Origin of the sequence: Verticiella sediminum, assembly GCF_007558815.1 — a bacterium.
Taxonomy (GTDB): domain Bacteria; phylum Pseudomonadota; class Gammaproteobacteria; order Burkholderiales; family Burkholderiaceae_B; genus Verticiella; species Verticiella sediminum.
In genome coordinates this window covers 57161-112790 of record NZ_VLTJ01000024.1, presented here as the reverse complement: position 1 = coordinate 112790, position 55630 = coordinate 57161, and the positions used below count along the sequence as shown (strand labels likewise).

Annotated in this window: 50 protein-coding genes (1 of these 50 only partly in view); 33 read left to right on the top strand and 17 right to left on the bottom strand. The window is 69.3% G+C overall.

Annotated features, from left to right (window positions below; all coding sequences use genetic code 11):
* Nucleotides 1-262: DUF4351 domain-containing protein (locus tag FOZ76_RS12480; RefSeq protein ID WP_143948592.1), on the top strand; the 262-nt coding region annotated here is incomplete at its 5' end.
* Nucleotides 263-446: 184 nt separating this feature from the next.
* Here the strand turns inward: FOZ76_RS12480 and FOZ76_RS12475 are convergent.
* The 4 genes from FOZ76_RS12475 to FOZ76_RS12460 all read right to left on the bottom strand — a co-directional run bounded on the left by FOZ76_RS12475 (nucleotide 447) and on the right by FOZ76_RS12460 (nucleotide 4742).
* Nucleotides 447-1610, bottom strand: a complete 1164-nt coding sequence (locus FOZ76_RS12475; protein ID WP_211366220.1) for a PhnD/SsuA/transferrin family substrate-binding protein — start codon at nucleotides 1608-1610, stop codon at nucleotides 447-449.
* 252 nt (nucleotides 1611-1862) lie between these two features.
* A complete protein-coding gene (locus FOZ76_RS12470; protein WP_143948591.1) occupies nucleotides 1863-2657 on the bottom strand; it encodes an ABC transporter ATP-binding protein in 795 nt (264 codons plus the stop codon).
* On the bottom strand, nucleotides 2647-3627 hold the full coding sequence (locus FOZ76_RS12465; RefSeq protein ID WP_246129471.1) for an ABC transporter permease: 981 nt from the start codon (nucleotides 3625-3627) through the stop codon (nucleotides 2647-2649). Before FOZ76_RS12465 ends, FOZ76_RS12470 begins: the two co-directional genes overlap by 11 nt.
* Nucleotides 3628-3785: 158 nt before the next feature.
* Nucleotides 3786-4742: a TauD/TfdA dioxygenase family protein gene (locus FOZ76_RS12460; RefSeq protein WP_143948590.1), complete on the bottom strand. Its 957-nt coding sequence runs from the start codon at nucleotides 4740-4742 to the stop codon at nucleotides 3786-3788.
* 380 nt (nucleotides 4743-5122) lie between these two features.
* On the opposite strand from FOZ76_RS12460, the gene FOZ76_RS12455 reads away from it, so the two are divergent.
* Nucleotides 5123-6115 carry a LysR substrate-binding domain-containing protein gene (locus FOZ76_RS12455; RefSeq protein WP_143948589.1) on the top strand — a complete coding sequence of 331 codons (993 nt, stop codon included), beginning with the start codon at nucleotides 5123-5125 and terminating at the stop codon, nucleotides 6113-6115.
* A gap of 37 nt (nucleotides 6116-6152) precedes the next feature.
* Here the strand turns inward: FOZ76_RS12455 and FOZ76_RS12450 are convergent, their stop codons facing one another.
* Together FOZ76_RS12450 and FOZ76_RS12445 are read right to left on the bottom strand one after the other, a co-directional pair.
* Nucleotides 6153-7133, bottom strand: coding sequence for a Bug family tripartite tricarboxylate transporter substrate binding protein (locus tag FOZ76_RS12450; protein WP_143948588.1), 981 nt, complete (start codon nucleotides 7131-7133; stop codon nucleotides 6153-6155).
* A 126-nt stretch (nucleotides 7134-7259) separates the two neighbouring features.
* Nucleotides 7260-8111 carry an alpha/beta fold hydrolase gene (locus tag FOZ76_RS12445; RefSeq protein ID WP_143948587.1) on the bottom strand — a complete coding sequence of 284 codons (852 nt, stop codon included), beginning with the start codon at nucleotides 8109-8111 and terminating at the stop codon, nucleotides 7260-7262.
* 278 nt (nucleotides 8112-8389) lie between these two features.
* Between FOZ76_RS12445 and FOZ76_RS12440 the strand changes: the two genes are divergently transcribed.
* The 5 genes from FOZ76_RS12440 to FOZ76_RS12420 are packed head-to-tail and all read left to right on the top strand — an operon-like array spanning nucleotide 8390 to nucleotide 13161.
* Nucleotides 8390-9307: a VOC family protein gene (locus tag FOZ76_RS12440; RefSeq protein ID WP_143948586.1), complete on the top strand. Its 918-nt coding sequence runs from the start codon at nucleotides 8390-8392 to the stop codon at nucleotides 9305-9307.
* 10 nt (nucleotides 9308-9317) lie between these two features.
* A complete protein-coding gene (locus FOZ76_RS12435) occupies nucleotides 9318-10370 on the top strand; it encodes an amidohydrolase family protein (RefSeq protein WP_143948585.1) in 1053 nt (350 codons plus the stop codon).
* 16 nt (nucleotides 10371-10386) lie between these two features.
* The gene (locus tag FOZ76_RS12430; protein WP_143948584.1) at nucleotides 10387-11316 is read left to right on the top strand and encodes an acetaldehyde dehydrogenase (acetylating); all 930 of its coding nucleotides are present in this window, start codon (nucleotides 10387-10389) and stop codon (nucleotides 11314-11316) included.
* Nucleotides 11313-12356 carry a 4-hydroxy-2-oxovalerate aldolase gene (gene dmpG, locus FOZ76_RS12425; RefSeq protein WP_143948583.1) on the top strand — a complete coding sequence of 348 codons (1044 nt, stop codon included), beginning with the start codon at nucleotides 11313-11315 and terminating at the stop codon, nucleotides 12354-12356. The genes FOZ76_RS12430 and dmpG overlap by 4 nt, the downstream gene beginning before the upstream one ends.
* Nucleotides 12343-13161: a 2-keto-4-pentenoate hydratase gene (locus FOZ76_RS12420; RefSeq protein WP_281282998.1), complete on the top strand. Its 819-nt coding sequence runs from the start codon at nucleotides 12343-12345 to the stop codon at nucleotides 13159-13161. The genes dmpG and FOZ76_RS12420 overlap by 14 nt, the downstream gene beginning before the upstream one ends.
* A gap of 17 nt (nucleotides 13162-13178) precedes the next feature.
* Here the strand turns inward: FOZ76_RS12420 and FOZ76_RS12415 are convergent, their stop codons facing one another.
* Nucleotides 13179-13970, bottom strand: coding sequence for an SDR family NAD(P)-dependent oxidoreductase (locus FOZ76_RS12415; RefSeq protein WP_143948582.1), 792 nt, complete (start codon nucleotides 13968-13970; stop codon nucleotides 13179-13181).
* 245 nt (nucleotides 13971-14215) lie between these two features.
* Here FOZ76_RS12415 and FOZ76_RS12410 point away from each other — a divergent pair, with 245 nt between their 5' ends.
* The 7 genes from FOZ76_RS12410 to FOZ76_RS12380 all read left to right on the top strand — a co-directional run bounded on the left by FOZ76_RS12410 (nucleotide 14216) and on the right by FOZ76_RS12380 (nucleotide 20426).
* Nucleotides 14216-15538 carry an aromatic ring-hydroxylating oxygenase subunit alpha gene (locus tag FOZ76_RS12410; protein WP_143948581.1) on the top strand — a complete coding sequence of 441 codons (1323 nt, stop codon included), beginning with the start codon at nucleotides 14216-14218 and terminating at the stop codon, nucleotides 15536-15538.
* Between the two features lie 2 nt (nucleotides 15539-15540).
* The gene (locus FOZ76_RS12405; protein ID WP_170235414.1) at nucleotides 15541-16035 is read left to right on the top strand and encodes an aromatic-ring-hydroxylating dioxygenase subunit beta; all 495 of its coding nucleotides are present in this window, start codon (nucleotides 15541-15543) and stop codon (nucleotides 16033-16035) included.
* Nucleotides 16036-16050: 15 nt separating this feature from the next.
* Complete coding sequence (locus FOZ76_RS12400) at nucleotides 16051-16626, top strand: carboxymuconolactone decarboxylase family protein (protein WP_143948579.1); 576 nt, start codon at nucleotides 16051-16053, stop codon at nucleotides 16624-16626.
* A gap of 37 nt (nucleotides 16627-16663) precedes the next feature.
* Nucleotides 16664-17629 carry a PDR/VanB family oxidoreductase gene (locus FOZ76_RS12395; protein WP_143948578.1) on the top strand — a complete coding sequence of 322 codons (966 nt, stop codon included), beginning with the start codon at nucleotides 16664-16666 and terminating at the stop codon, nucleotides 17627-17629.
* A gap of 262 nt (nucleotides 17630-17891) precedes the next feature.
* Nucleotides 17892-18824, top strand: a complete 933-nt coding sequence (locus tag FOZ76_RS12390) for a sulfonate ABC transporter substrate-binding protein (RefSeq protein WP_143948577.1) — start codon at nucleotides 17892-17894, stop codon at nucleotides 18822-18824.
* The gene (ssuC, locus tag FOZ76_RS12385) at nucleotides 18821-19645 is read left to right on the top strand and encodes an aliphatic sulfonate ABC transporter permease SsuC (protein WP_143948576.1); all 825 of its coding nucleotides are present in this window, start codon (nucleotides 18821-18823) and stop codon (nucleotides 19643-19645) included. The genes FOZ76_RS12390 and ssuC overlap by 4 nt, the downstream gene beginning before the upstream one ends.
* Before the next feature lie 10 nt (nucleotides 19646-19655).
* Nucleotides 19656-20426 carry an ATP-binding cassette domain-containing protein gene (locus FOZ76_RS12380; RefSeq protein WP_143948575.1) on the top strand — a complete coding sequence of 257 codons (771 nt, stop codon included), beginning with the start codon at nucleotides 19656-19658 and terminating at the stop codon, nucleotides 20424-20426.
* An 11-nt stretch (nucleotides 20427-20437) separates the two neighbouring features.
* Here FOZ76_RS12380 and FOZ76_RS12375 read toward each other — a convergent pair whose 3' ends face one another.
* From FOZ76_RS12375 to FOZ76_RS12345, 7 genes are all read right to left on the bottom strand, one after another.
* Nucleotides 20438-21979: an NYN domain-containing protein gene (locus tag FOZ76_RS12375; protein ID WP_143948574.1), complete on the bottom strand. Its 1542-nt coding sequence runs from the start codon at nucleotides 21977-21979 to the stop codon at nucleotides 20438-20440.
* Nucleotides 21980-22111: 132 nt separating this feature from the next.
* Nucleotides 22112-23509, bottom strand: coding sequence for a GntP family permease (locus FOZ76_RS12370; protein ID WP_143948573.1), 1398 nt, complete (start codon nucleotides 23507-23509; stop codon nucleotides 22112-22114).
* A gap of 240 nt (nucleotides 23510-23749) precedes the next feature.
* Complete coding sequence (gene boxA, locus FOZ76_RS12365) at nucleotides 23750-25033, bottom strand: benzoyl-CoA 2,3-epoxidase subunit BoxA (RefSeq protein WP_143948572.1); 1284 nt, start codon at nucleotides 25031-25033, stop codon at nucleotides 23750-23752.
* A 70-nt stretch (nucleotides 25034-25103) separates the two neighbouring features.
* Nucleotides 25104-26531: a benzoyl-CoA 2,3-epoxidase subunit BoxB gene (gene boxB, locus FOZ76_RS12360; RefSeq protein WP_143948571.1), complete on the bottom strand. Its 1428-nt coding sequence runs from the start codon at nucleotides 26529-26531 to the stop codon at nucleotides 25104-25106.
* Between the two features lie 118 nt (nucleotides 26532-26649).
* Nucleotides 26650-28326 (bottom strand): 2,3-epoxybenzoyl-CoA dihydrolase, encoded by a 1677-nt coding sequence (boxC, locus tag FOZ76_RS12355; protein ID WP_143948570.1) that lies wholly within the window; start codon nucleotides 28324-28326, stop codon nucleotides 26650-26652.
* A gap of 202 nt (nucleotides 28327-28528) precedes the next feature.
* Complete coding sequence (locus FOZ76_RS12350) at nucleotides 28529-29308, bottom strand: phosphatase PAP2 family protein (protein WP_143948569.1); 780 nt, start codon at nucleotides 29306-29308, stop codon at nucleotides 28529-28531.
* A gap of 88 nt (nucleotides 29309-29396) precedes the next feature.
* Nucleotides 29397-30299 carry a helix-turn-helix transcriptional regulator gene (locus tag FOZ76_RS12345; RefSeq protein ID WP_143948568.1) on the bottom strand — a complete coding sequence of 301 codons (903 nt, stop codon included), beginning with the start codon at nucleotides 30297-30299 and terminating at the stop codon, nucleotides 29397-29399.
* 186 nt (nucleotides 30300-30485) lie between these two features.
* On the opposite strand from FOZ76_RS12345, the gene FOZ76_RS12340 reads away from it, so the two are divergent.
* The 10 genes from FOZ76_RS12340 (at nucleotide 30486) to murI (ending at nucleotide 41802) form a co-directional block, all read left to right on the top strand.
* A complete protein-coding gene (locus tag FOZ76_RS12340; protein ID WP_143948567.1) occupies nucleotides 30486-30953 on the top strand; it encodes a 4-hydroxylaminobenzoate lyase in 468 nt (155 codons plus the stop codon).
* Nucleotides 30954-31048: 95 nt separating this feature from the next.
* Nucleotides 31049-32626, top strand: coding sequence for a benzoate-CoA ligase family protein (locus tag FOZ76_RS12335; RefSeq protein WP_143948566.1), 1578 nt, complete (start codon nucleotides 31049-31051; stop codon nucleotides 32624-32626).
* Nucleotides 32623-33501 carry an alpha/beta fold hydrolase gene (locus FOZ76_RS12330; RefSeq protein WP_143948565.1) on the top strand — a complete coding sequence of 293 codons (879 nt, stop codon included), beginning with the start codon at nucleotides 32623-32625 and terminating at the stop codon, nucleotides 33499-33501. Before FOZ76_RS12335 ends, FOZ76_RS12330 begins: the two co-directional genes overlap by 4 nt.
* A 19-nt stretch (nucleotides 33502-33520) precedes the next feature.
* Nucleotides 33521-34690, top strand: a complete 1170-nt coding sequence (locus FOZ76_RS12325; protein WP_143948564.1) for an ABC transporter substrate-binding protein — start codon at nucleotides 33521-33523, stop codon at nucleotides 34688-34690.
* 81 nt (nucleotides 34691-34771) lie between these two features.
* Nucleotides 34772-35641: a branched-chain amino acid ABC transporter permease gene (locus FOZ76_RS12320; RefSeq protein ID WP_143948563.1), complete on the top strand. Its 870-nt coding sequence runs from the start codon at nucleotides 34772-34774 to the stop codon at nucleotides 35639-35641.
* Between the two features lie 3 nt (nucleotides 35642-35644).
* Nucleotides 35645-36745, top strand: coding sequence for a branched-chain amino acid ABC transporter permease (locus FOZ76_RS12315; RefSeq protein WP_143948562.1), 1101 nt, complete (start codon nucleotides 35645-35647; stop codon nucleotides 36743-36745).
* Nucleotides 36742-37521: an ABC transporter ATP-binding protein gene (locus FOZ76_RS12310; RefSeq protein WP_143948561.1), complete on the top strand. Its 780-nt coding sequence runs from the start codon at nucleotides 36742-36744 to the stop codon at nucleotides 37519-37521. The genes FOZ76_RS12315 and FOZ76_RS12310 overlap by 4 nt, the downstream gene beginning before the upstream one ends.
* Nucleotides 37522-37537: 16 nt before the next feature.
* Nucleotides 37538-38248 (top strand): ABC transporter ATP-binding protein, encoded by a 711-nt coding sequence (locus FOZ76_RS12305; protein WP_143948560.1) that lies wholly within the window; start codon nucleotides 37538-37540, stop codon nucleotides 38246-38248.
* Between the two features lie 203 nt (nucleotides 38249-38451).
* On the top strand, nucleotides 38452-40902 hold the full coding sequence (locus FOZ76_RS12300; RefSeq protein WP_143948559.1) for a mechanosensitive ion channel domain-containing protein: 2451 nt from the start codon (nucleotides 38452-38454) through the stop codon (nucleotides 40900-40902).
* Between the two features lie 72 nt (nucleotides 40903-40974).
* A complete protein-coding gene (murI, locus tag FOZ76_RS12295; protein ID WP_143948558.1) occupies nucleotides 40975-41802 on the top strand; it encodes a glutamate racemase in 828 nt (275 codons plus the stop codon).
* 84 nt (nucleotides 41803-41886) lie between these two features.
* Here the strand turns inward: murI and FOZ76_RS12290 are convergent, their stop codons facing one another.
* From FOZ76_RS12290 to FOZ76_RS12280, 3 genes are all read right to left on the bottom strand, one after another.
* The gene (locus FOZ76_RS12290; RefSeq protein WP_246129468.1) at nucleotides 41887-43365 is read right to left on the bottom strand and encodes a UdgX family uracil-DNA binding protein; all 1479 of its coding nucleotides are present in this window, start codon (nucleotides 43363-43365) and stop codon (nucleotides 41887-41889) included.
* Nucleotides 43362-44702, bottom strand: a complete 1341-nt coding sequence (locus FOZ76_RS12285) for a putative DNA modification/repair radical SAM protein (RefSeq protein WP_211366217.1) — start codon at nucleotides 44700-44702, stop codon at nucleotides 43362-43364. Before FOZ76_RS12285 ends, FOZ76_RS12290 begins: the two co-directional genes overlap by 4 nt.
* Before the next feature lie 148 nt (nucleotides 44703-44850).
* Nucleotides 44851-45537, bottom strand: a complete 687-nt coding sequence (locus FOZ76_RS12280; RefSeq protein ID WP_143948556.1) for a Crp/Fnr family transcriptional regulator — start codon at nucleotides 45535-45537, stop codon at nucleotides 44851-44853.
* A gap of 274 nt (nucleotides 45538-45811) precedes the next feature.
* Here FOZ76_RS12280 and FOZ76_RS12275 point away from each other — a divergent pair, with 274 nt between their 5' ends.
* The 9 genes from FOZ76_RS12275 to FOZ76_RS12235 all read left to right on the top strand — a co-directional run.
* Nucleotides 45812-47782 (top strand): AMP-dependent synthetase/ligase, encoded by a 1971-nt coding sequence (locus FOZ76_RS12275; protein ID WP_143948598.1) that lies wholly within the window; start codon nucleotides 45812-45814, stop codon nucleotides 47780-47782.
* Between the two features lie 17 nt (nucleotides 47783-47799).
* On the top strand, nucleotides 47800-48582 hold the full coding sequence (locus FOZ76_RS12270; RefSeq protein WP_170235413.1) for an ABC transporter ATP-binding protein: 783 nt from the start codon (nucleotides 47800-47802) through the stop codon (nucleotides 48580-48582).
* Between the two features lie 14 nt (nucleotides 48583-48596).
* Nucleotides 48597-49526 (top strand): branched-chain amino acid ABC transporter permease, encoded by a 930-nt coding sequence (locus tag FOZ76_RS12265; RefSeq protein WP_143948554.1) that lies wholly within the window; start codon nucleotides 48597-48599, stop codon nucleotides 49524-49526.
* Nucleotides 49527-49575: 49 nt separating this feature from the next.
* On the top strand, nucleotides 49576-50640 hold the full coding sequence (locus tag FOZ76_RS12260; RefSeq protein WP_143948553.1) for a branched-chain amino acid ABC transporter permease: 1065 nt from the start codon (nucleotides 49576-49578) through the stop codon (nucleotides 50638-50640).
* Nucleotides 50641-50709: 69 nt separating this feature from the next.
* Entirely contained in the window at nucleotides 50710-52032 is a 1323-nt protein-coding gene (locus FOZ76_RS12255) for an ABC transporter substrate-binding protein (RefSeq protein ID WP_143948552.1), read from the top strand.
* Nucleotides 52033-52091: 59 nt separating this feature from the next.
* Nucleotides 52092-52913 (top strand): ABC transporter ATP-binding protein, encoded by an 822-nt coding sequence (locus FOZ76_RS12250; RefSeq protein ID WP_143948551.1) that lies wholly within the window; start codon nucleotides 52092-52094, stop codon nucleotides 52911-52913.
* A 27-nt stretch (nucleotides 52914-52940) separates the two neighbouring features.
* A complete protein-coding gene (locus tag FOZ76_RS12245) occupies nucleotides 52941-54191 on the top strand; it encodes a phenylacetate--CoA ligase family protein (RefSeq protein WP_143948550.1) in 1251 nt (416 codons plus the stop codon).
* 265 nt (nucleotides 54192-54456) lie between these two features.
* On the top strand, nucleotides 54457-55272 hold the full coding sequence (locus FOZ76_RS12240) for a MetQ/NlpA family ABC transporter substrate-binding protein (protein WP_143948549.1): 816 nt from the start codon (nucleotides 54457-54459) through the stop codon (nucleotides 55270-55272).
* A gap of 21 nt (nucleotides 55273-55293) precedes the next feature.
* Nucleotides 55294-55630, top strand: the beginning of a protein-coding gene (locus tag FOZ76_RS12235) for a methionine ABC transporter ATP-binding protein (protein WP_143948548.1). It continues 827 nt past the right edge of the window; the window shows 337 of its 1164 coding nt (coding positions 1-337); its start codon is at nucleotides 55294-55296; the stop codon falls past the right edge of the window.

The following is a 55630-nucleotide window of genomic DNA, read 5'->3' as shown; positions in this document are numbered from 1 at the left end:
CGTGGCTTACGTGACGAGTGTGGAGCGCATCGGGATCGAGAAGGGGTTGGCGCAGGGGCGTCTCGAGGGCCGGCAGGAAGGTCAACGGGAAGGTCGGTTGCTCGGCATGCAGCAGATATTGCTGTCGCTGCTCGAACGCCGCTTCGGCCCATTGCCCCAGGCCGCCCGCGAGCGCGTGCAGACTGCGTCGGTCGACACCCTTCAGGCCTGGCTGCTGCGCGTGTTGGATGCGGCGGTGCTGGACGACGTGTTCGAAGATTGAGATAACCAGTCATTCGGGCTCGCCACCTCGACACCTGCACCCTACGAGCCGGACCCGCTGTGCGCTGGATCGCATCGCCGCAGTGTCATACGTGGGGATGGTGCCAACGCCATGGGAAAACTGGGAAGACAAGCGCAGCCTGGCGCAAGGACCGCCCCGAGAGGAGGCGGTTCGTCTCTTTTCCTTATCGGCTTTGGCCCGCGGCCGGGGCGTGAGGATTTTCCAGCGGACGCGGCGTCACGCCGTCGGCGGCATTCTGCCGGGCGATGATCTCGTTGAAGCGCGCGTCCACGTACGGCTTGACGTCCACCTTGCGGGTCAGCGCGCCGGTCTGCTCGAGCCCGTCGGCGATCTCCTGGAACACTTCGAGCACGCGATCGTCGACCGGATAGAAGGTGCCCAGGCCGCTTTCCTCGTGCAGCCGCTTGCCCTGATCGAAGGTCAGGCCCTGCTGTTCGACGAAGTTGGCCTGGATCCATTGGTCGGGATGGGCGGCCTGCCAGTTGTAGATCGCCACCGCGCGGCGCACGAAGTCGGCGATCGCCGGCCCGCGCGCCGGGTCGTCGAGCACCGACTTGCGCGCCACCAGGGCGTTCAGGCCCCAGTTGTGCCCGACGCCGTCGTCCAGGATGGGCGGCTCACCCAGACGGAAGTACTGGTTGCCCAGCACGATGGCCGCATCCACCGCGCCGGAGGCGAAAGTCGGCGCGACCTCGGCTCCGGCCAGTTGCACGCCCTTGACGTCCTCGCCCAGCCTCAGGCCGTGCTCGTGCAGGATGCCGGCGAGGATCATGTGCCGGCCGGTGCCCGGCGGATACGCCACCGAGCGGCCCTTGAGGTCGGCGACCGAGTCGATGCCCTTGCCGGGCTGCACGACCAGGTAGGTGCTCGCCGGGCTGCCCGGATTGGCGACCAGGGCCACCGCTACCAGGTCCTCCACGCCCGCGGCGAGCGCGATCGGCAGCGGCGCCTCGCCGATGTAGCCGATGTCCACGCCGCCGGAGACCAGGGCCTCCAGCACCGCCGGGCCGCCGTTGAAGTTGGCGAACACCGCCTCGTAGGGCACGCCCGCGCCCACGCCGGACTGCTTCCAGGGCACCGAGGCCTGGCTGCTCTGCTCGGCGATGACCAGCCGCGTACCCTTGGGCACCTTGGCGGCCAGCTCCCGGGCAAAGGCGTCGTCGGCCGCCGCGGCGTACCCCGCGGGCGCCAGGCAGGCAAGGCCGCCGGCCAGGGACGCGGCGAGCAGCCGGCGCCGCAGCGCGCTGGCCGGCTGCGCGCCGGCGCGGGCGGATGCGGCCGGGCCGGTGCCGGAATTGAAAGAGTGCGGATCGAATACGGAAACCATGGATACTTCCTGAAAGAACCGGCGATCGCCGGCGAATGTTGGCATCAAATCGAAGGGGCTTGCCGGACGGCCGGCCGGCGCGTCGCTGGAGCAATGGCCAGGCGTTCTTCATGGCGGCCGGCGCGGGGCCGGCTTCGCGGCGCCGTCCTGGATGCCCGCCTTCGCGGGCACGACGAAGACAGCGACTTCTCGCCCCGCCAGGACGTCTCGCCGCCCGGCGGGACTTCTCGTCATCCCCGCGCAGGCGGAGATCTAGGCCGCCTCGCGCACCCCCAGCTCGTTCAACAGCAGCGAGCGCAGCGCGGAAAAGCCCGCGTCGCCGCGCCGGCGCGGGTGGGGAATGTCCACCGGCACGCTGAGCGAGATCCGGCCCGCGCTCAGGACCAGCACGCGGTCCGCGAGCAGGATGGCCTCGTCCACGTCGTGCGTGACCAGCAGCACGGCGGGCCGATGGCGCCGGTACAGGTCCTGCAGCAGGCCGTGCATGCGGATCTTGGTGAGCGCGTCCAGGGCGCCGAAGGGCTCGTCGAGCAGCAGCAACTGCGGCTCGCGCACCAGCGCGCGGGCGAGCGCCACGCGCTGGGCCTCGCCGCCGGACAGCGTCCTGGGCCAGGCCTGCGCATGTCCGGACAGGCCGACCTCGGCCAGCGCCTGCAGCGCGCTCTGCTCGGTCGCGCGGCCGCCGGGCAGGCCCAGGGTGACGTTGCGCAGCACCTTCTGCCACGGTTGCAGGCGCGGCTCCTGGAATACGATGGCGCGCCGCTGCGGCACCCGCACGTAGCCCTCGACGTCGCCGTCGAGCGCGCCGAGCACCCGCAGGAAAGTGCTCTTGCCGGAACCGCTGCGCCCGAGCAGGGCGACGAATTCGCCGGGCGCCATCTCCAGCGAAAAGTCATCCAGCACCACGTGCTCGCCGAAGGCCTTGCGCACGCCGCGGGCCACCACGGCGAGCCCATCGTGGCCGCCTGCCGCGCCGGCATCCACCTGCCCCGCCCGACCCCGTTCCAGGGGCCGCAGCACGCGCTGCGTCTCATGTTCAAGTGCCATCGAAAGCCCTCCGCCACACCAGCAGGCGCCGTTCGAGCCAGCGCACCAGCGCCAGCGACGCCAAGCCCAGCACGGCATACACCGCCAGCAGCACGAAGATCACGTCGATGCGGAAATACTCCCGCGCATCGGACATCATGCGGCCCAGGCCCACCGGCGCGTTGATCGTCTCGGCGAAGATCAGCGCCAGCCACGCCCCGGTCAGGGCCAGCCGCAGGCCGACCAGGAAGCCGGGCAGCGAGCCCGGCAGGATCACCGTGGTGATCAGCTCGCGCTGCCTGACGCCGAAGGACCGAGCCGCCTCGACCAGACCAGCGTCGACGTTGCGGATCGCGCTGAAGGTATTGATGTAGATCGCCACCAGCACGCTCAGCGTGATGAGCGCGACCTTGGGTTCTTCGCCGATGCCGAACCAGGCGATCAGCACCGGCAGCAGCGCGAAGTTCGGCACCGCGCGCAGGACTTCCATGTTGGCGTCCACCAGGTTCTCGCCCCAGCGCGTCAACCCCGCGGCCACGGCGCTCACCGTGCCGATGAACAGCCCCAGCGCCAGCCCCTGGAGCACGCGCATCAAGGACACCGCCAGATGCGATTGCAGCGCGCCGGAGGCGACCAGGTCGTAGGCCGTGGCAAGCACCCGGCCCGGCGCCGGCGTGGTGCGCGGATCGAACACGTCCAGCGAACTCAGCACCTGCCAGAGCACCAGGACCAGGACCGGACCGGCCAGCCGCTGCAACCCCCGCGGCACGCGCGAGGCGCCCGCCAACGCCCCACCCACGCGGGTCGGGTCGACCAGGACGATCGCCGCGCGATCCGGCGCGGGGCCGGCCTGCGCACAGGTGGGCTCCCACGCTGCACCTTCGGCTTGCTGCCCCCCGAGGGGGCGCTTTCCGCCTTGGGGCGGCCCAGCGGCTGAAAGGGGCTCCTCCATCAGCCGGTCGGCAAGTTGCGTCGGATTCACTGCGCTCATCGCAGACCTCTTCTCAGTTGCTCCATGATGCTGCGCACCACCCCGACGGATGAAACAGGGGCAATGCGATCCAGGGCACCGCGGATCCGGCTTTGCCGGTCCGCCGGTGCCGCCCCCTTGAGGGGGCGCGCGTCAGCGCGTAGGGGGTGGGTTTCATCTTATGCAGCCGCGGTTTCACGCGGGCGGGCGGCGAGGAAGGCCTCGCCCGACAGCGACTCCGAGGGCTTGCCGTCGGGGCCGACCGGCACGTCGCCGACCAGCGTGATGCGATGCAGCACGCGGTCGAAGCCCAGATGCTCGACGTCGCGCGGCGCCAGGTGCAGCGCGGCGCGGTTGTCCCAGAACGCCACGCTGCCCGGCTCCCACTTGAAGCGGGCGGTGTACTCGGGCAAGGCCACCTGCTCGAACAGCAGGTCCAGGATGTGCCGGCTTTCGCGCGGCGTCAGGCCAACGATCTGGCGGGTGAAGCTCGGATTGACGTAGATGACTTTCTCGCCGCTCTCGGGATGCACGCGCACCACCGGGTGGATCGACGCCAGCGGCTTGCTGCGCACCCAGTCGCCGACGCGCTCGTCGCTGCGCTCGGCGTTGATGTTGGCGCCGAAGCGGTGCTCGGCGCGCAGGCCGTCGATCAGCGCGCGCAGGGCCGGCGACAGGCCCTCGTATGCCGCCGCCACATTGGTGAACTGCGTATCGCCGCCGTAGGGCGGGACCGTTTCCGCGCGCAGGATGGAATACGCCGGCGGGTTGATGAGCGGCGTCACGTCGGCATGCCAGCCCGGCCCGTTGGCGCTCAGGCGCTTCTGGTAGCTCTGGCCGTAGCGCTTGCCGTAGGCCTTGGGCGAAACGGTATGGATCTCCGGGAACTCGGGCGGCGCCACGTCGCCCTCGTAGGGATGGCCCGGGGTCACTTCGCCGAACTGGCTGCCGAAGGCGATCTGCGCGGCATGGTCGAGCTGCTGGTCGCGGAAGAACACCACCTTCCAGCGCAGAATGGCCTGCTTGATGACGCCGACCTGGGCGGCGCTCAGCGGCTTGCCGATGTCGACGCCGCGGATCTCCGCCCCCGTCCAGCCGGACTGGGGAATGACGTCGATATTCTCGATGGTGCTCATGGACGATCTCCTGAAATGGCAGCGAATGCCTGGAAAGGTCCATTATTCGCATGGCGCGGTTGGCTGGACAACGACAGCTTGGGCATTTATTAATGTACGCATATATAAATTCCCGGCGAGCGCAAGCGGGGGCTGCTAACGGCGGTGGCAGCCGCGGCTTATCCTTGCGCACGATTTGTTAGCAACCAGCCGTTCGTTGGCCGCGCCCGCGTCGTCCTCTACGATTGCAGCCTCCCCTTGTTCGGCCTGCGTTTCCGGCCGCCTCGTTCCGTGGGAAAATAGGAAACTCCGCGGTGGACGACGCGCGTTCCCCACGGTCATCGCATCCAGACCACACAAGCCGGCCGTACCGGCGTACCTCTGACGAGGAGGAGACAGGAATGCTCAAACTGCCGCCGCTCAACGCGGTGCGGGCCTTCGAAGCCGCCGCCCGGCACGTCAGCTTCTCCAAGGCCGCCGAGGAGCTCAACGTCACGCGCGGCGCCATCAGCCGCCACGTTTCGCTGCTGGAGGAATGGCTGGGAACCGAGCTCTTCCGACGCACCGCCTCGCAATTGAGCCTGACCGACGTGGGCCGCAATTACCACCATGAGGTCAAGACCGTACTGACCCGCCTGGCGTTCGCCTCCAACTACCTCGTCGACCAGAGCGTGCCCACGGTGCTGCGGCTGAACGCCCCGCCCACCTTCACCATGCGCTGGTTCATCGTCCGGCTCTCCGCATTCCAGCGCCGCCTGGCCAACGTCGACATCCAGGTCACGGCCTTCAAGACGCCGGTGAACCTGGACAGCGGCGAATACGACCTCGCCATCCGGGGCGGCATCGCCCCGCTGGATTGCTGTATATCCAGGCCGTTCCTGACCGAACTAGTGGTGCCTGTGTGCCATCCCGACCTGGTCACCGAGGGCGGCCTGCGCTCGCCCAACGATCTGCGCAACCACACCATCATCAGCTTCACCACCGAGTCCTATCGCTGGCCCGAGTGGCTGAACAATATCGGCCTACCCCGGCTCCAGCCCCAGGCGCTGCTCAAGTTCGACCCGATGTATTTCGCGCTGCAGGCCGCACTGGAAGGCTTGGGAGTGGTGATGGTGCCGCTGTTTCTCGTCATCGACGAACTCGTGACCGAACGCCTGTGCGCGCCTTTCGGCATGCTCGGCGCCCGGGCCCGCCAGTATTACGTGAGCTATCCGCACAGCGCACCCGCGCTGCCCCTGCTGGAGACCGTGGGCGACTGGCTGGTCAAGGAGGGGAACGAGACGAACGAACTGATCGCCTCATGGATCGCCTCGATGGGCTGGGACCCGCAGGCCGAGCCCGCCGGCCCCCGCCTGCTCGCGGCCGAGGACGGGTCCCGGCTGCATACGCACTGACTGGCCGGCCTCCCGAAAGGCCGGCCGCGCCCGCCGGCTATTCCGGGGTGATCGCTGCCGTGAGCATCATCTCCCGGATCTGCGGGACCTGTTCGGCCACCGAGGCCCGGAACGCTTCGGCGGAACTGGCGACCACCCGCCAGCCGCGCAGCTCGGCGTTGCGCTCCATGAAGCCCGGGTCCTGCAGCACCGCGCGGACATCGCGCTCCACCTTGGCGAGTATCTCGGCCGGCGTATCGGCCCGGGCAAGCAGACCGTACCAGGTGGTCGCTCGCAACTGGGGGTAGCCCAGCTCGGCCGTGGTCGGCACGTCGGGATACAGCTCGCTCCGGCGGTCCGAGGCTACCGCCAGTGGGACGGCCTTGCCGGTGCTCAGGATGGGCTCGCCGGTCGGGGCGCTCATGACGGACAACTGCACTTCGTCGGACTGCAACGCCAGCATCACCGGCCCCACGCCCCGGTACGGCACGGCCAGGATGCCGACCTTGGCAGCCTGCTTCAACTGCTCGAACACGAGGTTGGGCGAACTGCCCTTGCTCCACATGCCGTAGGCGAGCTTCTGCGGGTCCGCCCTGGCCAGCTCGACGACATCGGCCAGGCTTTTCACGCCCGACGCCTGGTTGGCGACGATGAGCTGGTCGGTTTCGATCAGGCGGGAGATCGGTGCGAAGGTCGTGTCGGGATCGTAGGGCAGGTTCCGATAGGTGAAGCGGTTGGCCACCAGTATCTGCTCGTTGATGAGGAACAGCGTGTAGCCGTCCGCCGGGGCCTTGGCCACGGCCGCAGCCGCGATGGTGCCGCCGGCCCCCGCCCGGCTGTCGACGTAGACCGTTTGTCCCCACAGCTTCCCGAGCGCCTGCGCCAGGACGCGGCCGAAGATATCCAGGGCCGAGCCCGGCGGCGATGTCACCACCAGTTGAACCGGGCGCTGCGGATAGGCGGACTGTGCCAGGGCCGGCGAGGCCGCGCCCAGCGTCAGGCAGGCGAGGGTACAGACGGACAGCATACGCTTGAACATGTTGTCTCCTTGTTTTCTTGTATCGATGGTGAAAAGAATATGGCTGCGGACCTCCCCTGCGGCGCCGGGTGGGCTGGCCTCGCTGGGCCTCGCCGTGCACGGCGAGGCTTGCGCTTGGGCTCGTGGTCAATTCCTGATGAAGTCGATCACCAGCCGGTTGAACTCGTCCGCGTGCTCCCACTGCGCCCAGTGGCCGCAGCGCGGGAAAACGTGCAAGGTGCAATCCGGAATGCCGAACAACAGCCGCAGACCATGGTCCAGGGGAATGAAGCGGTCGTCCCGGCCCCAGGTGCACAGGGTCCTGGCGCGGATCTCACCGAACCGGGGCGACAGGTCGGGCAGGCCCGCCGCCGGCATGCTCGCCATGAAGTTCTTCAAGTGGATACCGTCGTTCTGCATCATCGACCGCAAGCGCCCCTCGACGAGATCCTCGGTGATCTGGGCGGGGTCGTAGACGAACACGTCGATCATCTTCTGCAGATTCTCCAGCGACGGGCGGGCATACGTGTTCATGAAATGCTTGATGCCTTCCAGCGGCATGGGCATCACGATGCTGGTTCCCACCGCCCCCGGCCCCATCAGGATCAGGCGCCCCAGGCGATCGGGGTAGTCCAGGCTGAAGCTCAGCGCCGCGGCGCCCCCCATCGAATTGCCGACCAGGTGCGCCTGGTCGATGCCCAGCTCGTTCATCAGACCCGCGACCGCCCGCGCGCTCACGGCCCCTCGGGATTCATTCATCACGATGGGGTCGGACTTGCCGTAGCCGGGCATGTCCAGCAGGATGGTCCGGAATCCCGCCGCCACGAAAGCGCCGATATTGCGCGAATAGTTGCTCCAGCCGGTCGCCCCCGGGCCTCCGCCATGCAGCATGATCACGGTTTCGCCGCTGCCGGCCTCGTTGTAGTGCAGGGTCGTCTCCAGCCCGGCTTCCCGCACCATCGCATACCGGCTGGTGCCGGCCTCGGTCAATTCGGTCATCCTCCCTCCTGAACGATTGCGTATCCATGGAATATGCCCGCAAACCGAGCCGGCAGCCGGCCGCCGGGCGTGGATATGTTCCCCGCAATTGCGCCGCCGCGGGGAGCAGATTAATTGAACCGTCGTCAGGAAAACTGGCCGCGCGCGGCGCGGCCCGGGCAGGCGGGCGCGACGGGCGCCGTTGATGAAGAGAACTGCCGCCACGTCAGAAAGTTTGCCGCTGCCGCCATGCGCGCGCTCCCTAGAATGGGTCATTCAACGCAACAAGGGCAGACACGATGATCCGCTATGCACGGCTGGGCTATATCGCGCTGAACGTCAGCGACCTGGTTCGATCCGGGGACTTCTATCGCGACACGCTGGGGCTCGAGGAAGTGCGATCGGAACAGGCAGGGACTCGCCTGTTCCGCTGCAGCGACCAGCATCACGATATCGCGCTGTTCGCCGGTGAACCGGGCGTCAAGCGCATCGCATTCGAGCTGGAATCACCGGCTCAGATAGACAACCTCATGGGCAGCCTGGACCGAGCCGGCGTCGGCCACGTGCCCATTCCGGAAGGCGATCGCGCCGCCATGGCCACCGGCCCCGGCGTGCGCACGTGGGAACCCGCAGGCGGCTGCACGCTGGACTTCTTCGTCGCCGAGGCCGCGCAACGGCCGGCTGTGCCCTATCGGCCCACCGTCGCCAAGATCCTGCGGCTGGGCCATATCGTCATTGCCAGCCCGGACTATGAACGCTCCCTGGCGTTCTTTCTCGATACGCTGAATTTCAAGGCCTCGGATTCGTTCGAGGGCGCGGTGACCTTCCTGCGCTGCTTTCCCAACCCCTACCACCATTCCTTCGGCATCGGCGCCGCCGGCAGGCACGGCCCGGGCCTGCGCCACGTGGCGTTCATGGTGGAGGACATGGACGATATCGGAAAATCCTACTGGCGCCTGCAGAAGGCCGGGGTTCCCATCGTGCACGGGCCCGGCCGGCACCTGCCGTCGGGCAGCGTTTTCCTGTACTTCCTGGACCCCGACGGCATGACCATCGAATACACGCTGGGTATGGAGGAATTCCCGGAAGTCGCTCCGCGCCCGCCCAGGGCGCTGCCCATGGTGCCCGAATCGAACGACATCTGGGGCTCGGCCATCGACAAGCGCAAGGGCACGGTCGGACGGATCGAGGCCGACGCCGACCGGCCGGCCGGCTGAGCGGACGACCATGTCCACCGCCCTGTCGAGCGCCTGTCCCGCCTGTCTGGACATCCATACCCATGTCGTCCCCCGCGACTTTCCGCGCTATGCCGGCAAACACCAGGGCGCGCGCTGGCCGTCGATGGCGGCCGGCCCGGGCTGCCACCGGCACGTCATGCTGGACGGCTCGGTATACCGCACGGTGAACCAGGCGTGCTGGGACATGGCGGCCCGCCGGGACGCCATGCAGGACAGGCAGACGACCGGGCACGTCCTGTCGCCCATGCCCGAACTGCTGTCGTACTGGCTGGCGCCCGACGACGGCCTGGCGATGTGCCGTTATCTGAACGATCAGATCGCCATGCTGGCGGCCTTCGACCCCGGGCGGTTCCACGGCCTGGGCGCCGTGCCGCTGCAGGACGTCGATGCCGCCTGCAGAGAGCTCGAGCACGTCGCGCGCACGGGCCTGGCCGGCGTCGAGATCGGCACCAACGTCCAGGGCGTGCCGATCGGCGATGCGCGCTTTCTGCCGTTCTTCCAGACGGTGCGCGAACTGGACCTGGCGGTGTTCGTCCATCCCCTGCGACCGGTCGGCACGGAGCGGCTGGTCGGCCCCGCCGGACTGGCGCCCCTGCTCGCATTCCCGGGCGAGACCGGCCTGGCCGCCGCCTCGCTCATGACCTGCGGCCTGCCCGCTCGCGTGCCCGGCCTGCGGATCGCGTTCAGCCATGGCGGCGGCACCCTGGCCATGCTGCTGCCACGCCTGCAGCATGGCTGGGAAACCTTCGAGCACGTGCGCGCAGCCATGGCGGCGAGCCCGCGCGAGATGGCGCGCGCCTTCTTCTACGACAGCCTGGTCTACGACCGCGATGCCCTGCGCCATCTGGTGACGGTCTTCGGCGAGACGCAGGTCTGCGTCGGCTCGGACTTCCCGTTCCGCATCGCCGAACCGCGGCCGCGCGAGCGCGTCCTGCAGCTAGGGCTGGACGCCGATACCACCGAAAAGATGCTCCACGGCAACGCCCGCCGCTGGCTGGGCGGGACGCGGCCCTCCTCCCCGACTTCTTCCCCGACCCTCTGAACCGGCTTCCACTTCCATGCAACCACCTCTTTCCGGGCACGGCATCCGGGCCGGCCGCCTGAAATGCGCCATCATCGGCCCCGGCAACATCGGCACCGACCTGTTGTACAAGCTGCGGCGCAGCCCGATCCTGGAGCCGGTCTGGATGGTCGGCATCGATGCCGGCTCCGACGGCCTGCGCCATGCGCGCGAAATGGGCCTGCGCACCACTGCCGACGGCGTCGACGGCCTGGCTCCCCATGTCGAAAGCGACGACATCCGCATCGCCTTCGATGCCACCAGCGCCTACGTGCACGAGCGCAATGCAGGCACGCTCAACCCGCTCGGCGTCACCCTGATCGACCTGACGCCGGCCGCCGTGGGCCCGCTGTGCATCCCGGCCGTCAACCTGGATCGCTTCAGCGCGGCGCCCCCGGCCAACCTCAACATGGTCACCTGCGGCGGACAGGCCACGATCCCCATCGTCGCGGCCGTGACGCGGGTGCAGCCGGTCGAGTATGCCGAAATCGTCGCCACCGTCTCCAGCCGGTCGGTCGGCCCCGGCACGCGCAAGAACATCGACGAATTCACCCGGACCACGGCCCGGGCCGTGGAAAGCGTGGGCGGGGCCGCCGCCGGCAAGGCCATCATCATCATCAACCCGGCCGAGCCCGCGCTCATCATGCGCGACACCGTGCATTGCCTGACGCTCGGGGATCCCGATGAGACGGCCATCCGCGCCAGCCTGGACGACATGCTCGCCGCCGTGCGCCGCTACGTTCCCGGCTACCGGCTGGTGAACGGCCCGGTCTTCGACGGCAGGCGGGTTTCGGTCTATCTCGAAGTCGAAGGACTGGGCGACTACCTGCCGACGTACGCCGGCAACCTGGACATCATGACGGCGGCAGCCGTCCAGACCGCCGAACGGCTGGCCGCCAGCCTGTCGACGGCAAGGCAGACGACATGACGAGCCCGACACCGGTCACGCTGCACGATATGACGCTGCGCGACGGCATGCATCCCAAGCGCCACCAGATCACCCTGCCCCAGATGACGGACATCGCCCAAGCCCTGGATCGGGCCGGCGTGCCGTTGATCGAAGTCACGCACGGCGACGGGCTGGGCGGCGCGTCCGTGAACTACGGTTTCCCCAGGCACGCCGACGAGGCCTACCTCGCCGCCGTGGTCCCCTTGATGCGGCAGGCCAGGGTCTCGGCTCTGCTCATCCCCGGCATCGGTACCGTGGACCACCTGCGCATGGCCCGGGAGATCGGCGTGCATACGATCCGCGTGGCGACCCACTGCACGGAGTCGGACGTGGCCGAGCAGCATATCGCGCTCGCACGCACCCTGGACATGGACACCGTGGGCTTCCTGATGATGGCGCACATGGCCGAGCCCGCCGCCCTGGCGATCCAGGCCCGGCAGATGCAAAGCTATGGCGCCAACTGCGTCTACGTCACCGATTCGGCCGGGCATCTGCTGCCCGACGAGGTGACCGCAAGAATCGCCGCCGTGCGCGACGCGCTCGACCCGGGAACCGACGTCGGCTTCCACGGCCACCACAACCTGGCGATGGGGGTCGCGAACGCCATCGCCGCGATCCGGGCCGGCGCCCGCCGTATCGACGCCGCCGCCGCGGGGCTGGGCGCCGGCGCGGGCAACACGCCGCTGGAAGTGCTGGTGGCCGTCTGCGAGCGCATGGGAATCCCCACCGGCATCGACCTCTTCGCGGTCCAGGACGTCGCCGAGGATCTGGTGGTTCCGATCATGGACCGGCCCATCCGCATCGATCGCGACGCCCTCACCCTGGGCTACGCGGGCGTCTATTCGAGCTTCCTGCTGTTCGCCCAGCGCGCCGGGGAGAAGTACGGCGTGCCGCCGCGGGAGATCCTGCTGGAACTCGGGCGCCGACGCATGGTGGGCGGCCAGGAGGACATGATCGAGGATACCGCCCTGACCCTCAGCCGGCGGCGCAACGGAGGGCTCGCCCATGCCGCAGCATGACATGACCGACGCGGTTCCCGATGCGCCGGGCGTGACCGAGGCGGCCGCCCTGTTGCACGAGGCAAGCCGGACGCGCTCGCCCATCGCCCCCGTGCGCACCCTGCTGCCCGCCGGAGATCTTGCCGCGGCCTACGCGGTACAAAGGCTGAACACTCGGCGGGTCATCGCCGAGGGCGGCCGCGTCAGCGGCCGCAAGATCGGCCTGACCTCGGCCGCGGTCCAGCAGCAGCTTGGCGTGGACCAGCCGGACTACGGCACCCTGTACGCGCACATGGAATGCGCTGCCGGCGATACGGTGGCCTGGAGCCGGCTGATCCAGCCCAAATGCGAGGCCGAAGTCGCCGTCGTGCTGCAACGCGACCTCGCGCAGCCCGACCTCGGCCTCGCCGAACTGCTGCGCGCCATCGCCTACGTGCTTCCGGCACTGGAAATCGTGGACAGCCGGATCGCCGACTGGGACATCCGGCTCACCGATACGGTCGCCGACAACGCGTCCTGCGGGCTGTACGTGCTCGGCACGACACCCGTCAGCCCGCTCGGCCTGGAACTCGACCTGGTGGGCATGACCCTGGCGCGCAACGGCGACCTGGTTTCGCATGGCGTGGGCGCCGCCTGCCTGGGCCATCCAATGGCCGCGGCGCTGTGGCTGGCGCGCAGGATGGCGGCGCTGGACACGCCGCTGCGCGCCGGCGAAGTCGTGCTGACCGGCGCGCTCGGCCCCATGGTTCCCGTCGCGCCCGGCGATCGCTTCGAAGCCAGGATCGCAGGCCTGGGCCGTGTCGGCATCGCATTCGACACGGCCTAGGGCGTGTCTCGTCAAGATCAAGGCATGGCGCTGCCGCCGTTCAGGCTGAAATCCTGGCCTGTGGCAAAGGCGTTCTCCCGGCGGGCCAGGAAGGTCACGAAGTCGCAGATCTCCTCGATCTCCACCCCGCGCCCTTTGGGCACGACCTGCAGAAAGGCCCGTGCCAGTTCGCTGTCGTCGCGCAGCGCCTGCCGATGCCTTTCGGTATTCACGACGCAGGGGGACACGGTGTTCACGGTGATGTCGTAGGCGGCGAACTCCCGGGCCAGGCCCACCATCAGGCCGACGACGCCGCCCTTGGCGGCGTTGTATCCGGCATGGCCGGGAATCCCCGTGCGCAGGGAATCGGCGCCGATGTTGACGATGCGGCCATGGTTCTGCCGCACCATCGCGGGCAGCACCGCGTGGCAGCACCAGAGCGCGGTCCACAGGTTGCGTTCGAGCGTCGCGACGAGGCTGGCTTCGTCGTGCTCCAGGAACGGGCGGATGACGCCGCTGCCGGCGTTGTTGACCAGCACGTCGATCCGCCCCCAGCGGGACAGCGCGGCCTCGGCCATCGCCCGCGCCTCATCGGGCCGGGACAGATCGCCGGCATAACCCAGGCAATCCGCCCCCCCGCCCGCCTGCCGGGCGAGGTCGCGCACCACGTCCTGCACCGCGGCATCCCGGTCGGCGGCGAGGACGGCATACCCCTGGCGCAGCAAGTCGAGCGCGATGCCCCGGCCGATGCCGCCGATACCGGAGCCCACGCCCGTCACGATGGCGATGCGGGACGCGGATGTGCGGACGGTTCCATCAGTAGATTCCATGCTGGTTCTCTCATCGGTTCATCAAAAGAAGACCAGCCCATCCTGGCGGCGGGCCCCGCGCAAGGCAAATCAGGAATCCGCAACCAGCATCAGAATAATTGACCCTACATAGGTTGGCTGCTCCTCATCCCATGTGAGATAGTTTTCCCACCCCGGCGTGAAACCGCGGCCCGACCGGCAGTGCGGGAACCCGCCCCGGCGCGCGGTCCGCCGGGCTTGCAACACCCACCACAAGATACTCGATCATGACGCCAATCCAACCCATCCCGGACTCCGCGATCGGAAACCTGATCCTGGACGATAGACAGGGCGGCCGGTTCCGCGTGAATCGCCGCGTGTTCACCGACGACTCCATCCTCGCGCTGGAACGCCGGAAGATCTTCGGAAAATGCTGGCTCTACCTCGGCCATGAATCCGAGGTCAGGGAGCCGGGCAGCTACATCGCCCGGGACATCGTCGGACGCCCCATCGTGCTGGCCAGGGACAGGGACGGCCAACTGCACTGCTACTACAACGCCTGCACGCATCGCGGCGCCACGGTCTGCAGGCAGCGTGCCGGCAAGCAGCGCACGTTCACCTGTCCGTACCATGCCTGGGTCTTCGACATCCAGGGCAAGCTGGTCAACATCCCCGGCAGCGACTCGATGCCGCAGAACTGCAACGCCGACGGCAGCCTGAACCTGGCACGCGTCGAGCGCATGGAAAGCTTCCGCGGATTCGTCTTCGTCTGCTTCGACCCCGACGCCGAGCCATTGACGGACTACCTCAAGGGCGCGGCGGACTATCTGTCCTATGTGGCCGACCAGGGGCCCCAGGGCATGGAGATCATCGGCGGCGCCCAGGAGTACAGCGCGCGGGCCAACTGGAAGATGCTCTCGGAGAACAGCGTGGACGGCTATCACGGCATGAGCACGCACTCCACCTACTTCGACTATCTGCGCGGACGCGACGGCACGCGCATCCAGCGCCCACCCGGCGGGGCGGGCTGGACGACGGACCTGGGCAATGGGCACATGGTGAGCGAGTCCATCGGGGAAATGGCCTGGGGCCGGCCCTACGCGCGCTGGGTGCCAGGCTGGGGCGACGATTGCCGGCAGGAAGTCGAAGGCATCGCCGCGGAGATCTATCGCAGGCTGGGCCCGGAGCGCGGCGAAGTCGTGGTGCGGGGCGATCGCAACATGGTCATTTTCCCCAACCTGGTGGTCAACGACATCATGGCGGTGACCGTACGCACCTATTACCCGAGCGCCACCGGGGCGATGCAGATCAACAGTTGGGCCCTGGCCCCGATCGGCGAGAGCGCCTCGTCGCGGGACCGGCGGCTGCGCAATTTCGTGGAGTTCCTCGGCCCCGCCGGCTTCGCCACGCCGGACGACGTGGAGATGCTCGAGAGCGCGCAGCGCGGCTACGCCGCCGGCGCCAGCGCGCAGGCCGCATGGAACGACTGCTCCCGCGGCATGTTCAAGGATCGGCCCAGCAAGACCGACGAACTGCAACTGCGCATCTTCTGGCGCCGCTGGAAGCAGCTCATGACCGGCGGCAGCGCCGACCAACTCCAGGGACCCTGATCATGACCTCCGCACTTGCGCTGCCCGGCCGGATCGAGGCCGAGGACTATCTCTTTCACGAAGCCGATCTGATCGACACCTGGGCGCTGGACGACTGGGCCGGCCTTTTCACCGAGGACGGCGAGTACTTCGTCCCGGCCCTGGACGACCCCGACGGGGAGCCCGGCCGATCGCTGTTCTTCGTGTACGACAACCGCCATCGACTGGCCGAGCGCGCCAAGCGCCTGCTCAAGCCCGCCGCGCACGCCGAGTTCCCGCGCTCGAAGATCCAGCACCTGATCGGCAACGTGCGCGTCGTGCCGTCGGATCTGGGCGATGCGCGCTTCCTCTGCAATTTCATCGTCTACCGCAGCCGCAACGACCACACGGAAGTGTTTCCCGGCCGGGCGGTCCACGACGTGGTGCGTGCCGATGGGCAGTGGAAGATACGCCGCAAGCGCGCCGTCGTCGCCACCGATACCCTGCGCGACCAGGGTCGCCTTTCCTTCATCCTCTGACCACCGGAGCCGGCCATGACACCGCCTCGCGACACTGCCGTAACGCCGGAGAGCCTGCAATACCCGGGACGCGAATTCCTGATCCCCCGGGACCGGCTGTCGCCGGCCCAGCAGGCCTTCATCACCCGCATGGAATCGGGCCCGCGCGGCAAGGCGCCGATCAACCAGTTGGTCTGGATGCAGCACATGCCGTTCGCCGAGGTCGCCGAAAGGTTCGGCGCCTACGTATCGGCCGAAGCGCCGATACCGGCCCGGCAGAAGGAAATCTGCATACTCCTCGTGGCGGCGTTCTGGGACTCGGCCTTCGAATGGCATTGGCACGAGCGGCTGGCGCATGGCGCCGGCATCACGCGCGAGCAGATCGAGGCGATCCGCAACGGCCGCAGCGCGCATTTCGACGACGACAAGGAGCAGGCGACCCACGACCTCATGCGCGCCCTGCTGGTCGAGCGCGAGGTTCCCGATGCCTTGTTCGAGCGCAGCCTGCAAACGCTGGGGCTGGAACAGGTGCTCGACCTGGTCGGCCTTGCCGGCCTGTACGGCATGATCGCCCACACCATTTCGTTCTACCGGCTCCGGATACCGGCCTAGCGTTAGAACCGACCGGCATCCGGCAGCAGGGATTTCCATGGCAGCAACCGACTCGTTGAATGTCGTCGTCTCGCGCATCGCGCGCGAGGCCGAGACCATCATTTCGCTCGAACTGCGGCCGTCCTCCGCGGGCGCGCTGCTACCGGCCTTTTCCGCCGGCGCGCACGTCGATCTGTGCCTGCCCGGCGGCATGTCGCGCAGCTACTCCCTGATCAACCCCTGCCATGAGCGGGACCGCTACGTCATCGCCGTCCACCGGGAGCCCAGCGGGCGCGGCGGTTCGGCCTACGTCCACGATCAGGTTCGAACGGGCGACAGCCTGGCCGTGCGGCCGCCGCGCAACCTGTTCCCGCTGGTGGAATCGGCCGGCCATTCGGTGCTGATCGCCGGCGGCATCGGCATCACGCCGCTGTGGTGCATGATCCAGCGCCTGCACGCCATCGGGTCGCCCTGGACGCTGCACTACGCCAGCAGGACGCCGGCCCACGCGGCCTTCCTGGCCGCCATCCGGACCGTGGCGGCCACCGGCGGCCAGCGGTTGCATGCCGTCTTCGACGGCGCGCCAGGCGCGGCCCGCCTGGACATCGCACAGGCGGTCGACAGCGCCCCTGCCGGCTCGCACTTCTATTGCTGCGGCCCCGCCCCCATGATCGAGGCCTTCCAGGCCGCCACCCGGACGCTGCCGCCGGAGCGCGTGCACCTGGAGTCCTTCGGCGGCGCGCAGCGCGCCGACGCAGGCGGCTACACGGTGGAATTGGCCCGGTCCGGGCGCAGCGTGGTCGTGCCTCCGGGCAAGACCATCCTCGACACGCTGCTGGACCAGGGCATAGCGGCGAACTACTCGTGCCAGGAAGGCGTCTGCGGGCTCTGCGAGGTTCCGGTGCTCGCCGGCGAACCCGATCACCGCGACCACGTGCTGAGCGACGAAGAAAAAGCGGCCCAGAACGTCATGATGATCTGCTGCTCTGGCGCGAAGTCGACAAAGCTCGTGCTGGACCTTTGAGGCGCACCGTCCCGACCGCGCGCAACGCGGCGCCGGGACCGGGCGCAACCAACAGCGGATACACGGATCTGCACGGATTCGGCGCGCGCGCTGCGCATCGTTCGCGCAGCGCTTATCCGGCCTGACCATTTGCTACGAACGAGTTATTCGTTGGCCCGGCCGCCGGCGTCTTCTAGGATTCGGCATTTGACAGGACGGATCCGCGATGATCGCGACGCCAGCACGAGAAGAGACTCCCGCCCGGCCCGGCCGGCGCCAGGCCATGAGCGCCATGATGCTGGCGGTCTCCGCCGCCTGGATGGGCCTGGCGCCCCCGGCGCTGGCGCAGGGCGCGCAGCGCACGCTGCGCGTGGGCTGGCAGAAGGGGTCGAACCTGGCCATTCTCAAGGCCCGTGGCAATCTCGACGAGCGCCTGCGCAGCGAGGGCGTGAACGTGCGCTGGGTCGAGTTCACCGCCGGACCACAGATGCTGGAGGCCCTGAACGTGGGCGGCATCGACTTCGCATGCGTCGGGGAAACGCCACCCGTGTTCGCTCAGGCAGCCGGCGCAGACCTGGTCTACGTCGCCAACGAGCCGCCTGCGCCGCTGGCTGAAAAGGTGCTGGTGCCCAAGGATTCACCGATCCGTTCGGTGGCCGAACTCAAGGGCAAGCGCGTGGCGCTCAACCGCGGCTCCAATGTGCACTACCTGCTGGTGAAACTGCTGGAGCGCGAAGGCCTCGGGTACGGCGATGTGACCGTGGCGCTGCTGCCGCCGGCCGAGGCGCGCGCCGCCTTCGAGAACGGCTCCATCGACGCCTGGGTCATCTGGGACCCGTTCGCGCAGGCGGCCGTGGGGCAGATCGGCGCCCGCGTGCTGGCCGACGGCGACGGCGTGGTCAAGAACTACAACTTCTATCTATCGACCCGGCCGTATGCCCAGCAGCACGCCGACGTGCTGCGCTGGGCCCTCGAGGAGGTGCGCAAGACGGGCGACTGGACGACGCAGAACTTCGACGCCGCCGCGCAAATCCTGGCGCCGCAGATCGGCCTGAGCCCCGAGATCACGCGCGCAGCGCTCGAGAACTACGCCTACGGCGTGACGCCGATCGCCGAGGAGGTTGTCGCCAACCAGCAGGCGATCGCCGACACCTTCGCCGATCTCAAGCTGATTCCGCGCCGGCTCGATGTCTCCACCGTGATCTGGACACCATGAGCACGCTGCCTGCGGACACCGGCGCCGACGCCGTTCGCGTGCGCCAGCGGCGCGAAGGCCGCCTGCAGCGCCTGCTGCTGCCCTGGCTGGTGCCCGTCGGCCTGATCGCGCTCTGGCAGCTCGCCGCGCAATCGGGCTGGCTGTCCACGCGCATCGCGCCGGCGCCTTCGGCGGTGCTGGCCGCGGCGTGGGAACTTACGCGCAGCGGCGAATTGTTCGCACATCTGTGGGCCAGCTTCGCGCGGGCGGCCATCGGCTTTCTCATCGGCGGGGGCCTCGGTCTGCTTTTCGGCCTGCTCAACGGCGGCTCCCGGCTCTTCGAGACGCTGTTCGACACGTCCATCCAGATGCTGCGCAACGTGCCGCATCTGGCGATGATTCCGCTGATCATCCTGTGGTTCGGCATCGACGAGGCGGGCAAGGTGTTCCTGGTTGCCCTGGGCACCCTGTTTCCCATCTACCTCAACACCTTCCACGGCATCCGGTCGGTCGATGCAGGCCTGGTCGAAATGGGCCGCTCGTACGGGCTGGGCAACTGGCAGCTCTTTCGTCAGGTGATCCTGCCCGGTGCGCTGCCCAGCATCCTGGTCGGCGTGCGCTACGCCCTCGGCTTCATGTGGCTCACCCTGATCGTGGCCGAGACCATTGCCGCATCCAGCGGCATCGGCTACATGGCCATGAACGCGCGCGAGTTCCTGCAGACCGACATCGTGGTGCTGGCCATCCTGTTGTACGCCCTGCTCGGCAAGTTCGCCGACGTCGCAGCACGCGCGTTGGAGTCGCGGCTGCTCACCTGGAACGATGGCTTTCGCCCGCGATGAGGACCTTGCCATGAATGCCGTCCTGAAACCTCCCCCGACCGAAGCCGCGCAGGGCCTGTCGATCTCGGTGCGCCAGGTGGTGCGCGGCTTCGGCGCGCTCCAGGTACTGCTCGGCCTGGACCTGGCTATCGCACCTGGCGAATTCGTGGCCATTGTCGGGCGCAGCGGCTGCGGCAAGAGCACCCTGCTGCGCCTGCTGGGCGGTCTGGACGTGCCGGACACCGGCAGCATCGATATCGGCGGCGTTCCCCTGACCGGCCTGTCGCCGGAAGTCCGCCTGATGTACCAGGAGGCCCGTCTGCTCCCGTGGCAGCGCGTGGACGACAACGTGGCGCTCGGCCTGCCGGGCGACCGCGCCCATCGCCGTGCCGCCGCCCTGGCCGCGCTGGGCGAAGTCGGCCTGGCCGACCGTGCGGCGGAGTGGCCGCGCGTGCTCTCCGGCGGCCAGAAACAGCGTGTGGCGCTCGCGCGCGCACTCGCTCACCGTCCGCGTGTGCTCCTGCTCGACGAACCGCTGGGAGCGCTCGATGCGCTCACGCGGATCGCCATGCAGCGCCTGATCGAGACCTTGTGGCGCGAACACGGTTTCACCGCCGTCCTGGTCACGCACGATGTCAGCGAAGCGCTCGCGCTGGCCGATCGGGTGGTCCTGATCGACCACGGGCGCGTGGCGCTGGACCTGCCGGTCGACTTGCCGCGCCCCCGCGTCCGCGGGGACGCGCATATCGCGCGGCTCGAAGCCGAGGTGCTGTCCAGCCTGCTCGACGAACCGCAGCGCTGACGCTCAGGGGGTTACTGCGGCTCGATATCGGCGCGCGTGGCGCGCTTGCGAGGCGCACGGCGCGGCGTGCTCGTCTTGCGCGCGCGCTTCGGCGGCTCGGCAGGCGCCGCGCCGTCCACTGCCTGCTCCGTGGCCGGCGCCGGCTGCACGGCGACGCGATCCAAACCGGGTTCAGGCGTTGCGGCCAGCACGCCGGCCGGTGTCTTCGCCGCAGGTGTGTGCACCGCGGCCGGCGGCGCCTCCTGGCCGCCCTGGGTGACAGCGGTTTGCGCCGCCCTGGCCTTGGCCCTGGCGACCCGGGCAGGTTGCTTGCGCGCCTTCTTCGCCGGCGCAGGCGCCGCCTCGACGCCCGCCGGCTCGAGCTGGGCGGTCGCCTCGGTGTCCGCCTCGGCCGATCGGCCCCGGCCGGTTTCCGGCAGCGGCTGCTCGCGCCATTCGATCTCCCGCGTCGTGTCGGCGTGCGCCTCGACTTCGGGCGACGTCTGGGTCAACGGCTCGCCGAAGCTCGTCTGAGCCTCGCCGGCTGCGGCCGCTTCCTCGCGCACGGGCTCGGCCTCGGATCCGGACCGGCCACCGCGTCGACGGCCGCCCTGGCGCCGCTCACGCCCTTCGGTGCCCTGGCGCGCCTCGGCCGGCTGACGCGCCCCGCGTTCGGCGCTCCTGTCGAGCTCGTTGCCGGCCGGGTCGTAGACCTCCAGCGTCTCGTCCTCGCCGTCGGCACGTCCACCGTTCTGGCGGTACACGTAGGCGCCCGACTTGTCGTCGCGGCCGAACTGCAGCAGGCCGCGCTGCTGGGCGGCTTCGAGCAGGTTGCCGAAAGCCTTGAAGCCGAAGTAGGACTCGTTGAAATCCGGGCGGCGGCGCTTGATGGCTTCCTTCAGCACCGAGGCCCAGATCTTGCCGCCGTCGCCGCGCTCGGCGGCCAGCGCATCGTAGGTCTCGACGGCCAGGTTGATGGCCTTCAGGCGGCGCGCCTCGGTCTCGTCTCGGCGCTTGCCTTCCTCGTCCTGGCGCCGGCTGGCCTGCGGCTGGGCCGGCTGCTGCTGGCGCGCCTCGCGCCGCGCCTGGCGCTGGCTTTCGCGCACCAGGTCGTCGTAGAAGATGAACTCGTCGCAGTTGGTGATGAGCAGGTCCGAGGTGGATTGCTTCACCCCCACGCCGATCACCTGCTTGGCGTTCTCGCGCAGCTTGGAGACCAGCGGCGAGAAATCCGAATCGCCGCTGATGATGACGAAGGTATCGACGTGCGACTTGGTGTAGCAGAGGTCGAGCGCGTCGACCACCAGGCGGATGTCGGCCGAGTTCTTGCCCGACTGGCGCACGTGCGGGATGTCGATCAGCTCGAAGCTCGCCTCGTGCATGGTGGCCTTGAAGCTCTGGTAGCGGCTCCAGTCGCAATAGGCCTTCTTGACCACGATGCTGCCCTTGAGCAGCAGGCGCTCGAGCACCTTCTTGATGTCGAACTTGTCGTAGTTGGCGTCGCGCACGCCCAAGGCGACGTTCTCGAAATCGCAGAACAACGCCATGCTGACGCTTTCCTGGGATACTGGCATGGCAAATCTCCGTACCCGGCGCGCGCCGCCGGCGTGCTGCCGCGCGCTCCGGCGCCGGGTTCAATAATTCGTAGTATCGCCGATGCACGGGAGACGGCAGGTATCAGCATGCTGCGCCGGTGCATTCGCGGCTCAGAACGAGCCGAACATCGTGCCCAGCGTGATGACGACGACCAGCGCGGCCACCGGCGCCACGATCGTCACCGCCGCGATGTCGCCATACGATTGCCGGTGGTTGAGCTTGCAGATCGACAACAGGGTGATGATCGCGCCGCAATGCGGCAGCGTGTCCATGCTGCCTGCCGCGAGCACGGCCACCCGGTGCAGCAGTTCGGGGCTGATGCCGATCTGATCGGCCATCGCGAGATAGTCGGCGCCCAGCGTCTGCAGGGCGATGCTCAGCCCACCCGAGGACGACCCGGTGATCCCCGCCAGCGTGCCCATGGCCACGGCCTCGGAGATGAGCGGATTGTCGGACACGTTGAGGACCGCGTCGCGAATGATGACAAAGCCCGCGAGGCTGGCGATGACCGCGCCGTAGCCCACCTCGGAGGCCGTGTTGAAGAGCGGCAGCATGAAGCCGAACACGCCCTTGTTGACCGTGCCGCGCAGGTCCAGCCAGTGCTTCACGCGCAGCAGGACCAGGGTGGCGCAGGCCACCGAGAGCGCGATGATGAGCGCCCACAGCCCGGTGACGCGGGACGGGTCCAGGCCCGGGAAACGCGCCTGGACGTTCGTGAAGTCCATGCCGGGGAACACCCCGTAGGTGAACAGCGCGTTCACCCCGATCACCAGCACGAGGGGCAGCAGGGCAAGCGCCAGGGGCATGGGCGCCCCGCCGTCCGGGGCCTGCGCCGCGCCCGTCGGATCGTCGTCCTCCATGTGCTTGCCGTAGCCTTCGCCCTGCGCCATCGCGCGCGCCGTGCGCATGCGCAGCCAGGCCATGCCGCCGCCCAGCATGATGACGGCGGCGATGATCCCCAAGCCCGGCGCGGCGAAGACGTTGGTGCCGAAATACGGGATGGGAATGGCGTTCTGGATCGCCGGGGTGCCGGGCAGCGCCGTCATCGTGAAGGTGAACGAACCGAGGGCGATGGACGCCGGGATGAAGCGCTTGGGAATGTCCGCCGTACGGAACAGGGCCTGGGCGATCGGATAGATGGCGAAGGCCACCACGAACAACGACACGCCGCCATAGGTGAGCAGCGCGCAGGCCAGCACCACCGTCAGCACCGCGTGGCGCGCGCCCAGCTTCTCGGTGATCCAGCGCGCGATCGTGCTGGCCGCCCCCGAATCGGCCATCAACTGGCCGAACAGCGCACCGAGCAGAAAGATCGGCAGGAACTGCATGACGTAGCCCGAGAGCGCCGTCAGGAAGGTCTCGGTGTAGATCGGCAGCAGCAGGCCGCCGTCGCCCGACAGCAACACAGCCAGCGCCGCCATCAGGGGCGCCAGGATCAGCACGGTGATGCCCCGGTAGGCCAAGTACATCAGCAGCAACAACGACACCAGGATGGCCAGGATGCTCATCGCACGCGTTCCTTTGTAGGCGGCGCGGCCGGTCCGGCGGCGCCCGGTTATGGACGAGCCGCGATGATAGCAATGGTCGAGTGCGGATCGCTGCACTGCAGCATCCAGCCGGCAACCACCGGGCGCCGCCTGCGCCCCCTGTCGGGCCGGCGCCCGGAAGGCGGCACCGAAACCGCAAGGGCCCGCGGCATCTCTGCCGCGGGCCCTTGCATGCGGACGACGCGCTCCGGCGTACCGTGCTCAATAGGTCTCCAGGTGCAGCCGGCCGTGCCGCCTGAGCGAGTCGCCCAGCGCATGCCAGTCCAGGCCGCCTTCGCGGGCCACGTCGCGCAGCGCCAGCAGCACGCCCTGCTCCATGCTCTTCAAGCCGCACACGTAGATGTGGGACTGCTCGTCCCTGAGCAGTTCGAGCAGGTCCACGGCGCGCTCGCGCAGGAGGTCCTGCACGTAGCGTTTGGGCTGGCCGGCCGTGCGCGAGAAGGCCAGGTTGATGTCGATGAAATCCTTGGGCAGCTTCATGAGCGGGCCGAAGTACGGCAGCTCCTGCTGCGTGCGCGCGCCGAAGAACAGCATCAGCTTGCCTCCCTCGAACTTGCCGCTCGCGCGCAGCCGCCGGCGCCACTCGGTCATGGCGCGCATCGGCGCGCTGCCCGTGCCGGTGCAGATCATCACGATGTGCGACCTGGGATGGTTGGGCATTAGGAAGGACTGGCCGAAGGGCCCGATCACCTGGACCTTGTCGCCCACTTTCGCATCGCACAGATAGTTCGAGCACACGCCCTGCACCGGCTTGCCCTGGTGGTCCTGGGTGACCCGCTTCACGGTCAGCGACAGGTTGTTGTAGCCCGGCCGCTCGCCGTTGCGCGGGCTGGCGACCGAATACTGCCTCGCGTGGTGCGCCTTGCCGTTGGCGTCCACGCCCGGCGGCACGATGGCGATGGACTGCCCCTCCAGCACGGGGAAGGGCACCGGGCCGAAGTCGAGCACGATGTGATGGGTGACGTTCTCGGTGCCGGGCTCGTTGACCTGGTAGTTGCCGACCACGGTGGCGCTGGTGGGCGCCTTGGGCCCGTACAGGTTGGTGTAGGCGTGCGCCGCCGACCACGGCGGCAGGACGGCGCCGTAGGTCGCCGCATCCAGGCGCGGCTCGTCCGCCTGCAGCGTGGCGGCTTCCTGCGCCTGGCCGGCCTCGGCCTGCACCTCCTGCAGCTCGGCGTCGGCCACGCCCTCGGCGGCCAGTTGCTCGGGCGTCAGCTCCGGAGGCAGTTCGTCCCACGTGAGCTGCGCGTCGACCGGATAGGCCAGCGCCTTGGGCACGATGCGCCAGTTGTCGATGGCGCCGGTCGGACACGGCGGCACACAGGCCATGCAGCCGTTGCACACGTCGGGCTTGACCACGTAGTTGCGATCGTCGTGGGTGACGGCGTCGATCGGGCAGGTGGCCTCGCAGGTGTTGCAGCGGATGCAGATTTCCGGATCGATGACGTGCTGCTTGATGGTGCCCATCTGGGTCGGCATATCCATGGCGTTCTCCCGGGCGGCCGCCCTGGCCGCCCGCACGTGCGGGCGCAGGGCGGGCGGCCCGCCCCTTTACTCAATTGAAGCGGACGTACTCGAAGTCCATCGGCTGGCGGTTGATGCCCATGACGGGCGGCGCGATCCAGTTGGCGAACCGGCCGGGTTCGACCACGCGGCCCATCAGCGAGGCGACGAAGGCGCGGTCCTCGTCGGTGGCCAGCCACTGGTCCTTGTGCGCGTCCCACTGCGCCTGCGACACCACGGTGCCGTCCGGCGCGACGCGCACGCCCGAGAGCGTGCCGATCTGGCGGTTGAAGGCCTTGTGCGGCACGGTGAGCTTGAAGGAGATGCCGGCCTTCTCGATCACGCGGTTCCAGCGCCCGACGCCGGACACGGAATCCTTGATGTAGTCGTCGCGCAGGACTTCGTTGAGCGCGTTGAGCATCGGCACTTCCTTCTCCACCAGCTTGCCGTCGCGCACTTCGAGCACTCTGTAGGCATCGCTCTTCAAGCGGTGGTCGTCGCCGCGCTTGCCTTCCTCGTAGCGGCCCTTCAGGCCAGAGCTGTAGAAGATGGCGGCGTTGGACGACTCGTCGGCGCCGAAGAGATCGATCGTCACGCTGTAGTGAAAGTTCAGATAGCGCTGGATGGTGGGCAGATCGATCACGCCCGCGGCGCGCAGGGTCTCGGGGTTGTCGGTCTTCAACTGGTTCATCACGTCGCAGGTGCGCTGCACGATGCGCGAGACGCCCGATTCGCCCACGAACATGTGGTGCGCTTCCTCGGTCAGCATGAAGCGCGTGGTGCGTGCGAGCGGATCGAAACCCGATTCGGCGAGCGCGCTCAACTGGAACTTGCCGTCGCGGTCGGTGAAGTAGGTGAACATGAAGAACGACAGCCAGTCCGGCGTGCGTTCGTTGAAGGCGCCCAGGATGCGCGGGTTGTCCTCGTCGCCGGAACGGCGCTCGAGCAGGCCCTCGGCCTCCTCGCGGCCATCGCGGCCGAAGTAGCGGTGCAGCAGGTAGACCATGGCCCACAGGTGGCGGCCCTCTTCCACATTGACCTGGAACAGGTTGCGCAGGTCGTACAGCGAGGGCGCGGTCAGGCCCAGGTGGCGCTGCTGCTCCACCGAGGCGGGCTCGGTGTCGCCCTGGGTGACGATGATGCGGCGCAGGTTGGCGCGGTGCTCGCCCGGCACATCCTGCCAGGCGCCTTCGCCCTGATGGTCGCCGAAGTGGATCCTGCGGCCTTCCTCCTTGGGGTTGAGGAAGATGCCCCAGCGATAGTCCGGCATCTTCACGTAGCCGAACTGCGCCCAGCCCTGGGGGTCCACGCTGATCGCGGTGCGCAGGTAGACGTCGTAGTCGTTCGAGCCCTCGGGGCCGACGTCGCCCCACCAGCTCAGGAAGTTGGGCTGCCACTGCTCGAGGGCGCGCTGCAGGGTGCGGTCCTCGGCGAGGTTGACGTTGTTGGGGATCTTCTCGCTGTAGTTGATGCCGGACATGGCGTCCTCCGAAAGTCTGGTTCGTCGTCGGTGGCGCGCGGATCGCGCGGGTGCCGCGGGTTGTCTGCTCATGCCGGGCCGGCGCAGGCGGGCCTGCCTCGCGGCCAGGTCGTCTCTGCTACACCCGGTTCCAGTCGAAACCGGCCTTCTCGCCCTTGCCGTAGACCTTCAGGGCGCCCTTCTCGCCGACGGCGTTCGGGCGCTGGAAGATCCAGTTCTGCCAAGCGGTCAGGCGGCCGAAGATGCGGGTCTCCATGGTCTCGCGCGAGGCGAAGCGCAGGTTGGCCTCCATGCCGGTGAGCGCGTCCGGCGACATCGCCACCCGCTCCTCGATGGCGAGGCGGATCTCGTCGGCCCAGTCGATGTCGTCCAGCGCGGCAGTGACCAGGCCCAGGGCGTCGGCGCGGTCGGCATCCAGCGGCTCGCCGATGCTCGCGCGGGCGGCGGCCAGCTCGGCCTCGTCGTCGTAGAAGCGGCGCGCCAGGCGCGACTGGCCATTGACCATCGGATAGGCGCCGAAGTTGAGCTCGCTCAAGGCCAGCCGGGGCGCGCGCTCGGGCTCGTCGGGCAGGGCCAGCATGTAGGCGCGGTCGGCGGCGAAGGCGAGTTCGGCCAGCGTGCCGGCAAAGCACGAGCCGGGCTCGATGAGGGCGAACAGCGAACGTGAGGACACGTCCAGGCGGGCGAGCGTGCGGCGCAGGAGGCCCAGCGTTTCGCGCACCAGCCAGTGCGAGCCCTGAGCCTGCAGCACCGCGTCGCAGGCGAGCACGGCCTGCGGATCGCCCGCGGTCTTGAGCAGCCAGGTGCCGATGTCCGGTTCGTTGGTGCGCATCTCGAGGATGGCGTCGTCCAGTTCGCGCGCCATCTGCAGCGGCCACCAGGCGGCGCCCGCGGCCTGGATGCCGGCCGCGTCGCCGGGCTGCACGCTGTCGGGCGCCTTCACGACGAAGGTGGCCGTGCGGCTCGCGCGGTCGATGGCGACCTCGACGTAGCGGTAATGCAGCGCGTCGGCCTCGATGCGCTTGTCCAGCGGGGTCAGAGCGATGCCCTGGGCGTCGGCCGGCCGGTCGCTCTGCCCGGCCAGCTTGCGCGCGCGCTCGGCCACCGTCTGCTGGAACTGCGCGGGCTTGGCGATGGCGTCGACCAGGCGCCAATCCACCGCGCGCTGCCCGCGCACGCCCTCGTTGGTGGTGCAGAAGATGTCGGCGCGGTCATGGCGCACCTTGCGCTTGTCGGTGACGCGAGTGAGCCCGCCCGTGCCGGGCAGCACGCCGAGCAGCGGCACCTCGGGCAGCGCCACCGTGGAGGAGCGATCGTCCACCAGCACGATGTCGTCGCAGGCCAGGGCCAGCTCGTAGCCGCCGCCCGCGCAGGCGCCGTTCAGCGCGGCAACGAACTTCAGGCCGCTGTGCCGGCTGGAATCCTCGATCCCGTTGCGCGTCTCGTTGGTGAACTTGCAGAAGTTCACCTTCCAGCCGTGCGAGGACAGGCCCAGCATGAAGATGTTGGCGCCCGAACAGAAGATGCGCTCCTTCAGGCTGGTGACGACCACCGTGCGCACTTCCGGGTGCTCGAAGCGGATGCGGTTCAGGGCGTCGTGCAGTTCGATGTCGACGCCGAGGTCATACGAATTGAGCTTGAGCTTGTAGCCGGGACGCAGGCCGCCGTCCTCGGCCACGTCCATCGCGAGCGTGGCGACGGGGCCCTCGAAACTCAGCTTCCAGTGCTTGTAGCGGGAAGGGTCGGTCTGATAGTGGATCCGCGTCTGGGGGGCGGACGTAGTGGCATCGGTCATGGCGGCGATCTCCTGTAGGCCGAACATGCATCTTAATTCATTCAAACTCCATGTCGTGAACGATATTTCATGCAATTCAGTGCGTCAAGGCAATGCCATCAGGGTTTACCCTGAATCGCCTGGTATCAGGGCGCATGCCGTGCACTTTGCTACATCTGCGTCGGACAAGACGCGGGCACAGCGGGGCTCTCGGCCCCGGCGCTCAGCCACCCCGGGCGGGCCGTGCGAGCAGGCAAAGCACGGCGAGCCAGGCGATGCCGAGCATCCAGCCGGCCAGCACGTCGCTCGCGTAGTGCACCTGCAGCCAGACGCGGGACAGGCCGATGGCCAGCGTCAGGCCCGCCACGCCGAACGCCGCGGCGCGCAGGGCCCTGCCCGCGCGGCTGTGCGCCGGCAGGGCGGGGTCGCGCGCCCAGCCCCACAGCACGATGACGAGCAGCCCATACACCACCATGCTCGACATGGCATGGCCGCTCGGAAAGCTGAACCCGTGCACTTCCAGATAGGGCGCGTCGGGGCGGTAGCGTCCGAATACCTGCTTGCACCAGCGCACCAGCAGGCCATTGCCGAGCGAGGCCAGCGCCCACCAGCACAATCCGGCCCACTGCCGCCGCCACAGCAGCACCGCGCCGACGATGCCGGCCACGCCCGTCACGGTAAGGCTGTCGCCCAGGTGCGTGAAGGCCGCCACCGCGGCCAGGGCGGCGTCCGGCCCGCCCGGGTTGCGCGTGAGCCCCCAGGCGTCCAGCGCGCTCAGCCAGGCCGGCACCGGCTCGCTCGCGACCGCGCGGGCGAGCACGGCGAATGCCGCCAGGGCCGCGCCACCGACCGTCAAACAGGTCAACGGCCCGGGCGCGGCCCGCATGACCAGCGCCGTGCGCCAATACCGCACCTGCAGGTACCGCAACGCCAGCAGGGCGACGCAGACCAGCACCAGGCCCCAGCCTGCGGCGGCGTCGATCAAGGGATACAGGGACTGCATGAGGATTCCAGCTTGGAGTGGGCAGGCGGCGTGAAGAGAACGAAGCAGATGGCGCGACGCCTTTCGCGGCGCCAGCGCGCGAGGGCCCTCAGGCCGCCCAGTCCATCAGCCCGGCGGCGCTGCGCACGGCCGTGCGCAGACCGGCGAAGGTCTCCTGCAGCGAATGGCCGCTGGTGTCGTAGGTCATGTCGGCCTTGGCATAGAAGGCGGTACGCCCGGCCAGAATGCGCCGCAGGTCCTCCATCGCCTCCTTGCTGCCGGACATCGGCCGGAAATCGCCCTGCGCCACCACGCGCCGCATGTGGTCCTCGGGGTCGGCCTGCAGCCAGATGGTGTAGCAGTGCCCGAGCAGCAGGTTGAAGGTGGCCGGATCGGACACCAGCCCTCCCGGCGTGGCGATCACCACCTCGGGATAGATCTGCACGGTTTCCTCGAGCGCGCGCCGCTCGTAGCGACGATAGGCCCCGCTGCCGTAAAGCGAATGGATCTCGACGATGCTGCAGCCGGCCACCTTCTCGATCTCGCGGCTCAGCTCGACGAACGGATAACCGAGGTCCTCGGCCAGCATGCGGCCCAGCGTGGACTTGCCGGCGCCGCGCAGGCCCACCAGGGCGATGCGCGCCAGGCGCGCCTGGCGATCGCCGCTGCCGCCGAACATCTCGGCGAGCTGCACGCGGGCGCGGTGCAGCTCGCTCTCGGAGCGATGCTCGAGCATTTCCCGGATCAGCAGCCACTCGGGCGACGAGGTCGTCACGTCGCCGACGATCTCGGCGAGCGAGCACTGCAGCGCCTGCGCCACCTGCACCAACACCAGGATGGAGGCATTGCCGGTGCCCAGCTCCAGGTTGGCCAGATGGCGTTCGGAGATCTCGGCCGCCAGCGCCGTGGCCTTGCGGGTGAGCCCGCGCCGCGCGCGCAGGTTGCGGATGCGCTCGCCCAATGCGACGAGGAAGGGCGACTTTTCGGGAAGCGCGGTGGCTGGGGCGGTCATGGGACAGGCGTGGTAAGCGGATCGGAGCCGGCGCGCAAGCGCTCGGTATTTACCCTAGCATGCAGTATTTTTCTTGACACCATTCAAGCATGCACCGTATCTTTTGCGCAAGCATGAACGATAGTGCATAAAGCCTCTCGCCGCATGCACTACCGGGAACGTACCGAAGGCCACGGAGGAGACGCCATGGCAAGCACGCAGTTTAATTCACTCATCACCGACCTGACCGGGCAGATCGCCGGGCGCCCGCTCGACGGCGCGCTGCAGGACTGGCTGAACCAGACGCACGGCAGCGATACGCCGTGGTACCGGGCCATGCGCGAGTCCTGTACCACCGGCGTGGCCGAAGGCTGGCTGTGCAACCGCGAAGCCGACGGCATCCGCTACGGCCGCGTCATCAAACCCTCGCCCGAATCCCAGGCGTTCTCGGTGGACGTGGTCGACATGCACGACTGTGCCGGCCCGCACCACGTCCATCCCACGGGCGAGATCGACCTCGTCCTGCCCCTTACCCCCGACGCTACCTTCGACGGCACGGCCGCCGGCTGGAAGGTGTATGGGCCGGGCAGCGCGCATTCGCCCACAGTGCGCCATGGCCGCGCGCTGGTGCTGTACCTGCTGCCCGAAGGCCGCATCGAATTCACCCGGGGCTGACACCCCGCTGTCATCGACCGGCGCGCCGGCCCGTGCGCGAGGCAGCCGCCCTCGCCCGCCGCGCGCCGCCATACCCGCACTCGCAGGAGATCGCCATGCCGCTGCCCGAGCCGCCCCCCGCCGAATTCAACTACGCCGAGCACCTGTTCCAGCGCAACCGCGGCCGCGCCGGCAAGATCGCCTACACCGACGACCACGGCGATCTCGGCTACGGCGAACTCGAGCAGCGCGCGCGCCGTCTGGCCGCCGCGCTGCGCGCGCTCGGCGTGCGCCGCGAGGAACGCGTGCTGCTGCTCATGCACGACTGTTCGGACTGGCCGGTGAGCTTTCTCGGCGCGCTGTATGCCGGCGTCGTCCCCGTGTGCGTGAATACCCTGCTCACGCCGGACGACTACGCGCACATGCTGGAGCACAGCCGCGCGCAGGCCGCGCTGGTGTCCGAGTCGCTGCTGCCCACGCTGCAGGCGGCGATGGACAAGGGCCGCCACGAGCTGGGGGCCATCCTGGTCTCGCGCCCCGCCGGCCCGCTGCCCGATGGCGCGCGCAGCCTGGAGGCCACGATCGCCGCGCACGAGCCCTTGGCAGCACCGGCGCGCACCCTGGCCGACGAGCCGGCGTTCTGGCTGTATTCCTCGGGCTCGACCGGCAGGCCCAAGGGCACCGTGCACAGCCATGCCAATCCCTACTGGTGCACGGCGCTGTTCGCCGAGCCCGTCCTCGGCATGCGCGAGGACGACAAGGTGTTCTCGGCGGCCAAGCTCTTCTTCGCCTACGGCATGGGCAATGCCCTGCTGTTCCCGCTGGCGGCGGGCGCGAGCGTCGTGCTGATGGCCGAGCGGCCGACACCCGAGGCCTGCTTTCGCCGGCTGACGGAGCAGCAGCCCACCATCTTCTGCGGTGCGCCCACGGGCTACGCGGGCCTGCTCGCCTCGCCCGGGCTGCCGCCGCGCGACGCGGTCGCGCTGCGCCTGTGCACGTCGGCGGGCGAGGCGCTGCCGCGCGACATCGGCGAGCGCTTCACCGCCCACTTCGGCTGCGAGATCATCGACGGCATCGGCTCCACCGAGATGCTGCACATCTTCCTCTCCAACCGGCCCGGCGACGTGCGCTACGGCACCACCGGCAAGCCGGTCGACGGCTACGAGCTGGAGCTGCGCGGCGAGGACGGCCGGCCGGTGCCGGACGGCGAGATCGGCGACCTCTACATCCGCGGCCCCAGCTCGGCCATCATGTACTGGCACAACCGGGAAAAGACCCGCGACACCTTCCTCGGCGCGTGGACCAGGAGCGGCGACAAGTACAGCCGCGACCCCGACGGCTATTACGTCTATGCCGGACGCAGCGACGACATGCTCAAAGTGAGCGGGCAGTATGTCTCGCCCTTCAGCGTGGAGGCCACGCTGGTGCTGCATCCCGACGTGCTGGAGGCGGCCGTGATCGGCGTACCCGACCCCGATGGCCTGATCCGCACCAAGGCCTTCGTCGTGCTCAAGGACGGCCGCCGGGGCGACGCCGGCCTCGAAGCGGAACTCAAAGCGCTGGTCAAGCAGCACCTGGCGCCGCACTGCTACCCGCGCAGCTTCGCCTTCGTCGACGAACTGCCCAAGACCGCCACCGGCAAGATCCAGCGCTTTCGCCTGCGCCAGCAGGAAAGCGAAGGAATGGCGGCATGAGCGCAACCGCACGCCCATCCGAAGACGACGTGCCGGACCAGCCCGCCTCGCGCTTCGTCGACGTGGCCTGGAACGGCCGCCAGGACCATATCGAATACGTGTACGTCGGCCCGGAGGGCCGCGGCCTGCCGCTGCTCGTGTTCCTGCACGAAGGGCTGGGCTCGGTCACCATGTGGAAGGACTTTCCCGAGCGCCTGTGCCAGGCGGCCGGCTGCCGCGGCCTGGTGTTCTCGCGCTGGGGCTACGGCGAATCGACGCCGCGCGCTTTGCACGAGCGCTGGCCGGTGGATTTCATGCACCACCAGGCCCTGGGCTTTCTGCCGGCCTTCCTCGCAGCGCTGGGCATCGACACCGCGGCCGATCCGCCCTGGCTCTACGGCCACAGCGACGGCGGCTCGATCGCCCTCATTTACGCGGCGAACTATCCCGAGCGGGTGGCCGGCCTGGTCGTCGCCGCGCCGCACATCTTCGTCGAGGACATGACGGTCAGGAGCATCGAGCAGGCGCGCGACGGCTACGTCACGACCAGCCTGCGCAGCAAGCTCGCGCGCTACCACCGCGACCCCGATTCCGCCTTCTGGGGCTGGAACGACGTCTGGCTCGACCCCGCCTTTCGCCGCTGGAACATCGAGGGCCTGCTGCCGCTGGTGCGCTGCCCGACCCTGGCCGTGCAGGGCCTGGACGACGAATACGGCACGATGGCGCAGATCGACGGCATCGCCCGCGCGGCGGCCCGCTGCGACACGCTCAAGCTCGAGGATTGCGGCCATTCGCCGCACCGCGACCAGCCGGCGCGCCTGTGCGCGGCGGTCGCCGACTTCATCGCGCGCCACCCGCATCCGCTTCCCGATACCCTGACGCAGATCAGGGCCTGACGCCACCCCTGGAGACACCATGAACGCAACCCTGAGCCGCACACTGACCGTCCTGGCCGCCGCAGGCCTGGCCGCCACCCTGGGCACCGCCGCACAGGCGCAGGTGAAGGTCGGCCTGATGCTGCCCTTCACCGGCACCTACGCCGCACTGGGCACGGCCATCGAGAACGGCTTTCGCCTCTACGTCGACGAGCAGGGCGGCAAGCTCGCCGGCCAGGAGATCCAGTTCTTCAAGGTCGACGATGAGTCCGACCCGGCCAAGGCGCCCGAGAACGCCAACCGCCTGATCAAGCGCGACGCGGTGGACGTGCTCGTGGGCACGGTGCACTCGGGCGTGGCCATGGGCATGGCCAAGGTGGCGCGCGACAGCAAGACGCTGATGATCGTGCCCAACGCGGGCGCGGATGCGCTGACCGGCCCGCTGTGTGCACCCAATGTCTTTCGCTCCTCGTTCAGCAACTGGCAGCCGGCCTACGCCATGGGCCTGGTCGCCGCCGAGCGCCAGAAGCACGAGACCGCCGTCACCGTGACCTGGAAGTACGCCGCCGGCGACGAGTCGGTCAATGGCTTCAAGGAAGGCTTCGAATCCAAGGGCGGCAAGGTGTTGAAGGAACTCACCCTGCCTTTCCCCAACGTGGAGTTCCAGGCCATTCTCACCGAGATCGCCTCGCTCAAGCCCGACGCCGTCTATGTGTTCTTCGCGGGCGGCGGTGCGGTGAAGTTCGTCAACGACTACGCGGCGGCCGGGCTCAAAGAGCGCATCCCGCTCTACGGGGCGGGCTTCCTGACCGACGGCACCCTGCCGGCCCAGGGCAAGAACGCGCAGGGCCTGCTCACCACGCTGCACTATGCCGACGGGCTGAACACCGACAACGACAACGCCTTTCGCAAGGCCTACGCGGCCAAGCACACGATCCAGCCGGACGTGTACGCGGTGCAGGGCTATGACGCCGCGCAGTTGCTCGAAGCCGGCCTGAAGGCGGCCGACGGCGACGTGAAGAACCAGGACGCCGTCGTCAAGGGCATGGCCAGCGCCCAGATCACCAGCCCGCGCGGCGAGTTCACGATGTCCAAGGCGCACAACCCGGTGCAGGACATCTATCTGCGCGAGGTCAAGGGCGAGGAGAACGTGCTGGTCGGCGTGGCGGTCGAGAACCTGGCCGACCCGGCCCGCGGCTGCCGGATGTAAGCGCCGAGCGGCGGCGCCCGCACGGGCGCCGCCCGGCCGTCCCGCGGCGCAGGCCGCACCGCGTACGCAGCGAGCGACCTCATGGATCCCACCACCTTTCTCATCCAGTGCCTGAATGCCGTCCAGTACGGCCTTCTGCTGTTCCTGATCGCCAGCGGGCTCACGCTGATCTTCGGCATCATGGGGGTGATCAACCTCGCCCACGGCGCCTTCTACATGATCGGCGCCTATCTGGCGTTCACGCTGTCCTCGCTCACCGGCAATTTCGTGCTCGCCCTGCTGTTGGGCGTCGTGCTGTCGGTGCTGTTCGGCTACCTGCTTGAATGGGGCTTCTTCAGCTTTCTGTACGAGCGCGAGCACCTGATGCAGGTGCTGATGACCTTCGGCCTGATCCTCGTGTTCGAGGAACTGCGCAGCATCCTGGTCGGCGACGACGTGCACGGCGTGCCCGTGCCGAGCTGGCTCGCCGGCGGCGTGGAACTGGGCAACGGCATGACCTATCCGGTGTATCGCCTCTTCATCTCCGGGGTCTGCCTCGCGGTGGCGCTCGGCATGTATTTCCTCATCAAGAAGACCCGGCTCGGCATGATGGTGCGCGCGGGCGCCACCAACCGCGAGATGGTGCAGTCGCTCGGCATCAACATCACGCTGCTGTATCGCCTGGTGTTCGCCGGCGGCGTGGCCCTGGCCGTGCTCGCCGGGATGATCGCCGCGCCGGTGTCCTCGGTGTATCCCGGCATGGGCAATTCGGTACTCATCATCTGCTTCGTGGTGGTGGTGATCGGCGGCATCGGCTCGGTCAAGGGCGCGCTCGTGGCGGCCCTCCTGATCGGCTTCGTCGACACCTTCGGCAAGGTGTTCTGGCAGGAGGCCGCGGGCGCCCTGGTCTACGTGCTGATGGCCGCGATCCTCATCTGGCGGCCCGAAGGCCTCTTCAAGCAAGGAACCTGAGCCATGACCCACAAGACGCTGATCGGCTGGATCGTGGCGCTCGCCGTCATCGCCAGCCTGCCCCTGCTGCCCGAGCCCATCGGCACGCCGTTCCACGTCGAGCTGGGCTCGCGCATCATCGTGATGGCGATCTTCGCGCTGAGCCTGCAGTTGCTGGTCGGCTTCACCGGGCTGGTGAGTCTGGGCCATGCGGCCTTCTTCGCCTGCGCGGCCTACACGGTGTCGGTGCTCTCGCCGCAGAGCGGGCCGGCCAGCGGCTGGTGGATGCTGCCCGCGGCCATGGGCGCCTCGGCCCTGCTCGCGCTCGCCATCGGCCTGCTGGTGCTGCGCACCAAGGGCATCTATTTCATCATGGTGACGCTCGCCTTCGCGCAGCTCGTGTATTTCGTCCTGCACGACATCCCGTTCTTCGGCGGCAGCGACGGCACCTACATCTACTTCCGGCCCGAGTTCACCATCGCCGGCCGGCCGCTCCTGGACGTGCAGGACAACACGCAGTTCTACTGGTTCGGCGTGGCCCTGCTCGGCCTGACCGTGCTCGCGCTCTCGCTGGTGCTGCGCTCGCGCCTGGGCCACGCCCTGGTGGGCATCAAGCACAACGAGCAGCGCATGCGCGCGGCAGGCTTTCGCACCGAACGCTACAAGCTCGCGAGCTTCGTGATCGCCGGCGCCTTCGCCGGGATCGCCGGCTTTCTCTACGCGGCGCAATTCGGCTACGTGAACCCCGAACTCGCCTCCTGGCACCAGTCGGGCAATGCCCTGGTGATGATCATCCTGGGCGGGCTGGGCAGCCTGCCGGGCGCCGTCATCGGCGCGATCAGCTTCGTGCTGCTGTCGGAGTGGTTCCAGGCCCTGACCAAGCACTGGCAGTTGCTGCTCGGCGGTTTCATCATCCTCGTCGTCGCCCTGATGCCCAACGGCCTGGTCGGCGGCATCTCGGGCATCCGGCGGGCGCGGCCCAGGCCGTCGGCGTCGGGCGCCGACGCGCCGGGCCCGGGCGGCACGCCGCCGCCGCGAACGCAGATCACCACCGCAGCGCGCGCGGAGGGCCGCCCCATCGGCGCCGCACGGCCACGCAATGCCACCCCGGAGGCCACGCCATGACGCCCACCCAAGCCCACGCCCAGCCGCCCGCCGTGCCCACCCTGCTGCAGGCCCACGGCCTGGGCCGGCGCTTCGGCGCCCTGCACGCCGTCAGGGACGTCAGCCTGGCGCTGGACGGCGACAGCGTGCACGCGGTGATCGGCACCAACGGCGCCGGCAAGTCGACGCTCATCAACCTGCTCTCGGGCGAGCTGCCGCCCTCCAGCGGCAAGGTCAGCCTGCGCGGCGAGGACGTGACGCGCTGGCCGCAGCCCCGGCGCGCGCGCGCCGGGCTCGGGCGCAGCTACCAGCGCAACAACATCTTCCTGCCGCTCAGCGTGCGCGAGAACTGCCGGCTCGCCGCGCAGGCCCACCTGCAGCGCCCCTGGCACGTCTGGCAGGGCGCCCAGGCCTGTCGCGACAGCCTGGCCCGGGCCGATTCGGCGCTGGAGCGCTGCGGCCTGGCCGATGTGGCCACCCGTGCGGCCGCCGGGCTCTCGCACGGCCAGAAGCGCCAGTTGGAGGTCGCCATGTGCCTGGCCGCCGACCCCTGCGTGCTGCTGCTCGACGAGCCGCTGGCCGGCATGGGCCCGGAGGAATCCGAGCGCATGCTGGAGCTGCTGCGTGGCCTGCGCCGCGGCCACGCGGTACTGCTCGTCGAGCACGACATGGACGCCGTGTTCGCCGTGGCCGACCGCATCACCGTGATGGTCAACGGGGCGGTGATCGCCTCGGGCGCGCCGAACGAGGTGCGCAGCAATCCCGAGGTGCAGACCGCCTATCTGGGCGAGCACTGAACGAAGCGAGAGCCCCATGCAAGCATTGATCGAGGCCACCGACATCCACGCCTGGTACGGCACCAGCCACGTCCTGCACGGCATCGACTTCCGGCTGCAGCCCGGCGAGACGCTGGGCCTGCTCGGCCGCAACGGGATGGGCAAGACCACGCTGATCCGCACGCTGCTCGGCCACGTACCGCAACGCGCGGGCAGCATCCGCATGCGTGGCCGCGACCTGTCGCGCGGCCGGCCCTACGAGGCGGCGCGGCAGGGCACGGCCTACGTGCCGGAGGGGCGCGGCATCTTCCCCAACCTCACGGTGCGCGAGAACCTGGTGATGGCCGCCCGCGCGGGCACGGCCGGCCAGCGCGACTGGACTCTGCAGCGCGTGCTCGACACGTTCCCGCGGCTGGCCGAGCGCATGGACCACCTCGGCTCCCAGCTCTCGGGCGGCGAACAGCAGATGCTGTCGATCGGGCGCGCGCTGATGACCAACCCGGACGCCCTGATCCTGGACGAGGCCACCGAGGGCCTGGCGCCGCTGATCGTGGCCGAGATCTGGCGCGTGCTCGGCGAGATCCGACGTACCGGCCTGGCCACCGTGGTGGTGGATCGCAGCTACCGCACGGTGATGGCCAACGCCGACCGCCTGATGCTGCTCGAGAAGGGCCGCGTCGTGCTCGAAGGCCCGGCGGCCGACCTGCAGGAGCAGCCGCAGGCCTTGAGCCGCTACCTGGGCGTCTGAGGTCTCGCGGCGGGGGCTGCCGGCGCGACCGGGCGCATCCACGAGGCCCTGGGCCGCCCCGGTCGCATGGGCGTGCCGCCGACCCGGCTCGTTGCGCCGGACGACAACGTGTATCGGTCGGCATCCGTCGCGGGTTTACGTCCCCGCTGCGGTGTACAGTCGGGTTTCCCCGCCCTGGCGCGGCCCGACCTACTGCCCTGCGTATGCGAAACACCCTCTACGCCCTGCTGTTCGTACTGGCCGCCCTCGCGGCCGGCGCCCTTCCCGCCCAAGACGCCTGGGCCGCGGCCCCGCCCGCCGCCAGTGCGCCCGTCGAGCCCGCGGACACAGCGCCAGCGGATGCCGAAGCCCCCCCGCCTGCGGCCGACACCGACGCCCCGGCCGCCGAAGCGACACCCGCGCCCGAGAACCAGACCCTGGTCGCCGACGGCCTGCTGGCGCAGCTCTTTGGGCGCGTGGAAGTCTGGTTCGCCGGCTTGTCCACGCAAGTGGCCGAGGCCGGCGCGGCCTTGAGCGACGTACGGCTCATCGGCCAATGGTGGCAGACGACCTGGAACACCGACGAAGCGCGCGCCGCGGGCATCCGCGGCGCGCTCATGCTGCTCGCCATCGTCGCCGTGGGCCTGGCCGCGGAAGCGCTGGCCTCGCGCCTGCTGCGCCGCGCGCGCCGCGTGGTGGCTGCCCACGCCGAGGCGCGCGAGCAGCGCGCGCGCGAGCGCATCGTCCAGCGCGAGTCCGAGCTGGCCAGCCTCACGCCCGCCGTGGTCAGCGTCAGCACCCCCGAAGCCGGCACCGACATCGAGTCCGAATCGGTTGCGGCCGCCAAAGTGCAGGCGGGCATGCTCGAGCCCGACGCCGTCACCGCGGACACCCGGGCGGCCATGACCGCCGATGCCGGCGCGGCCGCGCCCGCCGACGCCTCGCTGCGCGTAACGGCCCAGGCTCGCCTGGCCCAGCACCGCAAGTCGCTGCACGGCTGGGGACTGCTGGGTCGCCTGCCCTGGGCCGTGGTCGACGCGGTGCTGAGTCTGCTGCCGCTGGTCGCCTTTCTCGCCGTGGTCAGCCTGGGCGTCACCCTGCAAGGGGGCGAAGGCTCGCGGTTTCAAGCAGTGGTCATGCCGATCTTCAATTCGTACGTCGCCGTGCGGATCGCGCTCGCCGTGGTGCGGCTGATGCTGTCGCCGGACCGCGCCGCGCTGCGCCTGGCCCACGTCACCGACGCCACCGCGCGCCACCTGTTCCGGCAGGCGCTCTGGATCTTCACCGTCGCCGCGATCGGCTTCGCGCTGGGCGAAGTGCTGGTGCAGTTGGGCGCGGCCGGGCACGTGCGCACCCTCATCATGAAGACCACCTCGCTGATCGTCTGCGGCATGGTGGTGGCCCTGGTCCTGCGCACCCGCGAATCCGTGCGCACGCTCATCCGGGGCGAGCGCGCCGACGAAGCCATGGCCTCGCTGCGCGCCTTCCTGGCCGAGATCTATCCCTACGCCGCGGTGGCCGTGATCGTCACCTTCTGGGTGGTCTGGGCGCTGGGCGTGGCCAACGGGTTCCAGCGCGCCGTGCACTTCCTGATGGCCACCACCGCGGTCCTCGCGGCCAGCCGCCTGCTGTGGATCCTCATCACGGGCGCGATCGACCGCTCCTTCGAGAACGCGAACACGCGCATCGAAGCCAGCCTGTCGAACGGCGTCGAACGCTATCACGGCTGGCTGCGCCTGCTGGTCAATGTGCTGATCGGCGCCACCACCGTGATTGCTCTGCTCCAGGTCTGGGGCTTCAACGCCATTTCCTGGTTCGACCAGGGCACGGTGGGCCGCCGCCTGCTGTCGGCGGGCTGGACCATCGGCATCGCCGCCGTGCTTGCCATCATCGTGTGGGAAGCCGTCTCGCTGGCGCTGCGCCGGCGCATCGACACCTGGAGCGCCGGCGGCGACGTCGTGCGCGCCGCCCGGCTGCGCACCCTGGTGCCCATGATCCGCACCCTGGTGCTGATCGCCATCGCCCTGGTGGTGGTGTTCACCGCGCTCACCGAACTCGGCGTGAACGTCGCGCCGCTGCTGGCCGGCGCGAGCATCATCGGCGTGGCCATCGGCTTCGGTTCGCAGAAGCTGGTGCAGGATTTCATCACCGGCATCTTCCTGCTCATGGAGAACGCCATGCAGGTGGGCGACAACGTCACCGTGGCCGGCGTGTCGGGCACGGTGGAATACCTCTCCATCCGCACCGTGCGCCTGCGTGCCGGCGACGGCTCGCTGCACGTCATTCCCTTCAGCTCGGTGAGCACCGTCAACAACGTCAACCGCGGGCTGGGCAACGCGCCGGTGCGCCTCACCCTGGTGCCGAACGCCAACGTCCCGGCGACCTACGACGTCCTGCGGCGGATCTCCGAGCAGATGCAGGCCGACGAAAGGTTCGGCCCGTCCATGCTGGCCCCGCTGGACATTTTCGGCGTCGACCAGATCGACGGCGCCGGCGTCACCATCGCCGGCCAGATCCGCACCACCGACAAGGGCCGCTGGCCCGTGCAGCGCGAGTTCAACCGCCGCGTGCTCGAAGAGGTCAAGGCGGGCAACATCATGCTGGCGAACCCGCGCGAGACGCTGCTTGCGCAGGCGCCGGCCCCAGCGCCGGAGACGCCTGCCTCGGGCCGCTGACGCGGCCTTGCGGCCTACACGAAGACAGGTGGCATTTCGCGGTATTCTGCGTCGATCCCGTTGCTCAGCGCCATGGCCAGCCTTTCTTCCCTCGTCTCCCCTGCAGATCGCCCCATCGGCGTGTACGACTCCGGCGCGGGAGGGCTGAGCGTGCTGCGCGACATCCGCCGCGCGCTGCCGGCGGAGGATCTGATCTACGTCGCGGACACCGCCTACGTGCCCTACGGCGAGAAATCCCGGCATACCATCGTCGCCCGCGCCTACGCGCTGGCCGACTTTTTCCTGGCCCAAGGGGTCAAGGCCATCGCGGTTCCCTGCAATACCGCCACCGCCGCGGCCATCGGTGCGCTGCGCGAGCGGCATCCGGATCTGCCCATCGTCGGCATCGAGCCGGCGGTCAAGCCGGCGGCCCGGCTCACCCGCAGCGGCGTGATCGGCGTATTCGCAACCACCGGGACGCTGGCCAGCCAGAAGTTCCGCACGCTGGTGCAGCGCGAGGCGCCCGGCCACCGCATCGCGCTCAAGCCGTGCCCCGGCTGGGTGCTGGCCGTGGAGGCCGGGCAGACCGAGGGCGCGGCGGCGCGCGAACTGGTGCGCCCCGCCGTGCGCGAGGTGCTGGACGCCGGCGCGGACGTGCTGGTGCTGGGCTGCACGCACTTTCCCTTCCTGGCGGAGGCCGTGCGGGCGGAAGCCGGCGACACCATTCCCGTTCTGGACACCGGCGCGGCCGTGGCGCGGCAGTTGGGCCGGGTGCTCGACCGGCACGCGCTGCTGCGCGGCACCGGCGCGGGCCGCACGGCCTTCCACGCGAGCGGCGACACCGAAGCCTTCGCCGCCGTGGCCGCGCGCCTGTGGGGCGAGCCGCTGCGCGTCGCGCCCATGCCGGCTCGCTACACCTGAGAGGGCTCAAGGCCTAGGTCGGCATCGCCGCGCCAGCGCCTGTCAACGCCAGAGCCCCCGGTGCGAGCTTAGCGTCAAGAGGCCCTACCCCACATACGCCGCCGCCCGCGCCAGGTCGGCCACCCAGCGCCGGTATTCCCCCTCGTCATCACCCGACTGGCTGCGCAGCAGCGCCGCCGGGTGCAGGGTGACCAACACCGGCACGGTGTCGGAGCGGCGCAGCCACTGGCCACGCTGCGCGGTGACGGCGACCGGCCCCGCGAGCAGGGAGCGCGCCGCGGTGGCGCCCAGGGCGATGATGGCGCGCGGCTTGACCGTGCGGATCTCGCCCTCCAGCCAGGGCGCGCAGGCGAGCGCTTCGCGCTGGCCGGGTGTCTTGTGCATGCGCCGCTTGCCGCGCAGCTCGAACTTGAAGTGCTTGACCGCGTTGGTGAGATAGAGCTGCTCACGGTTCCAGCCCAGCTCGCCGAAGGCACGGTCGAGCAACTGTCCGGCCGGGCCGACGAAGGGCAGCCCGCGCAAGTCCTCCTGATCGCCCGGCTGCTCGCCCACGACCATGACGTGCGCGTCGCGGCGCCCGCAGCCGAACACGGCCTGGGTGGCATGCTCGCCGAGGGGACAGGCGCGGCATTGCGCGACCTGGGCCGCCAGGCCATCCAGGTCGTGGGCCGCGGCAGGCGAGATCGGCACGAGCTTGGCGCGGCGCCGCAGCGCGAGCGCGTGCGCGGCCTCGCCGGTGGCTTGCGCTGCCAGCATCTGGCCGGTACGCGCTGCCGCCTGGTTTGCCAGGGGCGCGATCAGCGCGGCCTCGGGCAGGTTGCGCCAGTACCGCCGCGGCATCTCGTTTTCCATCGTGCGCAGCTTGAGCCGCGCCGGGTTGAAGACGCTGCGGTAATAGGTGAGCCACAGCGATTCGTCCGCGTCGGCGGCGGGTGCGCTCGCGCGCGCGGCGCCCGGCCCCGGCGCGAGGCTCGCACCGTCCCAGCGCAGGCTGCGCCGCGGCGTCAGCACGGCCCAGGGCATGCCGGCGAAGCGCCGGGCGAAGAACGGGCCCACCGCCTCGACGATATGGTGCTCCGGCTCGAACCAGGCCACGTGCAAGGGCGCGTCGCCCGACGGCGGGTGCGCGCCGCGCCAGGCGACCTCCGCCGCGGCCTGCGCCGGCATGGGCCGAAAACGCACGAAGGCCTTCATCTTGTGCATGTCGCGCTGCACGGCCCGCGCGAGCAGGCGCACGCGGCCGTGATCCGCATCCAGCGTATCGCGCGCGAGCGCCGGTTCGGCGCGCACGCGCCAGAGCAGCCGGTACAGCAAGGCATGGCGGCCGGGCTCGCTGTGCAGTGCAGCCAGCGCCAGCACGCGCAGGAACTCGCGCGACACCCGCAAGCCGGGATCGGCTGTCCCGGCGATGTCTTCCTGGGCAGCGTCGCAGAAGAGGTCCGCACCCGCGCCGACCTGCCAGACCACGTCGGCCGGCGCCACGCCGGCGAGCAGCAAGGCGCGCGCACGCCGGCGAAAGCCGTCGAAGTCGCTGTCGTCGGCAACGACGGCGCGCACCGTCACGCGAGCGCTCCGCTGGGCTGCATGGCCATGGCCCCGCCGGCGGATGCCGCCGGCTGCCCGGAATATGGCGCCGCCGCGAACAGATCGCCCTGCACGGGCGGCCGGGCCAGACGCTGTTCGAGCCGGGCGGCGTCCAGCGTCTGGCCCGGGCTGTGGTCGGCCAGGACGACGAAGGGCAGGACCTTGGGCAGCGACACGCGCGCGGCGGCGAGATCGCCCGTGCGCAGCCGGCGATAGCACCGGGCCTGCAACAGGCGATCCACCGTGCGCACACCCAGGCCGGGCACACGCAACATGCGCTCGCGCGGCGCGCGGTTCAGGTCGACCGGAAACGCATGGCGATTGGCGAGCGCCCAGGCAAGCTTGGGGTCGTATTGCAGCGACAGCATGCCCGAGGCGGCAGGCACGATCTCGTCGTGGGCGAACCCGTAGTAGCGCATGAGCCAATCGGCCTGGTAGAGCCGGTGCTCGCGCAGCAGCGGCGGCGCGGCGAGCGGCAGGCGCGACGAGGCATCCTGGATCGGGCTGAAGGCGGAGTAGTACACGCGGCGCAGCCGGTACGCGCCATACAGCCGGGCACTGCTGGCAAGGATGGCCCGATCGTCGGCGCCGTCCGCCCCAACGATCATCTGCGTGCTCTGGCCCGCAGGTGCGAAGCGCGGCGGCGGCGCGGGCGCGGCCTTGGCGCGGCCCGGCATGGCGGTGGGCGCCGCCGCCTGGGCCGCCTCGCGCGCATCGTCGATGTGCAGGCGCATGCGCGCCATGGTACGGCGTATGCCCGGGGCGTTCTTCTCGGGCGCCAGGCTGGCCAGCCCCTGCTCGGTGGGCAGCTCGACGTTGATGCTCAGGCGGTCGGCATAGCGCCCCGCGCGCTCCAGCAGTTCGGTACTGGCCTCGGGAATCGTCTTGAGATGGATGTAGCCGCGAAAATCATGGTCCTCGCGCAGCGCGCGCGCCACCTCGACCACCTGTTCCATGGTGTAGTCGGGCGAGCGGATGATGCCCGAACTCAGGAACAGGCCCTCGATGCAGTTGCGCCGGTAGAAATCCAGGGTGAGCGCGACCACCTCATCCGTGGAGAAGCGCGCACGCGGTACGTTGCTGCTCACGCGGTTGACGCAATACAGGCAATCGTAGGTGCAGAAGTTGGTGAGCAGCACCTTGAGCAGCGACACGCAGCGGCCGTCCGGCGTATAGCTGTGGCAGATGCCCATGCCCTCGGTCGAGCCGATGCCGCGCCCGCCCAGCGAATGGCGAGGGGCGGCCCCGCTCGACGCGCAGGAGGCGTCGTACTTGGCAGCGTCGGCAAGGATGGCGAGTTTGCGAGCGATTTCCACTGTATGAATATACAGTATTTCGCCAACCCTCCGCTGTGACCTCCAGTGTCGGCAGGCCGATGGTCGACGGCACGCTGTCCCGGGCCAGGCGCAAGCGGCGCCGATCCCGGCCATGCCCGCGCGCCGGGCGCGCAAGCGCTACAGCGCGTCAGCCGACGTAGCGCTTGAGCCCGTCCAGGTCGCGTACCTCGATGGCGCCGTAGGCCACCGTCACCAGGCCGGCCGCTTCGAGCGCGCGCAGCGCCTGGTTCGCGCGCTGGCGCGACACGCCGGCCAGGTAGCCCAGCTCTTCCTGGTTGATGGCCAGCCGCATGCCCGCGCCCGGATACAGCAGCGGGTTGAACAACTCCGCCAGGTGGCGCGCCACGCGCGCATCCGGCTCCAGCAACCGATACTCGGAGCGGCCGATGAACTGCGCCACGCGCTCGTTGAGCTGGGTGAGCATGTAGCGGTTGAACGGGATGCTGGTGTCGAGCAGCCAGTCGAAGGTGGCGGCCGGCAGCCGGGCGACCACGGATTCGCGCAGGGCCACCACGTCGTACTTGCGGCGTTCGCGCTTGAGCAGTGAACCCTCGCCCAGCCATCCCCCGGGCGGAATGCCGGTGAAGGACACCACGCGCCCATCCGGGCTGCCCACCGAGACGCGCAGCAGGCCGTCGACCACGCCGAGCCAGGCGTCGGCCCAGCCGCCGATGTGCTCGACCACGTGCCCTGCGACAACGCGCTCGAAGGCCAGATCGCGCCGCACGCGCGCCTGCTGCTCGGGCGTGAGGATGTCGATCCAGCGGGCGGTAACCGTAGGTTCCGCGAGGGTCTCCTGGCTGGTGGTGGCCATGACTGTGTAGTTGCGCGAGCCGGTGTCTGCGCACCGTGATGCCCGAGGTTAGTGATTACCCTCGAATGTCGTTCCCACGACATTCAAGCGCCGACGCCAGCCGTAACCTTATCGCACCCGGGACAAGTTGTCCCGCACGTGGGCGTCCGAACAGGGCTGCGCCGCGCGCACCGGAGGCGCCGCACCGCAGCGCGTCCGGACCGGAACGAGCCAGCAAGGAGACATCGTGGCGACAGCCGCATCGTGGACGACCCTGCTGCCGCCTGGCGGCAGCCTGACCGGGAACTCGACGGCCCTTGCGTCGGCGCCCGACACCTTTCCTCGCCTGCTCCTGGAGCACGCCCGAGTGCGCCCGGGCCGCCCCGCGCTGCGCGAGAAGGATCTGGGCATCTGGCAGACGCGCGCCTGGCGGGATGTGGCCACCGAAGTCCGCCGCCTCGCCCACGGCATGGCCGCGCTGGGCGTCGCGCCGGGCCGGCACGTCGCCGTCATCGGCGAGAACCGTCCGCGCCTCACCATGGCGATGATGGCCACGCAGTGCCTGCGCGCCATCCCCGTACCGCTCTACCAGGACGCGGTGGCGCAGGAAATGGTGTACGTGCTGCAGGATGCCGAGGTCGAGGTCGCCTTCGCCGAGAACCAGGAGCAGGTGGACAAGCTGCTGGAGATCCGGGCGCAATGTCCGGCCCTGCGCCACATCGTCTACGACGATCCGCGCGGCATGCGCCACTACGGCGATGGGGCGCTGCTCGACTACGCGGCATTGCTGGTCCGCGGCGACGAGCATGCGCGCGACCAGCCCGGCGGGATCGAGCAGGCGATCGCCGCCGCCGATGCCGACGAGCCCGCCGCCATGTTCTATACCTCCGGCACCACCGGGCGCCCCAAGGGCGTGGTGCTCACCCATCGCGCGCTGATCGACCGTGCCCGCGCGGTCGAACGCATGGAGCGCCTGACCGACCGCGAGGAGGTGCTGGCCTATCTGCCGCCGGCGTGGATCGGCCAGAACATGTTCTCGTACACACAACTGCTGGTCACCGGCTTCACGGTGAACCATCCCGAATCCCCAGAGACGGTATCGATCGACCTGCGCGACATCGGCCCGACCTACTATTTCGCGCCGCCGCGCGTGCTGGAAGGGCTGCTCACGCAGGTCAGCATCCGCATGGAGGACGCCGGCCGGTTAAAGCGCACCATGTTCCATCATTTCATGAAGGTGGCCAAGCGCGTGGGGCCGGCCCTGCTCGACGGCGACAAGGTGAGCGCGGGCGCGCGCCTGCACTACGCCCTGGGCGACCTGCTGGTCTACGGGCCGCTGCGCAATGCGCTCGGCATGAGCCGCGTGCGCGTGGCCTATACCGCGGGCGAGGCGATCGGCCCGGATCTCTTCGTTTTCTACCGCTCTATCGGCATCAACCTCAAGCAGCTCTACGGCTCGACCGAGACCTCGGTGTTCGTCTGCGTGCAGCCCGACGGCCAGGTCTACGACGACACGGTCGGCCCGCCGGTGGACGGCGTGCAGATCCGCGTGAGCGAGGGCGGCGAGGTGCTGGTCAAGAGCCCAGGCCTGTTCCGCGAGTACTACCGCAACCCCAAGGCCACCGCCGAAGCGTTCGACGAGGACGGCTGGTATCGCACGGGCGACGCGGGCTATCTCGACGAGCGCGGCCATCTGAAGATCATCGACCGCGCGAAGGATGTCGGCCGGCTGGCCGACGGCAGCCTGTTCGCGCCCAAGTTCATCGAGAACAAGCTCAAGTTCTTTCCGTACGTCAAGGAAGCCGTGGCCTTCGGCGCGGGCCGCAGCGAGGTGTGCGCCTTCGTGAACATCGACCTGGAAGCCGTCGGCAACTGGGCCGAGCGCCGCGGCCTGCCCTACGCCGGCTACACCGATCTCGCCGCCAAGCCGGAAGTGTACGAACTCATCGCGCAATGCGTGGCCCAGGTCAATGCCGACCTGGCCGACGACCCCAGGCTCGCGGCCTCGCAGGTGCGGCGCTTTCTCGTCCTGCACAAGGAGCTCGATCCCGACGACGACGAGCTTACCCGCACGCGCAAGGTGCGCCGCGGCTTCATCGAGCAGAAGTACGCGGCGCTGGTCGACGCCATGTTCGCCGGCCGCTCGCGCCAGCGCGTGGAGACCGAGGTGAAGTTCGAGGACGGGCGCACCGGCCGCATCTCGGCCGACGTGGCGATCAGCGACGCGCCCGCCGCGCCCGGCGCCAAGCTCGCGCGCGCGGCCTGACGGAGATCTGGATGCCCATGGAACGCAGCATCGGCGAGGTCGTGCTGGACTTGCAGAACGTGTCGCTCGCCTTCGGCGGCGTGAAGGCGCTCACCGACATCTCCTTCGATGTGCGCGAGCACGAGATCCGCGCCATCATCGGGCCCAACGGCGCGGGCAAGAGCTCGATGCTCAATGTGGTCAACGGGGTCTATACCCCGCAGCAGGGCAGCATCGCCTTCCAGGGCCGCACCTTCGCGCGGATGAGCCCGCGCCGCGCCGCCGAGATGGGCATCGCGCGTACGTTCCAGAACCTCGCCCTCTTCAAGGGCATGAGTGTGCTCGACAACATCATGGCCGGGCGCAACCTGCACTTTCGCTCCGGGCTGCTCGCCCAGGCCCTGCGCATCGGGCCGGCCGCGCGCGAGGAAGTGCGCCAGCGCGAGTTCGTCGAGCACATCATCGACTTCCTGGAAATCCAGGCCCATCGCAAGACTCCGGTGGGCCGGCTGCCCTACGGCCTGCAGAAACGCGTGGACCTGGGCCGCGCGCTCGCCATGGAGCCGCGCCTCTTGCTGCTCGACGAGCCCATGGCCGGCATGAACGTCGAGGAAAAGCAGGACATGAGCCGCTTCATCCTCGACGTCAACGACGAATTCGGCACCACCATCGTGCTGATCGAGCACGACATGGGCGTGGTCATGGACATCGCCGACCGCGTGGTGGTGCTCGACTACGGCCGCAAGATCGGCGACGGCGCACCGCACGAGGTGCGCGCCAACGAAGACGTCATCCGGGCCTACCTCGGCGCGGCGCACTGAGCACGGAGACAGCCATGGGATTCTTTCTGGAAACGCTGATCGGCGGCCTGACCTCGGGCATGCTCTACGCCCTGATCGGCCTGGGCTTCGTGCTGATCTTCAAGGCCTCGGGCGTCTTCAACTTCGCCCAGGGCGCGATGGTGCTGGTCGCGGCCCTCTCCATGGCGCGCTTCTCGGAATGGCTGCCGCGCTGGCTGGGCTTCGAGAGCCTGCTGCTCGCCAACGTGCTTGCCTTCGTCGTCACCGCCGGCCTCATGTGCCTGCTCGCGGTGGCCATCGAGCGCCTGGTGCTGCGCCATCTCGTCAACCAGGATCTGGCCACCCTGCTGATGGCCACCATCGGCATCACGTACTTCCTGGACGGCATGGGGCAGACGCTCTTCGGCAGCGATGTCTACCGCATCGACGTGGGCATGCCCAAGGACCCGCTGTTCCTGCTGGACAACGTGTTCGAGGGCGGTGTGCTGGTCAACCCGGAAGACCTGATCGCCGCCCTGGTCGCCGCCGCCCTGGTCGCGCTGCTGGCGCTGTTCTTCCAGTACACGGGCACCGGGCGCGCGCTGCGCGCCGTGGCCGACGACCACCAGGCCGCGCAGTCCGTGGGCATCCCGCTCAACCGCATCTGGGTGATCGTGTGGTCCGTCGCCGGCATCGTGGCCCTGGTCGCCGGCATCGTCTGGGGCTCCAAGCTCGGCGTGCAGTTCTCGCTGTCCACCGCCGCCCTGCGCGCCCTGCCCGTGGTGATCCTGGGCGGCCTGACCTCGGTGCCCGGCGCCATCGTCGGCGGCCTCATCATCGGCGTGGGCGAGAAGCTCTCCGAGGTGTACCTGGGTCCCATGATCGGCGGCGGCATCGAGATCTGGTTCGCCTACGTGCTCGCCCTCGTCTTCCTGCTGTTCCGGCCGCAGGGCCTGTTCGGCGAGAAGATCATCGACCGCGTCTGACGCGCCCCGCCCAGACCGCCCCAGCACACGCGCCCAGGACGCCCACCGCATGTACTACCGCGAAAACGGCCAGTTCAAGACCAGCTACCTCGCCGACCAGCAGATCTTCCCCGTCCGCCAGGACAGGATCTTCGTGCTCGCCCTGATCGCCGCGGCCTTCACCGTGGTGCCCTACTTCGCCAGCGACTACCTGCTGCGCGCGGTGCTGCTGCCCTTTCTCATCCTCTCGCTCGCCGCGGTCGGCCTGAACATCCTGGTCGGCTACTGCGGCCAGATCTCGCTCGGCACCGGCGCCTTCATGGCGGTGGGCGCCTACGCCGCCTGGAACTTCGGTGTGCGCATCCCCGGCCTGCCGGTGATCGCCCAGATCCTCGCGGGCGGCGCCTGCGCCACCCTGGTCGGCATCGTCTTCGGCATACCCAGCCTGCGCATCCGCGGGCTGTATCTCGCGGTCGCCACCCTCGCCGCGCAGTTCTTCATCGACTGGACCTTCCTGCGCCTGGACTGGTTCACCAACTACTCGCCGTCGGGCGCGGTGTCGGTGCCCACCCTGCACGTCCTCGGCCTGCCCATCGTCTCGCCCACCGCCAAGTACGTGTTCGTGCTGTGCTTCGTGGTGGTGTTCACGCTGATCGCCAAGAACCTGGTGCGCGGCGCAATCGGCCGCGAGTGGATGGCGATCCGCGACATGGACGTGGCCGCGAGCGTGATCGGCATCCGGCCGATGCGTGCCAAGCTCACGGCCTTCGCGGTCAGCTCCTTCATCGTCGGCGTCGCCGGCGCGCTCTGGGGCTACGTCTACCTCGGCTCCTGGGAGCCCGCGGCCTTCGGCCTGGACCGCTCGCTGCAACTGCTCTTCATGGTCATCATCGGCGGCATGGGCTCGATCGTCGGCGGCTTCTTCGGCGCCGCCTTCATCGTGCTCGTGCCCATCCTGCTCACCAACATCCCGGCCCTGCTCGGCCTGCCGATGTCCACCGCGCTGGCCTCGCACATCGAGCACATGGTCTTCGGCGCGCTGATCGTCTTCTTTCTCATCGCCGAGCCGCACGGCCTGGCCCGGCTGTGGGCCATCGGCCGCGAGAAGCTGCGCCTGTGGCCCTTTCCCCATTGACCCGCACGGATTCGCCGTACCCAGCATGGCATCCCGCCGTGCGATGAAGACACCACCAGGAGACACCGCATGAAACGCTCGACTATCGCCCGCTGCGCCCTCGCCGGTGCGGCCCTGGCCGGCGCCCTCGGCAGCGCCACTGCGCTCGCGCAGCCCGCGGAGCAATTCATCCCGCTGCTGGTGTATCGCACCGGCCAGTTCGCGCCGCTGGGCATCCCCTGGGCCGACGGCAAGCAGGACTACCTCAAGCTCGTCAATGCGCGCGACGGCGGCGTGAACGGCGTCAGGCTGGTGTACGAGGAATGCGAGACGGCCTACGACACCGCCAAGGGCGTCGAATGCTACGAGCGCTTGAAGACGCGCGGCAGCGGGGCCTCAGGTTTCGATCCGCAGTCCACCGGCATCACCTTCGCCATCAGCGACAAGGCGCCGATCGACAAGGTCACCGTCGAGACCATGGGCTACGGCCTGTCGCAGTCGGTGGACGGCACGGTCTTCGAATGGAACTTCCCGCTGCTCGGCACCTACTGGACGGCGGCCGACTCGATCATGCAGCACATCGCCAAGCAGGAGCAAGGCAGCCTGAAGGGCAAAAAGGTGGGCCTGGTCTACCACGACTCGCCCTACGGCAAGGAGCCGATCCCGTTGCTGCAGCGCCTGGCGCAGCGCGACGGCTTCGAGCTGCTGCTCTACCCGGTCACGGCGCCCGGCGTGGAACAGAAGTCGACCTGGCTGCAGGTGCGCCAGCAGCGCCCCGACTACATCCTGCTCTGGAGCGCCGGCATCATGACGCCCACCGCCATCCGCGAGGCCCAGGCCACCGGCTATCCGCGCGAGAAGATGTACGGCATCTGGTGGAGCGGCTCGGACCACGACGTGCGCGACCTGGGCGCCGCGGCCAAGGGCTACAACACCATCACCATCCACAACAGCTCGGCCCAGGACCGCGTGCACGACGACGTCAGGCAGCAGGTCTACGCCAAGGGACAGGGCACCGCCGGCAACCAGAACGAAGTCGGCGTGATGGCGCACACGCGCGGCATGATGATCTCGATGCTGCAGGTCGAGGCGATCCGCACGGCGCAGGAGAAGTTCGGCCAGGGCAAGACACTCACGCCCGAGCAGGTGCGCTGGGGCTTCGAGAACCTGAATCTCACGCAGGAACGCCTGGACGAGCTGGGCTTCGGCCAGATCATGCGTCCGATCCAGACCTCCTGCGCCAACCACCTGGGCGCCGACTGGGCGCGCATCGTGCAATGGGACGGCAAGCAATGGGGCGAGCCTTCCGACTGGTACCAGGCCGACCAGAGCGTGGTCGGCCCGCTGGTCAAGGAAACCGCCGAGCGCTACGCCAAGGAGAAGAACGTCACCCCGCGCACCTGCGAGGGCTGACGGGCCGACCGCGGAGGCGGCGCCCGCCGCCTCCTTCCACCCCCACCGCCGAGGCCGCCATGTCCGCTGCGCCGCCCGCCGAACCGCTACTCAGCGTCAACGGCATCGAAGTCATCTACAACCACGTGATCCTGGTCTTGAAGGGGGTCTCGCTGACCGTGCCGCGCGGCGGCATCACCGCCCTGCTCGGCGCCAACGGCGCCGGCAAGACGACCACGCTGCGTGCGATCTCCAACCTGCTGCAGGGCGAGCGCGGCGAGGTCACCAAGGGCAACATCGAATACAAGGGCGAGAAGGTCGAGAGACTGACCCCGGCCGACCTGGTCAAGCGCGGCGTCGTGCAGGTGATGGAGGGCCGGCACTGCTTCGCCCACCTCACCGTGGAAGAGAACCTGCTGACCGGCGCCTACACGCGCAGCCTTTCCCGCGCGGACCAGGCGGGCGCGCTCGAACGCGTCTACACCTACTTTCCGCGCCTGAAGACGCGGCGCGCGAGCCAGGCCGGCTACACCTCGGGCGGCGAGCAGCAGATGACCGCCATCGGCCGGGCGCTGATGGCCGACCCGGACATGATCCTGCTCGACGAGCCCTCGATGGGCCTGGCGCCCCAGGTCGTCGACGAGATCTTCCAGATCGTGCGCGACCTCAACCAGCGCGAGTCGGTGAGCTTCCTGCTCGCCGAGCAGAACACCAACATCGCCCTGCGCTATGCCGACTACGGCTACATCCTGGAGAACGGCCGGGTGATGATGGACGGGGCGGCCGCCAGCCTGACCGCCAACGAGGACGTCAAGGAGTTCTACCTCGGCATCGGCACGTCCGGGCGCAAGAGTTTCCGCGACACCAAGTTCTACCGCCGCCGCAAGCGCTGGCTCGCCTGACCCGTTTCCCGCCTCGAGAGATTCATCATGTCCGATCATTACGACGCCCTGGAAACCCGCGACCCGGCGCAGCGCGAGCACGACCTCATGGCCCGCCTGCCCGGGCTGGTGGCGCGGGCCATCGAGGGCGCACCCGCCCTTGCCGAACATCTGGCGGGCGTGGCGCCGCAGCAGGTCGCCTCGCGCGAGGCCCTGGCCGCCTTGCCGGTACTGCGCAAGAGCGCCCTGCTCGAGCGCCAGCAGGTGGGCCGCGCCGCCGGGCGCGACGCCACCGGCGGCTTCATGACGCTGCGCGGCGGCCAGGCGCGCCGCGTGTTCGCCTCGCCCGGCCCGATCTACGAGCCCGAGTCCGCCCGGCCGGACTACTGGCGCTTCGCGCGCGCGCTGTACGCGGCCGGGTTTCGGACGGGCGACCTGGTGCACAACTGCTTCGCCTACCACTTCACGCCGGCCGGCTCGATGATGGAGACGGCCGCGCATGCCCTGCAATGCACGGTGTTCCCGGGCGGCACCGGCAATACCGAACAGCAGGTGCGCACCATGCACGAGCTGCGTGCGCAGGGCTACACCGGTACGCCCAGCTTTCTCAAGCTGCTGCTGGAGAAAGCGGACGAGCTGGGCGTGCGGCTGCCCTCGCTCACGAAAGCCCTGGTCTCGGGCGAGGCGTTTCCCCCCTCGCTGTGCGCCTGGCTGCGCGAGCACGGCGTCGAAGGCTATCAGGCCTACGGCAGCGCCGATGTCGGCATGGTGGCCTACGAAACGCCGGCGCGCGACGGCCTGGTGCTGAGCGAGGACGTGATCCTGGAGATCGTGCGCCCCGGCACGGGCGACCCCTTGCCCGAGGGCGAGGTCGGCGAAGTGGTCGTGACGGCCTTCAACCCGGACTATCCGCTGATCCGGTTCGCCACCGGCGACCTGTCGGCCATCCTGCCCGGCGCCTCGCCCTGCGGGCGCACCAACCGGCGCATCCGCGGCTGGCTGGGCCGCGCCGACCAGACGACCAAGGTGCGCGGCATGTTCGTGCATCCCGGGCAGGTCGCCGAGGTGGCGCGCCGGCACCCGGAAGTCCGGCGCGCGCGCCTGGTGGTGTCGGACTCGGCCAGCGGCGATGCGATGACTCTGCACGTGGAAGTCGACGGCGCCGCGCAAGGCCTGGCCGAGCGCATCGCCGCCAGCGCACGCGACGTGACCAAGCTGCGCGCCGACGTCCTCCTGGTGGCCGCGGGCAGCCTGCCCAACGACGGCAAGGTGATCGAGGACGCGCGCTCGTATCAGTGAAGTCCCGATCGCGCGCGAGGCACGCGCACCGGCGGTTCACCGCACAAGTTGCGCAGCTTCCGGCAGCCGATGCCGCAGGCGATCCATCCCTGAGTCATTAGGTTATGGCCAGGGCTTGAATACCCTTGTTTTTCATGGACTTGGAGATAGGCTTTCGCGCATTAACAAATGAGAAATGCGTTTTTCACTCGGCCAGGGCCTGGTGCTTCAATGGTTGGCACATACCGGACGCTCCGGTTTCCCATCCCCCAGCCCTGGATTCGCCATGAAGAACGTATTCAAGAAACTGTTGTTCTCCGCCATTGCCGCTGCCCTGATCGTGCCCGTGGCGCAGGCCGCCGGCCTGAAGATCGGCGTGGTGCCGGGCGCCTACGGCGACACGGTCGCCGCCGCCGCCAAAGAGGCGGACGCGCAGGGGCTGAAGGTCGAAGTCATCGAGTTCACCGACTGGACGACGCCCAACGTCGCCCTGAACGCGGGTGACATCGATATCAACTACTTCCAGCACGAACCCTTCCTGGACAACGCGATCCAGAAACAGGGCTTCAAGCTCAAGAGCGTGGGCGTCGGCCTGCTCGGCAACATCGGCCTGTACTCGCTGCGGCACAAGACGGTGGCCGACGTGCCGCAGGGCGGCAAGGTCGGCATCCCGAGCGATCCGGTGAACCAGGGCCGTGGCCTGCTGCTGCTGCAGAAGGCCGGCCTCATCACGCTCAAGCCGGACGTCGGCTATCTGGGCGGCCTCGCCGACATCACGGACAACCCCAAGAAGCTGCAGTTCGTCGAGACCGAAGGCCCGCAGCTCGTGCGCATCACGGGCGACGTCGACCTGGCCATCGGCTACCCGCATTTCATCGTCGCCGCCAAGGCCTTCGATCCGTCGAGCGGGCTGACCTACTCGGGCATCGAGGACGACCGCTTCGCCATCCGCTTCGTGGTCCGCGAGGACCGCGCCGACGACGCCGACATCCAGCGCTTCATTCAGATCTACCAGAACTCGCCCGCCGTGCGCGAAGTGGCGCACAAGGGTTTCAGCGACGACGAGCGGCTCTACGCGCTGGCCTGGACGCGGCAACCTTGAAGCCGTCGCAGGAGCCTCGCCGTGAACCTCACCACCGCGCTGCGCGGCGACATCGCGGGAGCCCGGCGCTCCCCGGCGTCGGCCGCCGTCCACACGACCGCCTCCGTCCACGTGCAAGCGCAGGCCGCACGCGGCGGCAGCATTGCCCTGCAAGGGGTCGGCAAGACCTACCAATCCTCCGCCGGCAAGGTCCAGGCGCTGCACGACATCGACCTGGACATTCCTGCCGGCCGTGTGTTCGGCATCATCGGCCGCAGCGGTGCCGGCAAGTCCAGCCTGCTGCGGCTGCTCAACCGGCTGGAGACGCCCAGCACAGGCGAGGTACGGGTCGACGGCATCGACCTCGCCGGCCTCGACG

Excerpts from the sequence above, each read along its gene's own strand:
- FOZ76_RS12475 (WP_211366220.1), bottom strand. The coding sequence starts at position 1,610 with ATGGTTTCCGTATTCGATCCGCACTCTTTCAATTCCGGCACCGGCCCG.
- FOZ76_RS12470 (WP_143948591.1), bottom strand. The coding sequence starts at position 2,657 with ATGGCACTTGAACATGAGACGCAGCGCGTGCTGCGGCCCCTGGAACGG.
- FOZ76_RS12465 (WP_246129471.1), bottom strand. The coding sequence starts at position 3,627 with ATGAGCGCAGTGAATCCGACGCAACTTGCCGACCGGCTGATGGAGGAG.
- FOZ76_RS12460 (WP_143948590.1), bottom strand. The coding sequence starts at position 4,742 with ATGAGCACCATCGAGAATATCGACGTCATTCCCCAGTCCGGCTGGACG.
- FOZ76_RS12455 (WP_143948589.1), top strand. The coding sequence starts at position 5,123 with ATGCTCAAACTGCCGCCGCTCAACGCGGTGCGGGCCTTCGAAGCCGCC.
- FOZ76_RS12450 (WP_143948588.1), bottom strand. The coding sequence starts at position 7,133 with ATGTTCAAGCGTATGCTGTCCGTCTGTACCCTCGCCTGCCTGACGCTG.
- FOZ76_RS12445 (WP_143948587.1), bottom strand. The coding sequence starts at position 8,111 with ATGACCGAATTGACCGAGGCCGGCACCAGCCGGTATGCGATGGTGCGG.
- FOZ76_RS12440 (WP_143948586.1), top strand. The coding sequence starts at position 8,390 with ATGATCCGCTATGCACGGCTGGGCTATATCGCGCTGAACGTCAGCGAC.
- FOZ76_RS12435 (WP_143948585.1), top strand. The coding sequence starts at position 9,318 with ATGTCCACCGCCCTGTCGAGCGCCTGTCCCGCCTGTCTGGACATCCAT.
- FOZ76_RS12430 (WP_143948584.1), top strand. The coding sequence starts at position 10,387 with ATGCAACCACCTCTTTCCGGGCACGGCATCCGGGCCGGCCGCCTGAAA.
- dmpG (WP_143948583.1), top strand. The coding sequence starts at position 11,313 with ATGACGAGCCCGACACCGGTCACGCTGCACGATATGACGCTGCGCGAC.
- FOZ76_RS12420 (WP_281282998.1), top strand. The coding sequence starts at position 12,343 with ATGCCGCAGCATGACATGACCGACGCGGTTCCCGATGCGCCGGGCGTG.
- FOZ76_RS12415 (WP_143948582.1), bottom strand. The coding sequence starts at position 13,970 with ATGGAATCTACTGATGGAACCGTCCGCACATCCGCGTCCCGCATCGCC.
- FOZ76_RS12410 (WP_143948581.1), top strand. The coding sequence starts at position 14,216 with ATGACGCCAATCCAACCCATCCCGGACTCCGCGATCGGAAACCTGATC.
- FOZ76_RS12405 (WP_170235414.1), top strand. The coding sequence starts at position 15,541 with ATGACCTCCGCACTTGCGCTGCCCGGCCGGATCGAGGCCGAGGACTAT.
- FOZ76_RS12400 (WP_143948579.1), top strand. The coding sequence starts at position 16,051 with ATGACACCGCCTCGCGACACTGCCGTAACGCCGGAGAGCCTGCAATAC.
- FOZ76_RS12395 (WP_143948578.1), top strand. The coding sequence starts at position 16,664 with ATGGCAGCAACCGACTCGTTGAATGTCGTCGTCTCGCGCATCGCGCGC.
- FOZ76_RS12390 (WP_143948577.1), top strand. The coding sequence starts at position 17,892 with ATGAGCGCCATGATGCTGGCGGTCTCCGCCGCCTGGATGGGCCTGGCG.
- ssuC (WP_143948576.1), top strand. The coding sequence starts at position 18,821 with ATGAGCACGCTGCCTGCGGACACCGGCGCCGACGCCGTTCGCGTGCGC.
- FOZ76_RS12380 (WP_143948575.1), top strand. The coding sequence starts at position 19,656 with ATGAATGCCGTCCTGAAACCTCCCCCGACCGAAGCCGCGCAGGGCCTG.
- FOZ76_RS12375 (WP_143948574.1), bottom strand. The coding sequence starts at position 21,979 with ATGCCAGTATCCCAGGAAAGCGTCAGCATGGCGTTGTTCTGCGATTTC.
- FOZ76_RS12370 (WP_143948573.1), bottom strand. The coding sequence starts at position 23,509 with ATGAGCATCCTGGCCATCCTGGTGTCGTTGTTGCTGCTGATGTACTTG.
- boxA (WP_143948572.1), bottom strand. The coding sequence starts at position 25,033 with ATGGATATGCCGACCCAGATGGGCACCATCAAGCAGCACGTCATCGAT.
- boxB (WP_143948571.1), bottom strand. The coding sequence starts at position 26,531 with ATGTCCGGCATCAACTACAGCGAGAAGATCCCCAACAACGTCAACCTC.
- boxC (WP_143948570.1), bottom strand. The coding sequence starts at position 28,326 with ATGACCGATGCCACTACGTCCGCCCCCCAGACGCGGATCCACTATCAG.
- FOZ76_RS12350 (WP_143948569.1), bottom strand. The coding sequence starts at position 29,308 with ATGCAGTCCCTGTATCCCTTGATCGACGCCGCCGCAGGCTGGGGCCTG.
- FOZ76_RS12345 (WP_143948568.1), bottom strand. The coding sequence starts at position 30,299 with ATGACCGCCCCAGCCACCGCGCTTCCCGAAAAGTCGCCCTTCCTCGTC.
- FOZ76_RS12340 (WP_143948567.1), top strand. The coding sequence starts at position 30,486 with ATGGCAAGCACGCAGTTTAATTCACTCATCACCGACCTGACCGGGCAG.
- FOZ76_RS12335 (WP_143948566.1), top strand. The coding sequence starts at position 31,049 with ATGCCGCTGCCCGAGCCGCCCCCCGCCGAATTCAACTACGCCGAGCAC.
- FOZ76_RS12330 (WP_143948565.1), top strand. The coding sequence starts at position 32,623 with ATGAGCGCAACCGCACGCCCATCCGAAGACGACGTGCCGGACCAGCCC.
- FOZ76_RS12325 (WP_143948564.1), top strand. The coding sequence starts at position 33,521 with ATGAACGCAACCCTGAGCCGCACACTGACCGTCCTGGCCGCCGCAGGC.
- FOZ76_RS12320 (WP_143948563.1), top strand. The coding sequence starts at position 34,772 with ATGGATCCCACCACCTTTCTCATCCAGTGCCTGAATGCCGTCCAGTAC.
- FOZ76_RS12315 (WP_143948562.1), top strand. The coding sequence starts at position 35,645 with ATGACCCACAAGACGCTGATCGGCTGGATCGTGGCGCTCGCCGTCATC.
- FOZ76_RS12310 (WP_143948561.1), top strand. The coding sequence starts at position 36,742 with ATGACGCCCACCCAAGCCCACGCCCAGCCGCCCGCCGTGCCCACCCTG.
- FOZ76_RS12305 (WP_143948560.1), top strand. The coding sequence starts at position 37,538 with ATGCAAGCATTGATCGAGGCCACCGACATCCACGCCTGGTACGGCACC.
- FOZ76_RS12300 (WP_143948559.1), top strand. The coding sequence starts at position 38,452 with ATGCGAAACACCCTCTACGCCCTGCTGTTCGTACTGGCCGCCCTCGCG.
- murI (WP_143948558.1), top strand. The coding sequence starts at position 40,975 with ATGGCCAGCCTTTCTTCCCTCGTCTCCCCTGCAGATCGCCCCATCGGC.
- FOZ76_RS12280 (WP_143948556.1), bottom strand. The coding sequence starts at position 45,537 with ATGGCCACCACCAGCCAGGAGACCCTCGCGGAACCTACGGTTACCGCC.
- FOZ76_RS12270 (WP_170235413.1), top strand. The coding sequence starts at position 47,800 with ATGGAACGCAGCATCGGCGAGGTCGTGCTGGACTTGCAGAACGTGTCG.
- FOZ76_RS12265 (WP_143948554.1), top strand. The coding sequence starts at position 48,597 with ATGGGATTCTTTCTGGAAACGCTGATCGGCGGCCTGACCTCGGGCATG.
- FOZ76_RS12260 (WP_143948553.1), top strand. The coding sequence starts at position 49,576 with ATGTACTACCGCGAAAACGGCCAGTTCAAGACCAGCTACCTCGCCGAC.
- FOZ76_RS12255 (WP_143948552.1), top strand. The coding sequence starts at position 50,710 with ATGAAACGCTCGACTATCGCCCGCTGCGCCCTCGCCGGTGCGGCCCTG.
- FOZ76_RS12250 (WP_143948551.1), top strand. The coding sequence starts at position 52,092 with ATGTCCGCTGCGCCGCCCGCCGAACCGCTACTCAGCGTCAACGGCATC.
- FOZ76_RS12245 (WP_143948550.1), top strand. The coding sequence starts at position 52,941 with ATGTCCGATCATTACGACGCCCTGGAAACCCGCGACCCGGCGCAGCGC.
- FOZ76_RS12240 (WP_143948549.1), top strand. The coding sequence starts at position 54,457 with ATGAAGAACGTATTCAAGAAACTGTTGTTCTCCGCCATTGCCGCTGCC.